The 55,944-nt window shown below is 68.6% G+C and carries 54 protein-coding genes and 1 pseudogene (2 of these 55 running past the window's edge); 19 read left to right on the top strand and 36 right to left on the bottom strand.

The window, feature by feature from the left end:
* Positions 1-369 carry the 5' portion of an RNA polymerase sigma factor gene (locus ACFVM3_RS06965; protein ID WP_378436359.1) on the bottom strand. The gene continues 165 nt to the left of window position 1, outside the view, so 369 of the gene's 534 nt are visible here — the first part of the coding sequence; the start codon lies at positions 367-369; its stop codon lies off the left edge, out of view.
* Positions 370-502: 133 nt separating this feature from the next.
* Here ACFVM3_RS06965 and ACFVM3_RS06960 point away from each other — a divergent pair, with 133 nt between their 5' ends.
* The 4 genes from ACFVM3_RS06960 to ACFVM3_RS06945 are packed head-to-tail and all read left to right on the top strand — an operon-like array spanning position 503 to position 3,207.
* Positions 503-1,030, top strand: a complete 528-nt coding sequence (locus ACFVM3_RS06960) for a DinB family protein (RefSeq protein ID WP_378436357.1) — start codon at positions 503-505, stop codon at positions 1,028-1,030.
* Positions 1,031-1,032: 2 nt separating this feature from the next.
* Complete coding sequence (locus ACFVM3_RS06955) at positions 1,033-1,800, top strand: NAD(P)-binding domain-containing protein (RefSeq protein ID WP_378436355.1); 768 nt, start codon at positions 1,033-1,035, stop codon at positions 1,798-1,800.
* On the top strand, positions 1,797-2,555 hold the full coding sequence (locus tag ACFVM3_RS06950) for a putative protein N(5)-glutamine methyltransferase (RefSeq protein WP_378436353.1): 759 nt from the start codon (positions 1,797-1,799) through the stop codon (positions 2,553-2,555). Before ACFVM3_RS06955 ends, ACFVM3_RS06950 begins: the two co-directional genes overlap by 4 nt.
* 10 nt (positions 2,556-2,565) lie before the next feature.
* Complete coding sequence (locus ACFVM3_RS06945) at positions 2,566-3,207, top strand: class I SAM-dependent DNA methyltransferase (protein WP_378436351.1); 642 nt, start codon at positions 2,566-2,568, stop codon at positions 3,205-3,207.
* Position 3,208: 1 nt separating this feature from the next.
* On the opposite strand, the gene ACFVM3_RS06940 is transcribed toward ACFVM3_RS06945, so the two are convergent.
* Positions 3,209-4,030 (bottom strand): class I SAM-dependent methyltransferase, encoded by an 822-nt coding sequence (locus ACFVM3_RS06940; RefSeq protein ID WP_378436349.1) that lies wholly within the window; start codon positions 4,028-4,030, stop codon positions 3,209-3,211.
* A 50-nt stretch (positions 4,031-4,080) separates the two neighbouring features.
* Positions 4,081-4,920 (bottom strand): SDR family oxidoreductase, encoded by an 840-nt coding sequence (locus ACFVM3_RS06935; protein ID WP_378436347.1) that lies wholly within the window; start codon positions 4,918-4,920, stop codon positions 4,081-4,083.
* 92 nt (positions 4,921-5,012) lie between these two features.
* Here ACFVM3_RS06935 and ACFVM3_RS06930 point away from each other — a divergent pair, with 92 nt between their 5' ends.
* Entirely contained in the window at positions 5,013-5,384 is a 372-nt protein-coding gene (locus ACFVM3_RS06930) for a winged helix-turn-helix transcriptional regulator (protein ID WP_378436345.1), read from the top strand.
* Here ACFVM3_RS06930 and ACFVM3_RS06925 read toward each other — a convergent pair.
* The 5 genes from ACFVM3_RS06925 to ACFVM3_RS06905 form a co-directional block, all read right to left on the bottom strand.
* The gene (locus tag ACFVM3_RS06925; protein ID WP_378436343.1) at positions 5,350-5,790 is read right to left on the bottom strand and encodes a VOC family protein; all 441 of its coding nucleotides are present in this window, start codon (positions 5,788-5,790) and stop codon (positions 5,350-5,352) included. The two genes, ACFVM3_RS06930 and ACFVM3_RS06925, sit on opposite strands and share 35 nt — an antisense overlap.
* Positions 5,791-5,871: 81 nt before the next feature.
* The gene (locus tag ACFVM3_RS06920; RefSeq protein WP_378436341.1) at positions 5,872-6,396 is read right to left on the bottom strand and encodes a DUF4303 domain-containing protein; all 525 of its coding nucleotides are present in this window, start codon (positions 6,394-6,396) and stop codon (positions 5,872-5,874) included.
* Positions 6,397-6,438: 42 nt separating this feature from the next.
* Entirely contained in the window at positions 6,439-6,918 is a 480-nt protein-coding gene (locus ACFVM3_RS06915; protein WP_378436339.1) for a pyridoxamine 5'-phosphate oxidase family protein, read from the bottom strand.
* On the bottom strand, positions 6,918-7,400 hold the full coding sequence (locus ACFVM3_RS06910; protein ID WP_378436337.1) for an SRPBCC family protein: 483 nt from the start codon (positions 7,398-7,400) through the stop codon (positions 6,918-6,920). The genes ACFVM3_RS06915 and ACFVM3_RS06910 overlap by 1 nt, the downstream gene beginning before the upstream one ends.
* A complete protein-coding gene (locus tag ACFVM3_RS06905; RefSeq protein WP_378436336.1) occupies positions 7,397-7,723 on the bottom strand; it encodes an ArsR/SmtB family transcription factor in 327 nt (108 codons plus the stop codon). Before ACFVM3_RS06905 ends, ACFVM3_RS06910 begins: the two co-directional genes overlap by 4 nt.
* Positions 7,724-8,518: 795 nt before the next feature.
* On the opposite strand from ACFVM3_RS06905, the gene ACFVM3_RS06900 reads away from it, so the two are divergent.
* On the top strand, positions 8,519-9,499 hold the full coding sequence (locus ACFVM3_RS06900) for a tyrosine-type recombinase/integrase (RefSeq protein ID WP_378436334.1): 981 nt from the start codon (positions 8,519-8,521) through the stop codon (positions 9,497-9,499).
* A 1-nt stretch (position 9,500) separates the two neighbouring features.
* Here ACFVM3_RS06900 and ACFVM3_RS06895 read toward each other — a convergent pair whose 3' ends face one another.
* Entirely contained in the window at positions 9,501-9,884 is a 384-nt protein-coding gene (locus ACFVM3_RS06895; protein WP_378436332.1) for a hypothetical protein, read from the bottom strand.
* Between the two features lie 66 nt (positions 9,885-9,950).
* Between ACFVM3_RS06895 and ACFVM3_RS06890 the strand changes: the two genes are divergently transcribed.
* On the top strand, positions 9,951-10,730 hold the full coding sequence (locus tag ACFVM3_RS06890) for a glycerophosphodiester phosphodiesterase (RefSeq protein WP_378436330.1): 780 nt from the start codon (positions 9,951-9,953) through the stop codon (positions 10,728-10,730).
* A gap of 57 nt (positions 10,731-10,787) precedes the next feature.
* Here ACFVM3_RS06890 and ACFVM3_RS06885 read toward each other — a convergent pair whose 3' ends face one another.
* Entirely contained in the window at positions 10,788-11,462 is a 675-nt protein-coding gene (locus ACFVM3_RS06885) for a transglycosylase family protein (protein WP_378436328.1), read from the bottom strand.
* 270 nt (positions 11,463-11,732) lie between these two features.
* On the opposite strand from ACFVM3_RS06885, the gene ACFVM3_RS06880 reads away from it, so the two are divergent.
* The 3 genes from ACFVM3_RS06880 to ACFVM3_RS06870 all read left to right on the top strand — a co-directional run bounded on the left by ACFVM3_RS06880 (position 11,733) and on the right by ACFVM3_RS06870 (position 14,496).
* On the top strand, positions 11,733-13,133 hold the full coding sequence (locus tag ACFVM3_RS06880) for an MFS transporter (protein ID WP_378436326.1): 1,401 nt from the start codon (positions 11,733-11,735) through the stop codon (positions 13,131-13,133).
* Positions 13,134-13,163: 30 nt separating this feature from the next.
* Entirely contained in the window at positions 13,164-13,922 is a 759-nt protein-coding gene (locus ACFVM3_RS06875) for a thymidine kinase (protein ID WP_378436324.1), read from the top strand.
* 226 nt (positions 13,923-14,148) lie between these two features.
* Positions 14,149-14,496, top strand: a complete 348-nt coding sequence (locus tag ACFVM3_RS06870; protein WP_005151365.1) for an RNA polymerase-binding protein RbpA — start codon at positions 14,149-14,151, stop codon at positions 14,494-14,496.
* A gap of 150 nt (positions 14,497-14,646) precedes the next feature.
* On the opposite strand, the gene dapA is transcribed toward ACFVM3_RS06870, so the two are convergent.
* Positions 14,647-15,546: a 4-hydroxy-tetrahydrodipicolinate synthase gene (gene dapA, locus ACFVM3_RS06865; RefSeq protein WP_378436322.1), complete on the bottom strand. Its 900-nt coding sequence runs from the start codon at positions 15,544-15,546 to the stop codon at positions 14,647-14,649.
* 73 nt (positions 15,547-15,619) lie between these two features.
* Here dapA and ACFVM3_RS06860 point away from each other — a divergent pair, with 73 nt between their 5' ends.
* A complete protein-coding gene (locus ACFVM3_RS06860; protein WP_378436321.1) occupies positions 15,620-16,525 on the top strand; it encodes a LysR family transcriptional regulator in 906 nt (301 codons plus the stop codon).
* On the opposite strand, the gene ACFVM3_RS06855 is transcribed toward ACFVM3_RS06860, so the two are convergent.
* Positions 16,513-16,887 (bottom strand): DUF4406 domain-containing protein, encoded by a 375-nt coding sequence (locus ACFVM3_RS06855; RefSeq protein WP_378436319.1) that lies wholly within the window; start codon positions 16,885-16,887, stop codon positions 16,513-16,515. The genes ACFVM3_RS06860 and ACFVM3_RS06855 overlap by 13 nt on opposite strands.
* A gap of 51 nt (positions 16,888-16,938) precedes the next feature.
* Between ACFVM3_RS06855 and ACFVM3_RS06850 the strand changes: the two genes are divergently transcribed.
* Positions 16,939-17,736 carry a DeoR/GlpR family DNA-binding transcription regulator gene (locus ACFVM3_RS06850; RefSeq protein ID WP_378436379.1) on the top strand — a complete coding sequence of 266 codons (798 nt, stop codon included), beginning with the start codon at positions 16,939-16,941 and terminating at the stop codon, positions 17,734-17,736.
* Here ACFVM3_RS06850 and ACFVM3_RS06845 read toward each other — a convergent pair.
* From ACFVM3_RS06845 to ACFVM3_RS06835, 3 genes are read right to left on the bottom strand one after another with little or no spacing between them, the layout of a single operon-like run.
* The gene (locus ACFVM3_RS06845) at positions 17,690-18,457 is read right to left on the bottom strand and encodes a polyprenol monophosphomannose synthase (protein ID WP_378436317.1); all 768 of its coding nucleotides are present in this window, start codon (positions 18,455-18,457) and stop codon (positions 17,690-17,692) included. The two genes, ACFVM3_RS06850 and ACFVM3_RS06845, sit on opposite strands and share 47 nt — an antisense overlap.
* Positions 18,458-18,483: 26 nt before the next feature.
* Entirely contained in the window at positions 18,484-20,076 is a 1,593-nt protein-coding gene (gene lnt / locus ACFVM3_RS06840; protein ID WP_378436315.1) for an apolipoprotein N-acyltransferase, read from the bottom strand.
* Positions 20,077-20,085: 9 nt separating this feature from the next.
* Positions 20,086-21,696, bottom strand: coding sequence for an amidohydrolase (locus ACFVM3_RS06835; RefSeq protein WP_378436313.1), 1,611 nt, complete (start codon positions 21,694-21,696; stop codon positions 20,086-20,088).
* A gap of 142 nt (positions 21,697-21,838) precedes the next feature.
* Here ACFVM3_RS06835 and ACFVM3_RS06830 point away from each other — a divergent pair, with 142 nt between their 5' ends.
* A complete protein-coding gene (locus ACFVM3_RS06830) occupies positions 21,839-23,227 on the top strand; it encodes a lysine 2,3-aminomutase (RefSeq protein ID WP_340681911.1) in 1,389 nt (462 codons plus the stop codon).
* An 882-nt stretch (positions 23,228-24,109) separates the two neighbouring features.
* On the opposite strand, the gene ACFVM3_RS06825 is transcribed toward ACFVM3_RS06830, so the two are convergent.
* The 12 genes from ACFVM3_RS06825 to ACFVM3_RS06770 form a co-directional block, all read right to left on the bottom strand.
* Positions 24,110-25,738, bottom strand: coding sequence for a PucR family transcriptional regulator (locus tag ACFVM3_RS06825; RefSeq protein ID WP_378436310.1), 1,629 nt, complete (start codon positions 25,736-25,738; stop codon positions 24,110-24,112).
* Between the two features lie 117 nt (positions 25,739-25,855).
* Positions 25,856-26,875 (bottom strand): glucose-6-phosphate dehydrogenase (coenzyme-F420), encoded by a 1,020-nt coding sequence (gene fgd, locus ACFVM3_RS06820; protein WP_378436309.1) that lies wholly within the window; start codon positions 26,873-26,875, stop codon positions 25,856-25,858.
* Between the two features lie 80 nt (positions 26,876-26,955).
* Complete coding sequence (locus ACFVM3_RS06815) at positions 26,956-28,560, bottom strand: PucR family transcriptional regulator (protein ID WP_378436307.1); 1,605 nt, start codon at positions 28,558-28,560, stop codon at positions 26,956-26,958.
* The gene (locus ACFVM3_RS06810; protein WP_378436306.1) at positions 28,557-29,891 is read right to left on the bottom strand and encodes a hydantoinase/oxoprolinase N-terminal domain-containing protein; all 1,335 of its coding nucleotides are present in this window, start codon (positions 29,889-29,891) and stop codon (positions 28,557-28,559) included. Before ACFVM3_RS06810 ends, ACFVM3_RS06815 begins: the two co-directional genes overlap by 4 nt.
* Positions 29,888-30,967 carry a DUF917 domain-containing protein gene (locus ACFVM3_RS06805; RefSeq protein ID WP_378436304.1) on the bottom strand — a complete coding sequence of 360 codons (1,080 nt, stop codon included), beginning with the start codon at positions 30,965-30,967 and terminating at the stop codon, positions 29,888-29,890. Before ACFVM3_RS06805 ends, ACFVM3_RS06810 begins: the two co-directional genes overlap by 4 nt.
* A 29-nt stretch (positions 30,968-30,996) precedes the next feature.
* The gene (locus ACFVM3_RS06800) at positions 30,997-32,142 is read right to left on the bottom strand and encodes a M20 family metallopeptidase (RefSeq protein WP_378436302.1); all 1,146 of its coding nucleotides are present in this window, start codon (positions 32,140-32,142) and stop codon (positions 30,997-30,999) included.
* A complete protein-coding gene (locus ACFVM3_RS06795) occupies positions 32,139-33,077 on the bottom strand; it encodes a DUF1028 domain-containing protein (protein ID WP_378436300.1) in 939 nt (312 codons plus the stop codon). Before ACFVM3_RS06795 ends, ACFVM3_RS06800 begins: the two co-directional genes overlap by 4 nt.
* A complete protein-coding gene (locus ACFVM3_RS06790) occupies positions 33,074-33,874 on the bottom strand; it encodes an alpha/beta fold hydrolase (RefSeq protein WP_378436298.1) in 801 nt (266 codons plus the stop codon). The genes ACFVM3_RS06795 and ACFVM3_RS06790 overlap by 4 nt, the downstream gene beginning before the upstream one ends.
* 14 nt (positions 33,875-33,888) lie before the next feature.
* Positions 33,889-34,326, bottom strand: a complete 438-nt coding sequence (locus ACFVM3_RS06785) for a nuclear transport factor 2 family protein (protein WP_378436297.1) — start codon at positions 34,324-34,326, stop codon at positions 33,889-33,891.
* A 12-nt stretch (positions 34,327-34,338) separates the two neighbouring features.
* Positions 34,339-35,346: an LLM class flavin-dependent oxidoreductase gene (locus tag ACFVM3_RS06780; protein WP_378436295.1), complete on the bottom strand. Its 1,008-nt coding sequence runs from the start codon at positions 35,344-35,346 to the stop codon at positions 34,339-34,341.
* A 139-nt stretch (positions 35,347-35,485) separates the two neighbouring features.
* Positions 35,486-36,160, bottom strand: coding sequence for an MSMEG_1061 family FMN-dependent PPOX-type flavoprotein (locus ACFVM3_RS06775; RefSeq protein WP_378436293.1), 675 nt, complete (start codon positions 36,158-36,160; stop codon positions 35,486-35,488).
* 21 nt (positions 36,161-36,181) lie between these two features.
* Entirely contained in the window at positions 36,182-37,129 is a 948-nt protein-coding gene (locus ACFVM3_RS06770) for a PDR/VanB family oxidoreductase (protein ID WP_378436291.1), read from the bottom strand.
* Between the two features lie 67 nt (positions 37,130-37,196).
* Here ACFVM3_RS06770 and ACFVM3_RS06765 point away from each other — a divergent pair, with 67 nt between their 5' ends.
* On the top strand, positions 37,197-37,844 hold the full coding sequence (locus ACFVM3_RS06765; RefSeq protein ID WP_378436289.1) for a TetR/AcrR family transcriptional regulator: 648 nt from the start codon (positions 37,197-37,199) through the stop codon (positions 37,842-37,844).
* A gap of 87 nt (positions 37,845-37,931) precedes the next feature.
* Here ACFVM3_RS06765 and ACFVM3_RS06760 read toward each other — a convergent pair whose 3' ends face one another.
* Positions 37,932-38,543 carry a TetR/AcrR family transcriptional regulator gene (locus tag ACFVM3_RS06760; protein ID WP_378436287.1) on the bottom strand — a complete coding sequence of 204 codons (612 nt, stop codon included), beginning with the start codon at positions 38,541-38,543 and terminating at the stop codon, positions 37,932-37,934.
* Positions 38,544-38,657: 114 nt separating this feature from the next.
* Here ACFVM3_RS06760 and ACFVM3_RS06755 point away from each other — a divergent pair, with 114 nt between their 5' ends.
* Both ACFVM3_RS06755 and ACFVM3_RS06750 read left to right on the top strand, forming a co-directional pair.
* Complete coding sequence (locus ACFVM3_RS06755; RefSeq protein WP_378436285.1) at positions 38,658-39,512, top strand: NAD(P)H-binding protein; 855 nt, start codon at positions 38,658-38,660, stop codon at positions 39,510-39,512.
* 247 nt (positions 39,513-39,759) lie between these two features.
* A pseudogene (locus ACFVM3_RS06750) lies at positions 39,760-40,090 on the top strand (lysine 2,3-aminomutase); the annotation flags it as partial.
* Positions 40,091-40,188: 98 nt separating this feature from the next.
* Here ACFVM3_RS06750 and ACFVM3_RS06745 read toward each other — a convergent pair.
* Both ACFVM3_RS06745 and ACFVM3_RS06740 read right to left on the bottom strand, forming a co-directional pair.
* Entirely contained in the window at positions 40,189-40,977 is a 789-nt protein-coding gene (locus tag ACFVM3_RS06745) for a tyrosine-protein phosphatase (protein ID WP_378436283.1), read from the bottom strand.
* A gap of 76 nt (positions 40,978-41,053) precedes the next feature.
* Positions 41,054-42,781, bottom strand: coding sequence for a cation:proton antiporter (locus ACFVM3_RS06740; RefSeq protein WP_378436281.1), 1,728 nt, complete (start codon positions 42,779-42,781; stop codon positions 41,054-41,056).
* Positions 42,782-42,831: 50 nt separating this feature from the next.
* Between ACFVM3_RS06740 and ACFVM3_RS06735 the strand changes: the two genes are divergently transcribed.
* The gene (locus ACFVM3_RS06735) at positions 42,832-43,224 is read left to right on the top strand and encodes a GrpB family protein (RefSeq protein WP_378436279.1); all 393 of its coding nucleotides are present in this window, start codon (positions 42,832-42,834) and stop codon (positions 43,222-43,224) included.
* 236 nt (positions 43,225-43,460) lie between these two features.
* Here ACFVM3_RS06735 and ACFVM3_RS06730 read toward each other — a convergent pair whose 3' ends face one another.
* Together ACFVM3_RS06730 and ACFVM3_RS06725 are read right to left on the bottom strand one after the other, a co-directional pair.
* Positions 43,461-44,156 (bottom strand): hypothetical protein, encoded by a 696-nt coding sequence (locus ACFVM3_RS06730; RefSeq protein WP_378436277.1) that lies wholly within the window; start codon positions 44,154-44,156, stop codon positions 43,461-43,463.
* 37 nt (positions 44,157-44,193) lie between these two features.
* Positions 44,194-47,181, bottom strand: a complete 2,988-nt coding sequence (locus tag ACFVM3_RS06725; RefSeq protein ID WP_378436275.1) for a glycoside hydrolase family 3 C-terminal domain-containing protein — start codon at positions 47,179-47,181, stop codon at positions 44,194-44,196.
* Positions 47,182-47,430: 249 nt separating this feature from the next.
* On the opposite strand from ACFVM3_RS06725, the gene ACFVM3_RS06720 reads away from it, so the two are divergent.
* Positions 47,431-49,620: a glycoside hydrolase family 3 C-terminal domain-containing protein gene (locus ACFVM3_RS06720; protein ID WP_378436274.1), complete on the top strand. Its 2,190-nt coding sequence runs from the start codon at positions 47,431-47,433 to the stop codon at positions 49,618-49,620.
* 38 nt (positions 49,621-49,658) lie between these two features.
* Positions 49,659-50,666 carry a LacI family DNA-binding transcriptional regulator gene (locus ACFVM3_RS06715; RefSeq protein WP_378436272.1) on the top strand — a complete coding sequence of 336 codons (1,008 nt, stop codon included), beginning with the start codon at positions 49,659-49,661 and terminating at the stop codon, positions 50,664-50,666.
* A 68-nt stretch (positions 50,667-50,734) separates the two neighbouring features.
* On the opposite strand, the gene yicI is transcribed toward ACFVM3_RS06715, so the two are convergent.
* The 4 genes in view from yicI to ACFVM3_RS06695 are tightly spaced (each overlapping or abutting the next) and all read right to left on the bottom strand, a layout consistent with a single transcriptional unit that may run on beyond the window.
* Entirely contained in the window at positions 50,735-53,017 is a 2,283-nt protein-coding gene (yicI, locus tag ACFVM3_RS06710; RefSeq protein ID WP_378436270.1) for an alpha-xylosidase, read from the bottom strand.
* Complete coding sequence (locus tag ACFVM3_RS06705) at positions 53,014-53,826, bottom strand: carbohydrate ABC transporter permease (RefSeq protein WP_378436268.1); 813 nt, start codon at positions 53,824-53,826, stop codon at positions 53,014-53,016. Before ACFVM3_RS06705 ends, yicI begins: the two co-directional genes overlap by 4 nt.
* Positions 53,823-54,707 (bottom strand): carbohydrate ABC transporter permease, encoded by an 885-nt coding sequence (locus ACFVM3_RS06700; RefSeq protein ID WP_378436266.1) that lies wholly within the window; start codon positions 54,705-54,707, stop codon positions 53,823-53,825. The genes ACFVM3_RS06705 and ACFVM3_RS06700 overlap by 4 nt, the downstream gene beginning before the upstream one ends.
* Positions 54,704-55,944, bottom strand: the 3' portion of a protein-coding gene (locus tag ACFVM3_RS06695) for an ABC transporter substrate-binding protein (RefSeq protein WP_378436264.1). The gene runs 37 nt beyond the window's last position; only the last 1,241 of its 1,278 coding nucleotides appear in the window; the start codon falls outside the window, past its right edge; its stop codon occupies positions 54,704-54,706. Before ACFVM3_RS06695 ends, ACFVM3_RS06700 begins: the two co-directional genes overlap by 4 nt.

Genomic DNA, 55,944 nt, shown 5'->3' with positions numbered 1-55,944 from the left:
GGCGATCGCCGCGGCCACCCGCCGCGCCTCCAGCCGATCCAGCGCGTCTTCCTCGGCCGACACCATCGCGACGGAATCCACCGGCTCCGCACCACGCACCACCCGGCGGGCCCGCCGCAGGCACTCGTTGCGCACGATCCGGAACATCCACGACGCGAGCGCACCCGTGGCACGCTGCGTGCCGATCTTCCGGTACAGGATGATCAGCGCCTCCTGCGCCGAATCCTCCGCGTCCTCCGGCGAAGCACACAGCGACCGCGCGAACCGCTGCACATGCGGATGAGAACCCGAGACCAGCGCGGCGATGGCGGACGCGTCCCCGCCCTGCGCCGCCACGATCAACGACTCCCTCGGCCACTCGGCCTCCACGACAAACCTCCTCCTGCGCCGAGCTTGTCCCGGCGCCTACAAGAGCCGCGACCCTCGCAAAAGGATTCAGCAGCCTCCACGTGACCCCGCTCACCCCAGCGGGCGCACCCCGAACCCCACGTCACCCGATGGCATGATCGCCGCTATGACATGGACCGCCCCCGAGGTCACCCGGCCGTCCGGCGACACCGCCGCCGACGAGCGGATCCTCCTGCCCTCCCTGCTGGCCTGGCACCGCAACACCTTCCTCCACAAACTCGCCGGCCTCACCGGAGAACAGCTCGCCACGGCGTCGGTCCCGCCTTCGAACATGACCCTCCTCGGTCTCATCCGGCACCTCGCCAAGGTCGAACGCTTCTGGTTCCGCCTGCGCTACGCCGCACAAGACATCGAACCCCTCTACGACCCCGCCCTCGGCAAGGACCACGACTTCGAAGCCCTCGACGCCGCCAAAGCCGAAGAGGCGTACGACGTCCTCCTCGAAGAGATCCGGCTCGCCGACGAAGCCGCCGCCGAAGGATCCCTCGACGACACCTTCGACCTCGGCGGGAACCCGTTCTCGCTGCGCATGCTCTACCTCCACATGATCGGCGAATACGCCCGCCACAACGGCCACGCCGACCTCATCCGCGAACGCGTCGACGGCCACACGGGAGCCTGACCATGGACTACGGATTCGTCGGCGCGGGCGAGATCACCGCCGCCATCGTCGAAGGCCTCAGCGAGGACATCACCGACCCGCCCTCGATCTTCCTCTCACCCCGCAGCCGCAGCGTCGGCCAAGAACTCTCGGCACGCTTCGCCAACGTCGAAGTGCGCGACAGCAACCAGGCCGTCCTCGACAGCGCCACGACCATCGTGCTGGCCGTCCGCCCGCCGATCGCCGAAGAAGTCCTCCGCGACCTCACCTTCCGACCCGACCACGTCCTGATCAGCGCCCTCGCCGGCGTCCCCCTCGACCGGCTGCGCGACTGGGCCGCCCCCGCCCGCGAAGTCGTCCGGAGCATCCCGCTGCCCCCGGCCGCACGCCGCCAAAGCCTCACCGCGATGTACCCCGACAACCCCGAAGCCCGAGCCCTCTTCGACAGCGTCGGCGGCAGCGTCGTCCCCGCCGCGGAGAAGGACCTCGACATCTTCAGCAGCGCCACGGCCACCTTCGCCGCCCACCTCGACTACCTCGGCACCATCGCCGCCTGGATGACCGACCAAGGCATCGAGGACACCACGGCGACCGCCTTCACCCGGCACATCTTCGGCCAGCTCGGACACGCCCTCGTCCAGCAGAGCGGCTCCCTCGAAACCCTCACCGGCAAACACATGACCCCCGGCGGGCTCAACGAACAATTCCTCACCGAACTGCGCACCAACGGCGTCCCCGACACCGTCCGCCAGGCCCTCGACGGAATCCTCGCCAGGCTGCGAGACCAGTGACCATCGTCGACAGGCTCCGGGCCGCCGGATGCGTCTTCGCCGAAGACGAGGCCCGCCTGATCACCGCCGAAGCACGTACACCCGGCGAACTCGACACCATGGTCCAGCGCCGCGTCGACGGCGAACCACTCGAAGTCATCCTCGGCTGGGCGGAATTCCACGGACTGCGCATCACCGTCGAACCCGGTGTCTTCGTGCCACGGCAGCGATCCGAACTCCTCGTCCGCCAGGCCGTCACCCTCGCCGGGCCAGGAGCGGTAGTCCTCGACCTCTGCTGCGGAACCGGCGCACTCGGCGCCGCCATCGCCGCCGAACTCGGCGACATCCGGCTCTACGCGGCCGACATCGAGCCCGCCGCCGTCCTCTGCGCGCGCGTCAACGTCGCCCAAGCCGGGGGAGAGGTGTTCGAAGGCGACCTCTACGCGCCACTACCCACGACGCTACGAGGCCGCGTCGACATCCTGGTCGTCAACGCCCCATACGTCCCCACCGACGCCATAGCGATGATGCCGCCCGAAGCACGCGACCACGAACCCGTCGTCGCCCTCGACGGCGGGCACGACGGAGTCGACGTCCACCGCCGCGTCGCCGCCGAAGCTCCACAATGGCTCGCACCGGGCGGGCACCTGCTGATCGAAACCGGCGAAAGCCAGGCCGCGAGCACCGCGGAAGCCATGGCGCACAACGGATTGACGCCCGAAGTCATCAGCGACGAAGACCTGTACGCGACGATTGTCGTCGGTGCCAGGCGATAGGGTCGCCGCCGTGACCGACTACCTCCAAACGACCCGCACCGCCTACGACACGGTCGCGGCCGACTACGCCGAACTCCTCCGCGACCACCTCGCCGGATCCACCTGGGACCGCGCCGTGCTCGGCGCCTACACCGAACTCGTCCAGGCCGCCGGCGGCGGCCGCGTCGCCGAAATCGGCTGTGGACCCGGCCGCATCACCGAACACCTCCACCAGCTGGGGCTCGACATCCACGGCGTCGACCTCTCACCGGAAATGGTCGCCGTCGCCCGGAAGTCGTATCCGCACCTGGACTTCCAAGTCGGGGAGATGCCCGGATTGTCCATTGAGGACGGCGCATTGGCCGGCGTCGTCGCGTGGTACTCCATCATCCACACACCACGAGAGCGGCTGCCGGAGATCTTCGCCGACTTCCACCGGATCCTCGCCACGGGCGGCCACCTGCTCGTGGCCTTCCAGGTCGGCGACGAAGTACGCCACATCGAGCACGCGTACGGGCACGACATCTCCTGCGACGCCTACCGCCTGTCGCCCGAGAAGATCACCGAGCAGCTAAGGGAGGCGAAGTTCAGCGTGCTCTCCACCCTCGTCCGTGAGCCGTCGGAGGAATTCGAAAGCACGCCACAGGCCTACCTGATCGCCCGCAAGCAGTAACTCACGGACGCCGGGCCTCGACGAGCCAGGCCGCCGAGCCGTAGAAAACGCCCCGGTCGGTCTGATGCTCGGCGAGATCGGCCCGCAAGGCATCCACGGCCGCGGCGCGGGTGAACTCATCCAGGTCACTCAACCGGCCACCGTGCTGCTCGATGATGAAGCCTGCCGCGTCGTCCACGTCCCGGCCGAAGTACATCGGCTTGTTCACCGCGGTACACCGGACGTCGGAGTACCCGGCCGAGACCAGCAACCTTTCGGTCTCGGCCGGGTCGCTCAGCGCGAGATCCGACGACGGCACCTCACGACCCGCCGCGAAGATCGTCCGGAACGTGGTGATCCATTCGTTGAGCCGGAACGGCTGCCACGTCAGCAGCACCAGGCGGCCACCAGGCCGGGTCGCCCTCGCCAGGTTGGCGAACGCGGTCAGGGGAGTACCGAAGAACATCGAGCCGTGCCTGCTGATCACCACATCGAACCGCGCCTCGGCGAACGGATGGATCTGCGCGTCCACCTGATCGAACGAGACATTGGGAACGCCTTCCTGTTCGGCGAGCCGACGAGCGACAACCAGCATCTCACCGGAGAGGTCGACACCCAGCGCGGAACCGTCACTCGCGAACCGCGCCGCGTCCCGCGTCGTCTGACCCGCACCGCAACCGACATCGAGGACGTCGTCCGCCGGCCGGATGCCCGCCGCGTCGAAAAACGTGTCGCGATAAGCCGCGACACCGTCGTTGAAACGCTGCGCGCGCTTCGCCCAAAAAGCGCCGTCATCACCGTCCCACGCCTGCAACATCCGCTCGTTGGACGGATCGACACGCATTTCGGCAACCCCCAGGTTCGTCTCCGGAGCACGACCCTAGCGCGAACCCCTCAGCGGAACGCGGCGACATTCCTCGCGGCCCAATCGGCGAACGACCGCGGCGCGCGGCCGAGGATCCGCTGGACATCCGGGCTCACCCGCAATTCCGCCGGTGTCGGGGAACTGAGGATGTCCAAAGTGTCGTCCGCGAGCTCAGCCGGCATGCTCTCGGCCATACCCGCCTTCGCCTCGGCACGGGTCAGCTCGTGAAACCGCACCGGCGAACCCAGCACGGCGGCGAGCACTTCAGCCTGCTCGCGCGGCGTGATCACCTCCGGACCGGTCAGCTCGTAGACCTCGCCCAGGTGCCGGTCGTCCAGCAGGCACGCGGCCGCGACCTCCGCGATATCCGCCGGATCGACGATCGGCACCCCGGTGTCACCGAACGGCGCCGCGACCACCTGCCGCGAACGGACCGACTCCGCCCACCACAAGGCATTCGAGGCGAAACCACCCGGCCGCAGGATGGCCCAATCCACACCGGACTCCCGCACCACGTCCTCCAGCACGCGCATCGCGACCCGCGTCGTCCCGAACGGCCGCGTCGCCACACCCAGCGAGGAGAGCAGCACAACCCGCCGAACCCCGGTGGCCACGGCCCGGGCGACGATGTCGGCCGGGTTCGCCCCGACGGCATGCAGATCGCCGGAAAGCAGCAGGAACAACGCCTTCGCCCCGGCCAACGCCTGGCCGAGCCCGGCGGGATCGGCCAAATCGGCCACCACATGCCTGCCACCGGCCGGCGCCGCCGCGACATGCCGCGACACCGCCGTCACCTGTTCGCCTGCCTCGGCCAACGCCTGCGTCAGCGGCCTGCCGATGTTCCCGGTAGCTCCGGTCACCACGATCATGAACAGCTCCTTCGTTCGATCTTGACGTGGCGACGACGCTAAGGACCGCGGCTAACTTTTCGTAAGTACATACCCGGAGGTAAGCTCCTGACATGGCAGGAGGCGCGCAGTTCAAACCGGCCGACACAGAGCCGCGGTATGAGGTCTTTCACACCGACTGCGCCGCCAGCGAAGTGGTCGATCACGTCACCAGCCGGTGGGGGATCTGGGTGCTGATCTCGTTACAGCACAACGACCTCCGCTTCTACGAGCTGCGCGAGAGCATTCAGGGGATCAGCGAGAAGATGCTCGCCCAGTCCCTGCGCGCCCTCGTGCAGGACGGCCTGATCTGGCGGCAGGTCGAGCCAACTACACCACCGCAGGTCACCTACGGGCTGACGGAGTTCGGCCGGGACGTGAGCGAGCCACTGGTGGAACTGTTCAACCGGATCACCCGGCGTCTGGTCGCGCCGGAGGCGAAGTAGCGTCGGAGATGTTGAACATCCAGGTGATCCCGAACTTGTCCACGAGCGCGCCGGCCTCGTCGCCCCACACCTGCTTCTCCAGCGGCATGGTCACCGTGCCACCGACGGACAACTTCTCGAAATGGCCGCGGAGTTCGCCGTCGCCACCGAGGTAGACCGCGACGTTGTTGCCAGGGGAGTGCAGCACGTCCTCGACCTGACCGTCGACGTCGCAAGCCATCAGCGTGTATCCGTGCGGGGTGTCGAGCTGGGCGTGCATCACCTTGTCGGCGTCAGGGGAGCCCGGCGAGCCGAAATCCGCGACAGTGCCGATCTCCAGCTTGCCGCCGAGCACCTGCCGGTAGAACTCCATCGCCTGCCGGGCGTCGCCGTCGTACCGGATGTACGGATTGAGCCGAGATCCCATGGAATTTGCTCCTTCGTGTCGGTGGACCGCGAGCATTCCACCGAATACACGACATCCACTGACGGGTATTCGCAGCCGAATTCAGGCCAGGCCCCAGTAGGCCAGCCAAGCGTCCAACGCCGGCCCGGGCGGGTTGAGCCGCCGAGCGCGGGCGACGTTCTCCTCGTCCTCAGGAACGACCTCGGCCAAAACCAGCACATTCTCACGAGCTTCGCCGACACCGAACAGTCCCTCGTCAGCCGACCTGCGCAGGGCCGTCTCGATCGCACGCAGCCGAAGATCGAATTCCGCGTCGGACGCATCGTCGTCGGCGATATCGAACACTTCCGGCCGGGCGGCGAACATCTCGCGGACCGGCTTCAGATGCTCCTCACCAACGACCGAAAACGGCGAATCGGCGTAGGAGTAACGGACGTCCTCAGCGTCCGGACGCTGTGCCAGTGCCTCGTGCGACCACGCCGACAACGCCGGGCCGAACGCTTCGCCGGGCGTGGTCAGCGTGACGTAGTAGAACGTGTGGCCGGGGTTGTCGCGGAACAGTTCTGTGACGGCTGCGCGAGTGGCCGTGGTCAACGCGTCCGCAAGGTCGGCTTCGGTGGGAATCACCAGGGCATCGAACCACGACCCGCCGTGTTGGTCATGCCGCGGTCAGACCCGCCACTGGCCGGACTGCATCAGGGTCCTTTCGTCGAGCTCGGCGAACGAGCGCCATGCTTGCAACCGACTCGGGGTGAGCTGGAGGTAGACGAAGCCAGGCGTACGCCGAGGATCAGGACCGCCGCGCAGCAGTGCAGCGAACGGGTTTGCGATGGCCGGATCAATCGTGTCCGGCGCGACGATCTCCATCGTGCCGTCGATCATGACCACGTCGTAGTGGTGACCGATGGCTGCTCGTGCTCGCCCGGTGGCGGCCACGTTGGTCACCGTCCGGCTGTCCGAGAAGGTCGCGAACGTGAGCACTTCGCCGTTGTGGTGGAACAGGAGCGGGACGAGGTGTGCACCGTCGGCGCCGCCCGTGGCCAACCACGCGGTGGTTTCCGAGCGAAGCAGTTCGAGTGCGTCGCTCTTGCGTTGTAAAGGTTTCCTAGGCGGTGGCAGCGTCTCGCTGGTGATGCCCGATGCCGCCATCAGCGATCCTCCGTCAGCAGCCGGGCGTAGCGGTCGAGGTACAGCGGCCAGCCGGCGTCGCCTCCCACGCCGTCGCTGACGGCTTTCCAGCCCGGTCCGTGGCGATCCAGCTTGCGGTGTTCGAGTTCCACGCGCGTGCGCTGCGCGGCTTCTGCGATGAAGCGGACCTCGACCTCGCTCGTGTGCTCGGGGTCGTGTTCGATCTGCCATTGGGGGCTGATGTCCCAGCTGAAGACGACGCGATGCGGGGGAGTGTAGGTCAGTATTCGGGCCCACCGACACTCGCTGCCATCGACCCCGCGGTCGAAGATGTGACCACCGACGTGAGGTTCGAACACCGTCTCGGCGATCTCGGCCCGAAGCAAATTGTGTTCGGGTGGCTTGAAGTCACCGAATCGCTCGGTGAAGACGGTGAAGGCCCGGTCGATCGGGGCGTTCACGACAACTTCCTTGCGGACCACCGTACTCGTTGCCTGGGTCATTGCTGATCTCCTTCGGGTTGTTCGACAGCGTCCTTGTAGGCGGCCAGCGCGCGGTTCCAGAAAGTGTCGAGCTGATCGCGCAGCGCGCCAACGGCTGCCGCATTGAGCTGGTAGATGCGCTTCGTGCCGACGGGACGGTCGTTGACCAGACCTGCGCCCTTGAGGGCCTTGAGGTGCTGGGATACCGCTGGTCGGCTGATCGGAAGCTGGTCGGCGAGTTCCCGGACGGACTGCGGCCGCTCGGCCAGGCACTCGATGATCGCGCGTCGGCTCGGATCCCCGAGCGCGTTCCACGCTGCATCCGAACCTTGGTAAGTTCCCACGAACCGTAAGTCTAGACTTACGCAATGCCGATGGCAACACCGGCATGTCTGAGCGCGGTCGAACCAGGGTTGCGCGGGCGAGCTCGACAGGGCATGCAACCTCCGAGAGGTTGCATGCGGGGTGACAGTTGGGCGCCAGTCTCATGCGCCAGATCTGCGACGTCGCAGCTCGGATAGCTGGCCGGCACTGACGTCGAGATTCGCCGGTTCGACTGCGGCAGGACAGGGGTCCGCTCGTTTACTTGACATAATGTACATTATCGGCACTTTGACCGACCTGGAGAACGATGGCCGAGAGGGGCCCTTGAGGTGTTGTGAAGGGGTCCTTCGTCGCATGTCACGTGGTGAAAGCGCCCTTCGCCGCGTCCGATGCGGGCATGGCTCCCTTCGGCCCGCTCCGAACCAGGCCGCCGCGGATCTCCTGCGCCGACCCATGGCACCCCCGGGGATGCGAAACGGATGTCCGATCACTCAGCCTCAATACGTCACTGTGACGAATCGATGTGGATCTCTGGGAGTCGTCGATGATCAACGGAGGCGTCAGGTGCGGTTGAATCTCGCCGGACCGGCCGGCCCTGGCGACGACTCGGACTCAAGCGCCGTCCAGGTGGGCCAGGTGTCACGAAAGGGTCGTTCAGGACGAAAAACGTCAGGAACGACCCTTTCATGACATCCAGAGGGCGGCGGGCGAGCCGAGATCCCCCGCGAGAGGTTTCCGGACCCATCACTCCGTTTCATGCATAATCACTATTATGCATGAAATTGAATATAACCGAGTGTAAGACTGTCGGTGCCATGCGGTACAAGATGTTCATGAGGGTTTCCGAGGCACAGCAAGCCTTTTTCGCCGCACGTCGTCCCCGTAAGGATTCTCCTCACACCACCGACGCCTACCGCCGCGACCTCGCCGGCATCACCGCACTCCTGCTCCGCGAGCTGGACCGCTCCCCTGACGAACTCACCGTCGAGATGCTCACCGCCCAGGCGCTCCGCAACGCCTTCGGCGCCTTCGCGGATACCCACGCGAAGAGTTCCGTGCTCCGCGCCTGGTCGACCTGGAATCAGTTCCTCACCTTCTGTGTGTCCGACGGCTTGCTCGCGGGCAATCCGATGGGCGCGGTCGCCCGGCCGAAGGCGCCTCCCCTGACGCCGAAACCGTTGCGGGGTGAGGAAACCCCGGAGCAGCTGCTCGCGGCCGCCGCCGACGGCTCGCGCCGGGCGCGGGATCCTTGGCCCGAGCGGGACGTGCTGGTGATCGCGCTGGGGCTGGTCGCCGGGCTGCGTGCCGCCGAGATGCGGGCTCTGACAGCGCGGTCGCTGGTCGGTCGCCAGGGCGAGATGAGGCTGCACGTCCACGGCAAGGGCAGCCGCGACCGGTCGATCCCGGTGCAGCCGATCATGGAGAAGATCATCGAGGAGTACCTGGCCTCCTGCCGCCGCCGGTTCCCGCAGCAGCGGTTCGGGCCCTCCACTCCCCTCCTCAGGGATCGTGCGGGCGAGCCGATCGGCCGCGGTGCGCTGGAGTACCTCGTCAAATCCTGCTATCGGTGGGCAGGCCTGCACGACCGCGTGCCGGTCGGGGCGAACCTCCACGCGTTGCGGCACACCTTCGCGACACGGCTGGCGGAGGACGGCGCGACGGCGTCGGAGATCATGGCTCTGCTGGGGCACGCGAGCCTCGCGACCAGCCAGAACTACATCGAGGCGACCGGACGTGAGCAGCGTGCGGCGGCCGCGAGCAATCGAACGTACCGGGCGCTGGACGGGATCGTGTAGCTCAGCGGAGTTGTTCGAGGTCCTTGGCGGCTTGGGCGATCTCGCCGGCAAGGCCGCGAAGTTCGGCGACGGAAGCGCCGTCGTCGGCCGCGGTGACGACGTCTTCGGCGGCGCAGCGGAGTTGGAAGAGCCTGTCCTGCAGGGTGGCGATCTCGGTGTCGGAGAGGACGACGGCGTCTTCGGGGAGGCCGCTGCGCTGGAGGGCGGTGCGGCGTTCGTAGGCGCGCTGGCGGCAGGATTGCCCGCAGTAGCGGCGTCGCCTGCCGACGTTGCCGCCCTGTTCGAGCCGTCGGCCGCACCATCCGCAGTGTTTTGGTACCCCCGCGCGGCGGAGTTCGGACACCTCTTCGGCGGACGTCTTCGGCTGTTCGGCCACTTCCCTCACGGATCAGACCCTAGCTGGCCACCCGACAATCATGCCGGGGCCACGACCGAAGTGCACACTAGTGGGGTGCTGACATCGTTTCCGTACCTCGCCGACCCGCTCCCGCGTGCCTTCGCCCATCGGGGCTGGCACCTCGGTGACCTGGAAGGACTGGAGAACTCGTTGCCCGCCTTCCAACAGGCGGTGGCGGAGGGGTATCGCTACCTGGAGACGGATGTGCACGCGACGTCGGATGGTGTGGTGGTCGTTCATCACGACGCGTCGTTGGATCGGACGACGGACGGCGCGGGGTTGATCTCCCGGCAGACGTGGGCCCAGCTGCGGACGGTCAAGGTCGGTGGTCGCGCGCCGTTGTCGCGGCTGGAGGACGTCCTCGAGGAGCTGCCGGAGGCGCGGTTCAACATCGATGTGAAGTCGAACGAGGCGGTGGCGCCCTTCGTCCGGGCGATCGAGCGGACCGGCGCGTACGACCGGGTCGCGGCGGCGTCGTTCTCCGACGCGCGGCTGGCGCGGATCCGGAAGCTGGCAGGGCCGAAGCTGGTGACCGCGATGGGACCGCGTTCGGTGGCGGTGATGTGGGCGAACGGGTTCTTGCCGCTGGTGTCGTTGCGTGCGTTGTCGCGGGGTGCGATGGCGCAGGTGCCGGTGCGGCAGGGGCGGTTGAAGGTGGTGGACCGGGCGTTCCTGCGGCAGGCCACGCGTGGGGGTTTCGAGGTGCACACGTGGACGGTGGACGATCCGGCGGAGATGCGGCTGTTGCTGGATCTCGGGGTGCACGGGATCGTGACGGATCGGCCGGATCTGCTGCGTGAGGTGCTTCGGGAACGCGGTGCTTGGCCTTCTTGAACCGCGTTTAGTCCTCTAAATGCGCCGTAAGCGCATTTAGAGGACTAAACGCTGGGGTCATCGGGGTGCTTTGCCGTTCCAGGCGGCGTCCCAGGTCTTGGGTCCGAGCCGTCCTGAGTCGTTGATGCCGTTGGCTCGCTGGAGGGCGAGGACGGCTTCGCGGGTTTTGTCGTAGTAGCAGCCTGTTCCGGTGAAGCCGTAGCCGAAGGCGTTCATCCGCAGTTGGAACTGCTTCAGCGGTACCGCGCAGTCGCCGTAGGCGTAGACGACGCCGGGCCAGGCGGGTTTGGGTCCGCCGGGCGGTGCGGGCGGGGTCGGCTTCGGCTTGGGCGGAGGCGGCGGGGCGGGTTGTCCTCCCCCGCCGATGTAGGCGGAGTCGGCGTAGGACGGGACGCGTTTGCTGCGGCCGTCGCTGTCGTTGCGGAAGCCGAGTTTGCCGGCGCATTCCCAGGGTTGCCAGCCGCGCATGCGGTAGAGGTAGAGGGCCCGGTAGTCCTGCTCGCGGGGGGCGGCCTGGTCGGGTCGTCCTTGGCCGCCGACGCTGCGCCAGGTGGGCAGGTCGAACTGGTAGGCGCCGTAGTAGCCGTTGCCGGTGTTGATGTTGTAGCGCCCGCTCGATTCACACATGCGGAGCTTGGCCCAGTGGGAGCCGTGGGGATCCGCGGCGGCGGATCCGGTGGTGGCGATCTGCAGGCCCGTCACGGCGAGGGCGAGCAGGAGCGTTCTCGCCACTACGCGGTGTGCTGTGCGAAGGCGATGGGTCCTCATGAGCGGAACAGTAAGTATCAGTCCCGTGCTTCACAAGAGTCACAGATCGCTCACCAGCCTCACATGAAACACACGGGGATCGTGGCAGCGACACGCCGACGATGGTCGGGAAGGTGTCCGGGAAGGGTTCGTCCCGCGTCGAAACGAACACGGTCCGGACTCGTGCCGGACAGGTGGGTGTGATCACCAGTAGTCTCCCGCTGACCTCGACGTTCTCGACTTCAGGAGCAGTGCATGACGGTGGCCGAGACCCGTGATCGCAAGCGGGTGTGGCGGGCTTGGTACCTCTATGACTGGGCCAATTCGCCGTTCTATTCGTCGGTGATCACCGTCTTCGGAGCGCTCTATTTGAGCGAGGTCGCGTCGGCGGACGCGAAGGCGAATTTCACCCTTAACGGGGACAGGGCGTGTACCGATTCGAGTGGAGCTTCGAGCACCCTTCAGAACTGCGACGTCACTTTGTTCGGGCTCCACTTCCCCGCGGGATCGCTGTGGGGGTATCTGCTGTCGATCGCGACGGTGACCCAGGTGCTGGTGCTGCCGATCGCCGGCGCGATCGCGGACCGGAGCAGGCACAAGCGGCGGATCCTCGGTGGTTTCGCGTTCCTCGGCGCGGTGGCGTCCGCGTTGATGTTCTTCATCGCGGGGACGAACTGGGAGGTCGGGGTCTGGACGTTCATCCTGGCCAACATCGGTTATGGCGGTGCGCTGGTCGTCTACTACTCGTTCCTGGTGGACATCGCGGAGCCCGATGAGCGGGACGCGGTGTCGTCGAAGGGATGGGCGTTCGGGTATCTCGGTGGTGGTCTGGCGCTGGCGCTGCAGCTCGGGTTCTTCCTTGGGCACGAGGCTTTCGGGGTGAGCGAGTCGCTCGCCGTCCGGATCTGCTTCCTGACGTCGGGGATCTGGTGGGCGGTGTTCACGATCCCGGCGGTGCGGGCGCTCCCCCAGACTCACGTGCCGAAGTCGGGCGAGCGGGGCCTGTCGGTGTTGACGGCCGGGTTCAAGGAGCTGAAGCGGACGATCAAGGACGCGCGGGCCTATCCCCTGACGCTGGCGTTCCTCGGGAGCTATCTGGTCTTCACCGACGGGATCACGACGGTGGTGGCGGTCTCGGCGCAGTACGGCAAGGACGAGCTGAAGTACAGCACCCAGGTGCTCATCGTCACGATCCTGGTGATCCAGTTCCTGGCGTACGCCGGGGCGATGATCCACGGGGCGATCGCGGCGCGGATCGGGGCGAAGAAGACGATTCTGGGCAGTTTGGTGGCCTGGGTGGTCGTGCTGTGCTTCGCGTTCTTCATCGAGGCCGGGCAGCCGCTGCAGTTCTACGCGGTGGCGGTCGGGATCGGGCTGGTGCTGGGCGGAACGAACGCGTTGTCGCGGTCGTTGTTCGGGCAGATGATCCCGGAGGGGAAGGACGCGCAGTACTTCTCGCTGTACGTGGTCGGTGAGCGGGGGACGTCGTGGCTCGGTCCGCTGTTGTTCGCGGCGGTCGGGCAGATCACCGGTTCGTTCCGGTGGGCGATCATCGCCCTGGTGGTGTTCTTCGCGCTCGGTTTCGTGTTCGTGTGGCTGGTGCCGGTGCGCCGGGCGATCGAAGCGGCGGGCAACCGACCACCGGCGGTGCTGTGAGGGCGGAGCGTGCCGATAGGGTCGGGCGTCGTGACCGTACTGAAGGAGAGTGGCCCGGATCCCACGGACGCGTTGTCGTCGGTGCCGGTGGCGGGTTCACGGCGGGGTGTGCCGGTCGTCGGGAAGCTGAAGTTCTGTTACGGGCCGATGGACTGCGGGAAGTCGACGCTGGCGTTGCAGATCGACCACAACCACGCGCGGCAGGGTCGTCGCGGGATGGTGTTGGTGCGGCATGACCGGTCCGGGGAGCCGCAGATCACGAGCCGGATCGGGTTGACGCGCAAGGCGATCGAGGTGGGGAACGAGACCGATCTGCGGTTGCTGGTGCGTGAGCAGTGGGCGGCCGGGCGGCATGTGGATTACCTGATCGTCGACGAGGCGCAGTTCTTGTCGCCCGATCAGGTGGATCAGCTCGCTGAACTGGCCGATGACGTCCAGATCGACGTGTACTGCTTCGGGATCGCGACGGATTTCCGGAGTGTGTTGTTCCCGGGTGCGGCACGGTTGTTCGAGCTGGCGGACGAGTTGCAGCCGGTTCAGGTCGAGGTGCTGTGCTGGTGCGGACAGACGGGGCGGTTCAACGCGCGGGTGTCCGACGGCGAGGTGCTGCGGGCCGGGGACACCGTGGTGGTGGCGGATACCGAACAGATGGTCGTTGAATCTTCATCGGCATCACGTTCTGAGGGCGAACCGAACACGGTCCGTTATCAGGTATTGTGCCGTCGCCACTTTCGACTGGGCGACCTGGGCCCCTCCTCGGCCCAACACGGTCAGTTACGGTTGACGTGACAGGCGTACTACTAGCCCATCTGGGGGATATCCGCACCAAGATGGCCGTATTGACGTCACGCCAGAGCGCGAAACCACTCCTACTAGGAGAAGCTGTTGCCACCGGGTGACACAGCTCATCGTGAGCAAGGACATGCTGTCCAGGGAATCCTCTGGCCCTCATTGTCGTTGCATAGGGTGAGCATCACCCTGGCTCCACCCGGAGCTGACTGAAAGGACCCCCATCATGGCCGACCGTGTTCTCCGTGGAAGCCGGCTGGGAGCGGTCAGCTACGAGACCGACCGCAACCACGACCTCGCGCCTCGGCGCACCGTGCGCTACGCCTGCCCCAAGAACCACGAGTTCGAGGTGCCCTTCTCCGACGACGCCGAGATCCCTTCGGTGTGGGAGTGCAGGCTGCACGGCAGCGAGTCCGAGATCGTGGACGGCGGGCAGCCGGAGCAGAAGAAGGTCAAGCCCCCGAGGACGCACTGGGACATGCTCCTGGAGCGCCGTTCGATCCCGGAGCTCGAAGATCTGCTCAACGAACGTCTCGCCGAGCTGAAGGGACGCAGGACCACCCGGTCCGCCTGACGCACGGCACAAGTAGCTAGCCCCACCACGAACCGGCGAAGCCCCCGCGACCTCCCTCCGCGGGGGCTTCGCCGTGTCTTGGGGACATGTGGTGGTCAGGTGCCTTCACGGACTTGGAACGCACCACAGCGGGGATTCATCAGCGGGCGGTCAGGCGGAGACCAGGCCGGTGCGAAGAGGCGCCAAGGCGTCGCGGAGGCGCCGCAGGTGCTCGGGTGGCGATTCGAGCAGCGGGAGACGGACGGTCGCGTGCGGGATGACGCCGAGATCGGCTAGTGCGGCCTTCGCCATGATCGCTCCCTGCGAGGTGCGCATGATCGCGTCGGCCAGGGGTAGCAGCGTGGCGTTGAGGGCTCGCGCGGTGTCGAGGTCTCCCCCGCGTACGGCGGCGATGAGTCCGGCGTTTCGGTCGGCGTAGGCGTTGCCCACGACGCTGACCAGGCCGGTGGCGCCCGCGGCGAGGTACGGCAGGTTGAGTTCGTCGATGCCGCAGTAGTAGGCCAGCCTGGTGCGCGTCATGACGGACATCGCTTCGAACAGGTCGCCTTTGGCGTCCTTCACGGCTCGGATCCTGGGATGCCGGGCGAGTTCGATGAGGGTCGCCGCCTCCATGGCCGTCCCGGTGCGGGCCGGGACGTCGTAGAGCATCACGGGTAGTTCGGTGGCGTCGGCCACGGCTTGGCAGTGCGCCACGATCCCGGCCTGTGTCGGCTTGGAGTAGTAGGGACAGACCAGCAGGAGCGCGTCGGCGCCGGCCGCCTCGGCTTCCTTCGCGCGCCGGATGCAGGCGGCGGTGTCGTAGGTGCCGACGCCGGCGATCACGCGCGCCCGGTTACCGGCGTGGCCGGCGACGGTGTGGACGAGCCGGGCGGCTTCGGTGTCGGTCAGGGTGGGTGACTCGCCGGTGGTCCCGCCGACGACGATGCCGTCGCAGCCGGTGTTCAGCAGGTGGTCGACCAGGCCGGAGAGGCCGGGTTCGCTGAGTGCGCCGCCGGGTTCCATCGGGGTGACCATGGCGACGAGGTTGGAGCCGAAGAGGGTCTCGGTCATGCGATCGATCCTGTCGGCGTCGATACCTGCGGTCCAGCGATGGTTTTTGGCCGGTATTGCGTAGCCTGGCTTCATGATCGAGGTCGGAGCCCTGCGGGCACTGCGGTCGGTGGCCGCGCTGGGGACGTTGGCGCGGGCTGCGGACGAACTGGGGTTCACGGCGTCGGCGGTGTCGCAGCAGATCAAGCGGCTGGAACGCCAGATCGGGATGCCGGTGCTCGCTCCGGCGGGACGCGGCGTCGTGCTCACGCCGGCGGGTCAGGCCGTGGTCGAGTCCTCCCTGGAGGTGTTCCAGGCGCTCGAGCGCTGCGCCGAGGCCGCTCAGTCGGTGGCGGAGGGCGCGCCGCGCGGCGTTTTGCGGGTGGCCGCGTTCTCGACAGGTATCCGCGGGCTCCTCGCCCCCGTTCACCCGCGGCTGCTGGCGCGCTACCCCGATCTCCGGCTGCACATCACCGAGCAGGACCCCGACCAGGCGTTGCACAGCGTCGAGGCTGGTACGGCCGATCTCGCGCTCCTGCACGACGCCGACGGCCTGCCCGTCCCGCTCTCCCCCGCCCTGTCCCGGCGCCTGGTGCACACCGATCTCGGCGACGTCGTCATGGCCGGGACCCATCCACTGGCGCGAGCCGAGCCGCCGCTGGACGGTGCGGACCTTGCCGGGCACGCGTGGGTCACCAGTCCGCCGGGCACGGTGTGCCACCAGTGGTTCCGGCGTCTGTTCGCCGGACTGCCGGAAGAGCCCGATGTCCGGCATCTGGTGGACGACTTCTCCACGCAGTTGTCGCTCGTCGCCTCCGGCGAGGTGCTCGCGCTGATCCCGCGGCTGGCGCGCCCGCCCTTGGCCGAAGGGCTCGTCGTCCGGCCGCTGCGGCGCCCGCCGACGCGCGAGGTGCACGCGGCGTGGCGCCGCAGCGCCGAGGCGAGCCCGGCGATCCGCGCTGTCCTCACGGAACTCCAGGGGAACACTTACGCGGCTTGATACCCCGGGATGTCCTCGACACGGTGATACACCGCCAGGCCGCGGGAGAGCGCGATGGCGACGTCCTGGTCGGCCCCGGCGGAATCGCCCGGCAGCCGCAGGACGGCGTCGCAGTGGTGCAGCAGCCTCTCGGCCGTCGGATACATGATCTCTTTGGCGATCGGGTCGGCGACGGTCTTCCCGCCGGCGCCGCGCAGCACCGGGAGCGCGACCCACTCGCCGATCATCGGCACGTGCCCGCTGCGGAAGATCGGCCAGGCAGCCTCTTCGAGCCGGGCGAGGTTGCGGGCGAGGAGTTCGGGGTCGTCGCCCGTTCCGGAGCGGAACGGACCGGCGATGAGGATCATCAGAGGTTTGCTCATGCGCCGGAGCATAATGTGCAACAATCGGCAGGAACAAGGAGGAACGTGCACATGTTGGCTGCGCAGCGACGAGACCTGCTGATGGAACGACTCAAGACCGAAGGCCGCATCGTGGCGAAGGATCTCGCCGCCGAACTCGGCATATCGGAAGACAGCATCCGCCGTGATCTGCGAGAACTCGCGGACGCCGGACTCTGCCAGCGGGTCTACGGCGGAGCACTGCCGGTCTCCCCGGCCACCGCGGACTACGCGACGCGCATGGCGGTCAGCGTCGCGGGCAAGGAACGGATCGCGAAACGTGCGGCAGCGTTGATCCGGCTCGGATCGACGGTCATCCTCGACGGCGGCACGACCGCGCTCGCGCTGGCGAAGGCGCTGCCCGTCGACCTCGAAGCGACGATCGTCACGCACAGCCCCACGGTCGCGGCCGCGCTCGTCACGCATCCGAAGGTCGAGGTGTTCCTCATCGGCGGACGGCTCTTCAAACACTCCGCCGTCACGTGCGGGGCGGCCGCGGCCGAGGCTGCCGAAGGGATCAACGCCGATCTGTTCTTCCTCGGCGTCACCGGCGTGCATCCCGAGACCGGGCTCACCACCGGGGACTCCGATGAGGCCGCGATGAAACGCACCCTCGCCAAACGGTCCGCCGACACCTACGTGCTGGCCAGTTCGGAGAAGATCGGCGCGGCCTCGCCGTTCACCGTGCTCCCCCTGTCCGACGTCGCGGGCGTGATCACCGACGCGGCGCCGGACGAGCCGACGGTGCGGGAACTGGGAAAGCTCGGGGTGAGCGTGCTGGGGGTCAGCCCTTCTTGGCCAGCCCGCGAAGCTGCTGCCAGCGACGCTTGAGCCCCCACAGGCCGACCAGGATGATCGCCTCGCGTACGACCGAACCGCTCATCTTCGACTGACCGACCTCGCGTTCGGTGAAGGTGATCGGCACCTCGACCACCTCGAACCCGGCGAGCGCCGTGCGGAACGCCAGGTCGATCTGGAAGCAGTAGCCCCGCGAAGCGATCTCGTCGAGCGGGAGCTTCTCCAGCACCGTGCGGCGGTACGCGCGGAAGCCCGCGGTGATGTCCTTGATCTTCGTGCCGAGCGCGATCCTCGCGTAGAGGTTCGCCACCCAGGAAAGCGCCTTGCGCTGGAACGGCCAGTTCACCGTGCTGCCACCGGGAACGTACCGGGAGCCGATGGACAGATCCGCGTCCTCGAGCGCCGCCAGCACCCGCGGCAGATCCTCCGGCGCGTGCGAGCCGTCGGCGTCCATCTCGACGATGGTGGCGTAGTCGCGAGCGAGACCCCAGCGGAAACCCGCGACATACGCGGCGCCCAAGCCGGCCTTCTCGGTCCGGTGCATGACGTGGATCCGCTCGTCGGCCTTCGCGAGCTCGTCCGCGACGTCGCCGGTCCCATCCGGGCTGCCGTCGTCCACGACGAGGGCGTTGACCTCCGGGAGTACATCGAGCAGGCGTTCCAGGATCGGGCCGATGTTCTCCCGCTCGTTGTACGTCGGGACCACCACCAGCACCGGGTCGATTCCCTGGGCCCCCCGTGGCGCCTGCGCCATCCGCTTTTCCTCCGTGTTCCGGCGGGTCAGCCCGCCGCTTCCCTCGTTGCCTTGGCGACGCTCGCGCGCCGGGTGCGGAAACGGAGCACGTACCCGCCGGTAACCCCGGCGATCGCCAGAGCCAACAGCCCGTACTCCGTCGTTACACCGAGTCGATCCGACAGCGTAGTCTGCTGCCTCAGCGGCACGCGCCCCACCAGGGAGTCTGCGGTGAACAGGCTGGTGGAGGCCGTGATCGAACCGTCCGGCGCGACGATCGCGCTGACTCCGCTGGTGGCGGAAACGATCACCGCGCGCCCATGCTCGACCGCCCGCAGCCGCGACATCGCCAGCTGCTGGTAGCTCATCTCCCCTGGCCCGTACCAGGCGTTGTTGGTGGGTACGACGAGCAGTTCCGCGCCGTCGGCCACCGACTCCCGCGCCGGGTAGTCGAACGCCGTCTCGTAGCAGATGAAGACGCCGACCTTGGTGCCCGCGACCGACAGTGCGGCGTTGGCTCCGTTGCCCGGTGTCATGTTCGCCACGCTGTCGACGAACGGTGTCACCAGCTTCGCGAGCTCACGGGCCGGGACGTACTCGCCGAACGGGACGAGTTGCTGTTTGGCGTAGCGCTGTCCCGGTCCGGTGACCGGATCCCAGACGAGCGCGGAGTTCTGAGCGCTTCCGTCGGGCAGCCGGACCAGCGCGCCGATGATCGCCTGCGTGCCGTAGTCGCGGACCATCTGGTCGACGCCGGCGTCGCCGGTGCGCATGGCCATCGCGGTCTCGGGCCATACGAGCAGGTCGACCTTGGTGTTGCTCGCCTTGAGCTTTTCCAGCAGGCGGGCGCTTTCGGCGAGGTGGTTGCTCCGGAGTTCGTCGCGGCGGCCTTCCAGCGCCAGGCCGATGTCCGGGGCGTTGCCCTGCACCGTGGCGACGGTGAGTTCGCCGTCCTGGGCTTCGGTGCCGATCGTCGGCCACACCGCGAGCCCCGCCACCACGGGCACCAGCGTCAGCGCCGAAGCCGCCACCAGGGAACGCCGCGGATCGGCGCCCTTCAGCCGCAGGCAGAGCGCCGCGAGCCCGAAACCGGTCGCCACGACGGCGAGCCCGACCAGCGGAGCGCCGCCGATCGAGGCCAGGGAGACGAAGGCGCCTTCGGGCTGGCTGAACGCGACTCGGCCCCACGGGAAGCCGCCGAAGGGGAACCACGTGCGCGGTGTCTCCAGCGCGATGATCACCAGGGCCGCCCACAGCGGCCCGAGCGGCAGCCGCCACACCACGGTGGCGAAAGCCCCGCCGAAACCGAGATACACCGACAGCGCCATCGCCAGACCGAGCCACGGCCACGGCCCGAAGCCCGGGCCGAGGAAATCCAGCAGCCACGTCAGCAGCGGCAGGAAGAACCCCATCCCGAACACGAACGCGTAACCGAACGCGCCCCGGAACCTTCGTCCGTGCACCACCAGCGCGAAGCCGGTGAACGCCAGCGGCGCGAGCCACCACAGCGGACGCGGCGCGAAACTGAGGTACAGCGTGAAACCCGACGCCGCGGCGACGAGGAAACGCACGAGCCAGGCACGGGAGAAGCGCTTCCGGGGCGCCGCTTCGGGGTCCGGGTCGGTCACGGTCGTGGACACTCCTGAACCCTAGGCCGTCCGGGTGAACAGATCGTGGATGACCTGTCCGCCGCGGACGGTGCGCAGGCAACGGGGCAGTGTCGCGCCCTCCGCGAGGTTCGGCAGCGGGGGCACACCCGCGCGCGGGTCGGTCGACCAGCGCTGCACGCGCGAGTCCGGTGTCGCCACGACGAGGTCTTCGGCGTCCCAGATCGCGTAGTGCGCCGGAGCGCCCGGGACCAGGCTGCCGGTGACGCCGTCGTTGACGCCGGCGGCGCGGTGTCCCGCCCGGGTGTGGGCGGTGAAGGACGCGCGGGCGGACAAGCCCGAGCCAGGCGTGCGGTGGTAGGTCCCGGCGCGGACAGTGGCCCACGGGTCGACCGGCGTGACGGGGGCGTCGGAGCCGAAGGCGAGCAGGAGTCCTTCGGCGGCCATGGCGGCGAAGGGATTGAGCTTCGCGGCCCGTTCCGCGCCGAGGCGTTCGGTGTACATGCCGTGGGTGCCGCCCCATTCCGCGTCGAACTGCGGCTGGACCGAAGCGACCACACCCCAGCCCGCGAGCGCCTTCGCCTGGTCGACGTCGATCATCTCGACGTGTTCGAGCCGGTGGTGGCGGGCGGCAAGCGCTCGACGACCGACGGTCTTCTCCGCGAGCCGGAATCCTTCGACGACCTCCGCGACGGCGGCGTCGCCGATGACGTGGAAACCGGCCTGGAGTTCTGCCTCGGTGCAGGCGCTGATGTGTTCGGCGATGGCGGGGGCGTCGAGGTAGAGCGTCCCGGAGGTGCCGTGGGCGTCGGCGTACGGCTCGTGCAGGGCGGCGGTGCGGGAGCCGAGCGCGCCGTCGACGAACAGGTCGCCCGCGACTCCCCTGGCGCCGAGCGCGCGGGCGGTGTCGACGCCGCCGCGTTCGCCCCAGTAACCGACGACTTCCGGCAGTCCCGGTTCCGACGCGAGCGCGAGCAGGTCGGTGAGGTCTTCGGCGCCGGAGATGTCCGGGCCCGCGCATTCGTGGACGCTCACGACCCCGCGTGCGGCGGCTTCGGCGAGGAACGCGCGCTGGGCTTCGCGGCGTTGCCGCGGCGTGATCGCCTCGCGCATCGCGGCCCGCACGAGGTGGTGGGCGTCGCGGGTCAGTGGTCCGTCGGCCGACCAGCCCGGCGCCTCGTGGACGCCGGGGGCGAGCGCGACGAGCGCGCTGGAGACGAGCGCCGAGTGGACGTCGACCCGGCTCAGGTACACCGGGGCGCCGTTCGAGGCCTCGTCGATCTCCGCGCGGCTGGGCAGCCTGCCGTCGGACCAGCGTGATTCGTCCCACCCGTGCGCGACGAGCACCTGGCCGGGGCGGACGGCATCGCGGACCGCGGCGAGGAGCTCGCGGCCGCCGCTGATGTTCGCGAGGTCCAGCCCGGCGAGGTGCAGGCCGGTCGCGGTGGCGTGGACGTGCGCGTCGACGAAGGCAGGGGCGACGAAGGCGCCATCGAGGTCGACGACCTCGGCGTCGGGATGCAGCGCCTTGGCCGGGCCGTCCTGTCCCACCCAGACGACGGTGCCGTCGGTGATCGCCATGGCGGTGGCGTCGGGGGCCGAGGGGCTGTAGATACGCCCGCCGAGCAGGAGCGTGGTTCGCGCGTTCGTCACGTTCCCGAGTTTGCAGCGTGCCGAAGACCAGGTGACCGGCGGGTCGGCGAGATTTCGACACACCACGCAAGACAGGAATATTTACGTCTTCCGAACGATGTGACAGGATATTTTCACGCGTTTCCGACGACGAGGAGTACAAGTGACTGCGATCCAGGAACCGACCTCGCCGGTGGCCGCCTACGATCAGCCCTACGACTACACCCGAGTCGAGCTGATCGAACCCGACTGGCGCCGCTTCCCCGGCTGGCACGACGTGACCGAGGCAGAGTGGCGTGACGCGCAGTGGCAGCGAGTGCACTGCATCCGCAACGCCAAGCAACTGCGTGCCCTCATGGGCGACCTGCTCGAAGAGCGCTTCTACGAAGACATGCTCGCCGACCAGCGCGAGATGGCCACGATGTCGATGCTGCTGCCCCCGCAGATGATCAACACGATGGCGCCCAACGCCGGCACCGACCCGGCGAAGGTGACCGAGGCCTGGTACGCCGACCCGATCCGCCGCTACATGCTCCCGGTGCGCAGTGACCGCGACACCGAGTGGCCGAGCCACCCGCACTCCGAACGGGACTCACTGCACGAGGCGGAGATGTGGGTCGTGGAGGGGCTGACGCACCGCTACCCCACCAAGGTGCTCGCCGAGATGATCTCCACCTGCCCCCAGTACTGCGGGCACTGCACCCGGATGGACCTGGTCGGCAACTCCACCGAGCAGGTCGAGAAGCACAAGCTCTCGCTCAAACCGGTCGACCGCCAGGACGCGATGATCGAGTACCTGAAGAAGACCCCTGGCGTGCGTGACGTCGTGGTCTCCGGCGGCGACGTCGCCAACGTGCCCTGGCCGCAGCTGGAGTCGTTCCTCATGCGGCTGATGGACATCGACACCGTCCGCGACATCCGGCTCGCGACCAAGGCGCTCGCCGCCCTGCCGCAGCACTGGATCCAGCCGAAGGTCGTCGAAGGCCTCGAACGCGTCGCCGGCACCGCGCAGCGCCGCGGCGTCAACCTCGCGATCCACACCCACGTCAACCACGCCCAGTCGGTGACCCCGCTGGTCGCGGAAGCCGCCAGGACCGCCCTCGACGTCGGCGTCCGCGACGTGCGCAACCAGGGCGTGCTGATGAAGGGCGTCAACGCGACCCCGGCCGACCTGCTGGACCTGTGCTTCGCGCTGCAGGGCGAGGCGAACATCCTGCCGTACTACTTCTACATGTGCGACATGATCCCGAACGCCGAGCACTGGCGGGTTTCCGTGCACGAGGCACAGGAACTGCAGCACGCGATCATGGGATATCTGCCCGGCTATGCCACTCCACGCATCGTCTGCGACGTCCCGTACGTCGGGAAACGTTGGGTCCACCAGCTCGCCGAATATGACCGTGAGCTGGGAATTTCCTACTGGACGAAGAACTACCGCACCGGGATCGAGCACGAGGACCCCGAAGCCTTGCAGCGTCGCTACCCGTACTACGACCCGATCTCCACCCTGCCCGAAGCCGGCCAGAAGTGGTGGGCCAGCCAGCACGGCTGACTTCTCTATGTGGCTAGATGAAACCGGTGGCCCCGAACGACGTTCGGGGCCACCGGCAACGGCAAGCCGCAGACGAGGTGAACACCGACCGGCTTTCAACCGGAGACGCCCAGTCTGCAGGGTTGGCCGAGTAGGACTTGAGACGCATCTCAGACCAGACCAGTGCAGACGTCGCCAGTCTGGGGCGACATTGACCTCCAGCCTGCCCCAGAGATCCTGTCTGGCCATGCGCGGTAGAACCACCGAGAGAGCATCCAGCGGGTCGGATCTTCAGTGGTGACCACCCGGGGGCGGCCCACGCGCCGGCGGGCAGTCCCGTGTTCTTCGCGAGCTGGTCGGTGTATTGCGGGATCCAGGCCGACACGCTGTAGAGGCCGATGACCGACACCACGGTGATCAGGAGAAGTCGCAGAGCCCGCCGACGCAGGTGCGGCTGACTGAACACCGACGTGAACGGAGACCGCAGGAGCTCTCGGTCCGCTGGGCTGACCTGTCCACCGCCTGCCGCGGTGGCCTTGGCCTTGCGCCTGCGGTCGCGGATTTCTGTCCACATCTCCGGGTCGTGGACGGCTCGGCGCACGTAGAGCACGATCAGTGCGGGCAGGGCGCCGACGAGGAACAGATACCGCCAGGCCTCCGGCCCATCACGCCGTGGGCGGGCTCCGCTGCCGAACAGGCCCAAGACCTGCTTCCGGCGCTGAGCGAAGGAAGCCCCGCATCCGGCGCAGGCGACCCCACTGCAGGGGGCCGTCGGCGTAGGCAGGTGGGCGTTGCGGTTCCCGCGGACGATCCCGCCGAGCCACCTGTGCCGCGAGTCGCGACCGGATGTGCCGGTGCGCGACGCGCTGCCGTCGAGTCCGACGCGGCTCGACCATGGCATGCTCACCCGTAACCACCCAGACCTTCGTGTCGGGAACGCCGGGCTGATCGCGGTGACCGGGCCTGCCGAGCGGTTTCGACCCGGCCGCCGGATGGGGAGATCAGCAGACGGGTCTGCAGCTCGATCGAGAATCGCTGGACAGGATCGTCGAGATCGATCGCACACAGCGCTTCGATGCGCTGCAACCGGTAGCGAAGGGTGTTGCGATGTATCCGGAGTGCGGCCGCGGCCCGGGTGGCGTCGCAGCCGGCGTCGAACCAGCATCGAAGCGTGTTCAAGTATTCGACGCCGCGAGGGGACTCGTCGCGGCGCAGTACGTCGAGTGCTCCGGAGAGCAGGCCGGGATTTTCGGCGGCGAGGCAGGCCAGTTCGGCGATCAGGGCGTGCGGGCGGAGATCCGCCAGCGCGGCGGTGGCCGGTACCGGCCGCCTGACCAGCACGCTCGTGGCGTGGCGGAGCGAACCACGTTCAACACGGAGCTCGTCGCCGGTGGCACAGGGACGGCCGACACAGGCCACCAGCGGCACTCCCGCGCTCGCGGAGGCACGCCGTCGCAGGCGCTCGGCGAAGTCGGCAGGCCCCGAGCCGGGGGTGGAAGGGAACAACACGAACACGAGGTCGTCCACGATCGCGGTGGCCGCGCCCGGATCGAGCATGCGCGCGCAGCGTGCCAGTCCGCCCTCGATGTCCGAGGTCGCCGCGGGCGCGTCGGCGTGGGCACCGAGGCCGAGGAGGCACCACTGCCGGCTTGTGCCGAGCCGTTCGGTCAGCGCCTGCAGCGATCCCGTTCCGGTCAGCAGTCCACGCAGCAGTTCGGCCCGGATCGCGTCCTCGTCGGCGCGTCCGGTGGGCTCGTCGAGGAACCAGGCCGCGGCGGCCGTCGCCACGTCGCTCAGCATCCGCGGCGCGGAATCGGGTGTGTCGGGGCCGGGCGCGAACAGCACGTAGCCGCCCACCACCTTGCCGACGTCGACCGGGGCGGCCCACCGGGGTCCCGCGCCGGGAACGTCGAGGCACACGATGCTCCGCACCCTCGCGAGTCGCTCCCGCACCACCGCCGGGACGCGCCGGGCGAGGATAGTCTCGCTGGTGAGTTCGTCGACCGTGCCTTGGTACGCGAAAGCGAGCACACGGAAGGCGTTGTCGGTCAGCATGACGGCACCGTCCAGCGCGAGTGCCGCGCTCTCGGCGAGGTCGTAGAGTCCGCCGGCGGTCGGGTTCGTGCCGTGGGCGCCGAACCGGGTGCCGGACAGCAGCGACCGGACCAGTGTGCCGATATCGTCCCAGCCGACCCGCTCGTCCACCGCGAGGACCGGCACCCGGGGTCGTGCGGCGGCCGCTGTGATCCCAAGTTCCGCTTCGCGCACCACGACCGCGGCGGCGTCCGCTTGGTCAGCCGCCGCCAAGACCGCGGCGAGCTCTTCGCCACTCGGACAGGGCGTCGTCACCAGCACCAGCTGATGCCGGCCCGGCGACCGGGTGGGGTCCCAGTCCGTCACCCCGGTCAGGGGGCGGTCAAGTCCCGAAGCCGGGTCGAGCACGCTGAACCAGCCCCGCCGCGCGCCGACGAGGAGCGGTAACCGGATCGCTGCCCTCGTCTCCGGTGGTGAGACGACATCGAGCACCGTCATCGGACCGCTCCTTCCGTCCACGCCACGTCGCGTAGGCGGAAGGCTATGCAACTGCCGAAACGCCGTCAGTGGGCGCACAGCCCTGTGGAGATCGGTTCCCAGGGCGGTGAGCACTCCTCAGGCCAAGGCCCGTAGCCGAGGCAGGAGATCCTTGCGGGCCAGTTCGAGGAACCGGGCCTGATCGCCGCCGGGAGCGTGCAGCACCAGATCGGTGAAACCGGCGTCGACGTAGGGGCGGATCCGCGCCACGACCTCGTCCGGGTCGGCGGAGACGATCCATCTGGAGGCGACCTGGGACAGCGGGAGCTCGTCGGCGACCCGTTCCATGTCGACGGGATCGGAGATGCCGTGTTTCTGTTCGGGTGTCAGGGAAAGCGGCGCCCAGAACCTGGTGTTCCCGGCGGCGGCCCGAGCGTCGGTGTCGTAGGACAGCTTGATCTCGATCGAGCGCGCGACGTCCGAGGGTTGCCGGGCGGACTGCTCCGCCCCGGCGTCGACGGCGGGCTGCAACTTCTCCGTGTAGAGCTCCATCCCCTTGCCGCTGGTGCAGATGAAGCCGTCCGCCACCCGGCCGGCGTACTTCGCCACCACCGGTCCACCGGCCGCGACGTAGATCGGTACCGGCACCGGCGGGCGGTCGTAGACCGTCGCGTTCTCGGTGCGGTAGTACTCGCCGTCGAAACTCACCCGCTCCTCCGTCCACAAGAGACGGATGAGGTCGATCGCCTCGCGCAGGCGGGCGAACCGTTCCTTGAACCCTGGCCAGTCGAGGCGGGCGACCGAAACCTCGTTGAGGGCTTCCCCGGTACCAAGACCGAGCACGATCCGTCCGGGGTAGAGCGCGCCGAGAGTGCCGAAGGCCTGCGCCACGACTGCCGGGTTGTACCGGAAGGTCGCGGTCAGCACGCTCGTCCCGAGCCGGATCCGTTCGGTCCGCTCCCCCACCGCGGCGAGCCAGGCCATCGAGAACGGTGCGTGCCCGCCGCGGTGCCGCCAGGGCTGATAGTGGTCGCTGACCATCACGGAGTCGAACCCCTGCCGTTCGGCGAGCACGGCCAGTTCCACCAATTCGCGCGGGCCGAATTGCTCGGCCGACGCCTTGTAGCCGACGGTGATTCCCGCGGTCTGTGTGTCCATTCCGGGGAGTCAACCGGCCAGGGCGGGCCGGGTCATCGTGCACGGTGGCCGAACGTGGAGCCGCCGTCCTGTGCGTCCCGTCAGCCGGGTTCGTCCCAGTCGACGTCGACGGCCCGCGTGGCCAGGTGCACGGCCAACCGGTCGTCCGGGTCGCCGAGGTCGGCGGGCAGCAGCTCGGCGACCCGTTCCATCCGCTGCATGACGGTGTTGCGGTGCACGCCGAGGACGGCTCCGGCGGCTTTCGCCGAGGATTGGGCGTCGAGGTAGCACCGCAGGGTGCGGACCAGTTCTCCGGACGGATCGGCCTCGTCGAGCGGAGCGAGCAGGTCAGCCGCGGCGCCGCGCAAGGGGGCCGATCCGTACCAGCCCGCGATCAGGCGCCGGGTGCTGCCGGCGTCGATGTGCTCGACGGCTGCCGGGCGGTGCGCGGTGTGGGCGAGCAAAGCCGCTTGGCGGGCTTGGCCCGCGGAGCGACTGATGCCCGCCGTGCCCGCTTGTGCGCGCCCCACCCCCGCACACAAACGCAGCCCCGGATGCTCGGCTTCGACCGCGGAGAGCGTCCTGGCGAGCCGTTCGATCAGCCGTCCGGGGTCCGCCGCGTCGGCTTGTGCCTCGGTGGTCGACCAGAACACCCAGCCCTCGGCGCGCTCCACGAGCGTGGCGGGCATGCCGTGTTCGGCGAGCTGCTCCTCCAGTTCCGCGCCGAGGGGGGACATCCGGAGCGCGACAGGGGCGGCCGAAACCTGGACCTGCACCGCGGTGTGCCAGCCGGCGAGACGCCAGCCGAGGGCGGTGGCCCGCTCGACCGTGCGGCGTCCCGGCTCGTCCGGCTGTTCGAAGATCTCGTTGAGCAGGAGCGATCGCCGCCGGTGTTCCCGTTCGATCCGGACGGCCTCGCCCGCCACGTGCACCGCGAACGAGAGGGCCGCGATCGCGATCGCGCGCCGGACCGGCTCGAGCAGCACCCCGGCCGCGAACCGGGGCCGCCGCACCGCGATCCAATAGACCGCGGGCCCGGCCGCGTCGATCTGCACCGGTTGCGCCATCAGGTCGCCGTCACCGGTCTCGACGGTCAGGGCGACCGGGCGCGAGTCACCCAGTCGCTCCGCGCACGCGTGGTCCGCGAGCAGCGCGTGCACCGCCGGATCGCCTGCCACGAAACGGGATTCCGCGTCGACGAGGGCGACCGGTTCCCCGAGCGTCGCCGCGAGCTGCGTGGTGAGGGCGTTCGCGTTCGCGGGCGGGCGCTGGAAGCGCCGGGAGGCGTCACCGAGCACGCGCAGTCCCGCGATCTCGGGGGCGCGGACGTAGGGGTCGAACGCGGTGATCACCCCGGCGGGGGCGATGTCGTCGACACCGATGAGCGGCAAGGCCAGCCGGTCGGCGAGGCGGCGGGTGGCGAACGGGATCCGCCGGGGCGGGCGGGCGGCGATGATCCCGGACAGGCCGGAACTGCCCGCGAGCCGGATCGCGAGATCCGCCGCGAGATCGTCGAGGGCGAGCTGCTCGCGGCCGAACACCACGACGCCGCACGGCGCGAGCTCGGAGATCTCGTGGACGGTGGAACCGGCGACGACCATCCGGACGGGCCGCCGCAATCCGGCTTCCCCGCCGAGCACCTCGTAGTGCTCGATCAGGTCCAGATCCAGAAGCTGACCGAGGGTGACCGTCGCGCCGGTCGTCACGGTGTCACCGGTTCCAGTACCGGTCCGACGGCGGTCACCTGCAGGCGTGCGGCCGGGACCGGGACGTAGGTCATCAGTGCCTCCTTCACCGGGGTTTCCCGCAGTGATCGCGGATCGGCACCCGCCAGGATCGCGGCGTCCCTGGCCAGCCGCCGGGCACGGGCCACCGAATCCCCGCGTCCACCGGTGCCCTGCCAGAAGATCCGGTCGACCGTGCCGGCCGCCTCCGCGGCCGCGGCCCCCACCGCCGCCGCGAGATCGCCTTCCGGTGGCCGGATCACGAGGACGTCCGGTGGATCGGGCAGGGTGGCCGCCCGGTCGCCGACGATCACGACCGGCAGCTCGTCGAACCCGTACCGCGCGCGGGCGAGCACCGCGAGGAGCCGGGACGGGCCGGAACGGTCCACCGCGGTCAGCCGGGGAGTACGCAGACCGGTCCGGACACCGGCGATTTCCCTGCGCAGTCCCGATTCCGGCAGCAGCCCCGCGTGCGTCGTCCCGACGACCACCTGGCGGGCCGTCACCTCCACCACCGCGGCCGTGCGCACGCCAGCCAGCTTGGCCGCGCCATGGACGAGTGCCGCGCCCGAAGCGCCGAGGGAAGCCGTGGCGTGGCGAAGCGCGTCGAGCGCGGGCAACACCGTCCCGTCGCCTCGGAGGACGTACAGATCCGCGTCGTGATTGTGTGCGCGCACCGCGGCGCCCAGTTCGCCGATCCTGGCACCGGCGATCCGGGCCAGTGCCGCGTCGAGCACCGCGGTGTGTTCCCGCTCCAGCAGGCCGAGCGCCTCCGTCTCGGCGCCCCGGATCACCGGCACGTCCGGCCCGAGTTCGCCGGTGATCACGGCCGCGGCCCGCAGTTCATGGTCCGGGTTCTCCAGCCCGTGTACCCCGGCCACCGCGACGGCCCCGGCGTTCCCGGCGCACCTGCGGGCGAACTCGGCCACGGCGGCGAGATCCAGGGGTGCCGACTCCCGGCCGTCGTACTCGTGCCCGCCGCGCACCATCGTCACCGGTCCCGCGAGCCCGCCGGACAGGTGGGCGGGCCAGCCCGCCAGCGGCGGAAGGGCGGTCGCGGCAGGCGCGCCGATGCGCAGGACCCCGACGCGTGACCCGGTGACCACGTCGGAGAGCGGGTGATCCGGCAGGATCGCCACGACCCGGTCGACCGCCGTCGCGTCGAGCCCCTCGGCGACCAACGCGTCGAGCAACCGAGAAGGCGAGTCCTTCCCGGGATGTCCGCGATGGGCCGCCACGATCCGGTCCTGCTCGTCCAAGGCCACCGCGCGGGCCGCGACGGCGTCCACTCCCACTCGCAACCGGCTCGTCATCGGGATCCCACCGCGGGGCGCGAATCGAACCGGACCGGATCGACGTCGTAGCCGAACGCGCGCGGTCCGACCATTGCGAGTCCTCCGGGTGTGTGCCAGCGCTCGTCGACCGGGCCGGTGATCACGTGCACGTCCTGGCCGACGTCGAGGTCGACGGTCTGCACCAGCGCACCCGTGTCCGCGTCCGCGAGACTGATGAGGTCCGGAACGGAGGCCAGGACCGTGCCCTCCCGGCTGACGATCAGGTTCTCGTTCTGGAAGTCGATCCGCGCGTATCCGCCGGAAGTCTGCAGGGAGACGACGCCGCGCGGCCAGCCGTCGGCGGAGTGCTGCACGATTTCGGCGACCGTTCCGGAGCACACCAGACGTCCACCGCAGGCGCCCAGATACGAGTCGTACCCGTTCGGATGTGCCGGGGAGACGTCGGCGAGGGCCGCCCCGATCCTGGCGCACATGCCGATCGACCCGACGGCACCGAGCCGTGCGCAGTCCCCGGCGGTCACCCGGTACGCGCTGATCAACGCGACCAGGCCCAGCCCCGGCATGACGGCCCGCACCAGCTCGCCCAGAACGGTGTCGGCGCCGCTGCTGAACTCCGCCACGACCCCGGCACCCCCGACCACGGTGATGGGCGGGACGGGATGGCCTGCCAGCCGCAGCAGTGTCATGTCGATCGAAGGCAGGGTGCGACGCATCAGGTCGAGGTCCAGGCATGGCAACCCGAGTTCGGCGGCGACGACCAGTGCGACGGCCACGTTGACGCTGCCGAGCTGGATCGGCAGGACCGCCTCGCACTCACGTCCGGCGCGCGCTTCCACCGCCGACCGGAGTGTCTCCGCTTCAGCGGCGCTGTGCGCTTTCTCGATGAGGGCGTCCGGAGTCCCCCCGGACACCACCGGCAGCACGAGGGCGTCCGGGGCGAACTCGTCCGCGGCCACGAGCGGGATCGGCCCGTGCCGCCGGACGGCCGCGGTCAGGAGCTGCTGACCCAGGTACGGGTCGCCGCCGCCACCGCTCCCGAAGTGGACGGCACCGCGCACCACGTCGTCGATCGCGGCTTCGGCCACGTGCTTCATGACGGCACCCTAACCGCCGTCGTGGCTGCTCACGAGGTTGTGACACCCCGGAAAGTCGCGTACAGCCTGGCGAATGTCCGTGCGGCGGTGACCAGTTCACGGATCGGCACGTACTCGTCGGCGGTGTGGGCGACGGTCATCGACCCCGGCCCGTACACCACGGCCGGGATGCCCAGCCGGTTGCGGAGGAAACGGGCGTCCGTACCGAGTTTCAGCCCGCGGACCGGTGCGTCCAGCGCCGCCCGCCGGATCTCGGCGACGAAGGGGTGCGCGGCGTCCAGCTCTGATCCCTCAGCGAACGCGACGACGTGTGTTTCGTAGTCGAAATCGCCCGCGGCGTCGATCAACCGGGTCAGGCTCGCCAGCGCCTGCTCCCGGGTATGACCGGGCAAGACCCGTCTGTCGACCCGTAACCGGCACTCGGCGGCGACGATGTTGGCCGCGGTGCCACCCACGATCGTCCCGACGTTGCAGGTGGGCGATCCCAGGAACGGATGAGCACCGGTGCCGAAGTCGGCGAGGTGGAGCGCCGACACGATCCGCGCCGCGTCGGCGATCGCGGAACGCCCGGCCGCCGGGTCGCTGCCGTGCGCCGCCCTGCCCCGCACCACGATCTCCACCATCAGCGAACCCCGCTCGGCCACCCCGACCTGCAACTCGCTCGGTTCGGGAACGACGGCGGCGTCGGCGTGCACGAGCCCGGCGGCGACCAGGGCCTCGGTCCCGGCACGGCCGCCGGTCTCCTCGTCGGCCACGAAGTGGAAGACGAGGTCTGACGAAGGCACGACGCCGGCGTCCCGGCAGGCGCGCAGTCCTTCGATCGCGGCGGCGATCCCGCCCTTCATGTCGCAGGCGCCGCGGCCGTAGAGCAGGCCGTCTCGCACCAGGCCGCCGAACGGGGGCACCGACCAGTCCGCTTCCGACACGGGAACGACGTCCACGTGCCCGTTGACCAGCAGCGTGGGACCGTCACCGGAGCCGACGCGGGCCAGTACGGACGGGCGGCCTTCCCCGGGCTCGAAGATCTCGACGTCGGCGCCCAGTTCGCGCAGGACCGCGGACAGCGGTTCGATCACCGGTCGTTCTCCACCGGGCGGGTTCCGGGTGTCGCACCGGATCAGTTCCGCGGCCAGCCCGGTCACCCGGTCGGCGCGGACGGCGGCCGCGGCGTTCATGCCCGCTCCCCGACGTGCACGGTGATCGCGGCGAGCGCTTCGCCGTCGAGAAAGCCGAGCGGGGCCAGTCCTCGCGCGAACCGCAGCAAGGCGGGCCGGAAGGCGACGACTTCGGCGAAGAGGTCGGCGGCCTCGCGGTGCCGTCCGGCGCGGGCCAGCAGGACCGCGCGCCAGAAGTCGGCTTCACGGTTGTCCGGCCCGATCACCTCGGCCGCCGACGCGAGGGCACGCAGGTGTTCGTCCAGCTCGTCCGGTCCGACTCCCTCGAACGGCCCGAGTGTCAGCCCGCGGGTGAACATCACGCCGCCGACAGCGCCGAACGCCCGCGAACGGGGCAACAGCCGCGACAACTCGGCGAGCGGGTCAGGATGGTCGTCGACGCGCAGGTCGGTGACCACCTCGTTCCACGATGCGGGACCCCGCCTGCCCGATACCACCAGCAACGCGGCCGACTGCGAACCTCGCACGTCTCCCCCCGCGCCCTCCGCGGCTTGAAGGCCGGCGAGGAGACGATCGGCGAGCTCCCCGCCGGTGGACTCGAAGGCGGAGAGCGCGGCCTGGCACACCCCGGGAGTGGCCAGCATGTTTCCCTGCACCGCCACTTGATGACCACGGGCGGACGCGGCCTGTGGCGCGCAGGACTCGCCGGTGTGCATGCCCACTGAACCCCGCGCGTCGACGACACCCAGCTGGCGGTAACCGGAATCCGGGTCCTCGGCCACCAGGAGGTCCACAGTGGACGGTGCGGGTACCCCCGCCCGCAACAATTCCAGACCGCGCGGCCCGAAATCGACGTTGACGAAAGCCTGGGTCGCCACCGCACCGACCCCCGCCTCCGCCCACGGCAGCAACGTGCCGACACCGAAGAAATGGGTCTGCGCGCCGACGCCGAGCTGACCGGTGGCGGGATCGCGCGCGACGATCGAGTAGGTCACAGCTTGCCTTCCTCGGCTCTCGCGAGGTGCTTCCGGAGAAGGTCCACCACCTGATCGGGCTCCTCGAGCATCGGCAGATGGCCCGTCCCCTCCAGCTCCCTCGCGATGCCGCCGGTGGCCTCGGCCAGTTCACGCGACATCGCGGGCGGGCAGGTCGGGTCCTCGGTTCCCGCCACCGCCAGCACGGGGATCCCGGCGGCGGCGACCTTGCCCGCCAGATGCCGGATGTCGGCACCGAAGGCCCCGTAGAGGATTTCGGCGACCACTTCTTCCGGCCGGACGCCGACCGCCTCCGCCATCACCGTCCTGACGCGGGCGGAGTCCCGGTGTGCCCGCCCGACGATGTCGGGCACCAGATCGCCGAAGTACCCGGCGGTTCCCTTGGCTTCGAGTTCGGTCACCATCGCGCGGATCGCGTCCGACGGCACACCGGTGCCCAGGGTCGAGCCGAACGTGGTGATGCCGAGTACCCGTCGCGGGTGCAGCGCGGCCAGCGCGACGGAGATCGTGCCGCCGAGAGAGCCGCCGCCGAGATGGACCTGGTCCAGCCCGAGGCCGTCGAGAACGGACAGTACGTCCGGGACGTAGCCCTCCTCCACGGTGAACGGGCCGACCTGCCCGGATTCCCCGTGCCCACGGAGATCCAGCGCCACGACCGGCCGGTCGATCCGGGCGGCGACCTCGGTCCAGACCACGGCCGAGGAGTTGATCGGGTGGATGAGCACGAGCGGGACGCCGGGCCGGTCGCCGGTGGTGCGCAGCACCGACAACCGGCCGGTCCGTCCCGCGACGCTCACGCGGTCCAGCTCCATCATTCCGTCCCGTACTTGGGCATCTGCGCATCCTGGACGCTGACGTGCATATGCCAGATCCGCCAGTCCGGTTCGCCCTTGCCGTCGTCGCGGCGGAAGAACTCGGTGGTGCGGAACGGCGTCGGCACCGCGTCCGCCTGTCCCGGCGCCACGACGTCCGCGACCCCTTCTGCGGTGAGCAGCGCGACGTCACCGAAGATCCGGACGTCCGGCCCGGCCGTGTCCTTGATCGCGGTGATGTCCAGCCCGATCTTCGCCGCGTTGACCCACAGGCGATGTTTGTCCATCACTCCGTGGTACGTGTGGCCGTTGAGATTGAACTGGTGGTAGCCGTCGCCTTCCGGGAAGTACGCCGTCATCCGGTCGGCGACGAGGCCCACGTTCGCCTCGTACCAGCCCTGGTGCACCGCGAGGATCCGCTCGAGGTCATTGCTCATGGTGTTTCCCTTTCAGTGGGTGAATTCGCCGGTCAGCTCGCCGACGGCGGCGAGGGTCTCTTCCGCTCCGTCCGCGACGACGGTCGCGATGGCGACGTTGTCCGCGCCCGCGTCGAGGTACTCCCCGATCCGCGTCCGCGCGGTGTCCTGGCCGCCCACGACGCCGAAGACGTCGAGCCATTCGTCGGGCATCTCCGCGGCGACCACTTCGGGACCGCCGTGGGAAAGCATGTCCGCGAGCGCTTCGTTGGCGCCGACCGCGGCGAACAGCGGGCCGGGACCCGTTGCGGCGAGGTAGAAAGCGAGGACCGCCTTGAGCGCTTCACGCGTCGTGGCAACCTGTCCCCGGTCCCGCGTGACGTTGGCGGCGACGAGGACGCTGATCGTGATGCGCTCGTCGCGCCCGGCCGCCAGAGCCGCCGCGTCGAGCTTGCGCCGCGCCGACCGCACGTACTCGACCGGCGCGAGGGCACTGACGAGTAGACCGTCGGCGAGCTTTCCGGTCAGATCAAGGCCCTTGTCGCCGAGCACCCCGGTGAACAGCGGCACCCGCTCGGGGACGGGATGGGTGAGCGCGACCCCGTCGAAGGTGGCGAACCGCCCCTCGTCGTCGACCGTCTCTCCGCTCAGCAACGCCCGGACACCGATGAGGGTTTCGCGCAGGGCGCTCATCGGCGACCGCTGGGTCAGGCCCATCTGCGCGGTCCAGCCGGGGACACCGTGCCCGATCCCGGGAATCAGCCTGCCGGGGTGGGCGCGGGCGAGGGTGCCGATCTCCATGGCCAGCAACGCCGGATGGCGGACGACCGAGGACACGACGCCGATGCCGACCGGGATCCGCGACGTGGCACCGAGGGCGAGTGCCGCACCCGCCACACCACCGAGGAAGAAGTAGTCCTCCGGGAGCCACAACTCCCCGAAACCGGCGGATTCCGCGGCCGCGGCCTGCTTTCCGATCTGTTCCGGCGGGGTGGCGCTGCCGAGCAGCACGCCCAGCCTGCTGCGAGCGGGATGGGTCATCGACGGGCTCCTGTCGTACGGACCGGATCACAACGTTGCCCTCGACGTTAGGAACCGGACCGGCACCCGCGCTTCGGGCACGATGACGAACCGCGGCGCGGATGCCTGTGCGCGGTGCACGACACGCTCGATCCCGCCGCTAATACAACGTGTGCTTGTAGTGGTCGTCGATGACGGCGTGCAGGCCGCCGCCGACCAGCTCGCCGAGGTTTTCCTTCATCTTCTTGGCGTTTTCGGCGATGGTCATGGTGTAGTAGTCCCCGCCGAGCAGAACGGCTTCAGCAAGGCCTCGCCGGTCGCCTTCCCACAGCTTCGACCGGATGATCGCCTTGCCACACTGCCCGAACACCTCGCGGATCCGGACGATCGTCGCCAGCACAGCGGGTCTGCCGTCCGCACCGAGCATGTCGAGCAGCTCTGGATCGTCGGTGATGAACGCGTCACCGTTGACACGCAACACTTCCCGGAGACCGGGCACGAAGAAGACCAGTCCCACCACCGGATTCCGGCTGATGTTCTCGAAGGAGTCGGCGAGCTTGTTACCGGGACGGTCCGGGATGGCCAGCGTCCACCGGTCCAGGATGCGCACCGAGCCGGGCGGGTCCCCTTTCGGACTCGAGTCGAGCTGGCCGTCTGCGCCGATCGTCGACATACAGAAGAACGGGCTGTGGGCGATGAACCGGGCGGCGAACTCGCCCAGCTCCGGCTCCTTCTTCTCCGCGATGAACGGTTCGGGGTGGCCGACGATCTCCCGTACCCGCTCCATGGAGATCGGCCGGTAGGTGTCGGCGGCGGTCCGAGGGGCTGAGGTCATCTCCAGCACTCCTTGTCTGGTCTAGAGATCCAGGGTGAGCTTCGGTGTCCGCGCGCGGGACACGCAGATGAACATCCGGTCCCCGGCGGCGCGGGCGGCCTCGTCGAGGATCTCGTCACGGTGGTCCGGAACGCCGTCGAGCACCCCGGTCTCGCAGGAACCGCAGATGCCGGAGCGGCACGACGATGCCGTGGCAATGCCCGCGTCGTCGAGCGCGGTGATGATGCTCCGGCCCGGCGGCACGGTGACCGTCTTGTCCGAGGCCGCGCACACCACCTCGAAAGCCGTGTCTTCCACAGTCGACACGCGCGGCCGCGACTTGAAGCGTTCGATGTGGACAGTGCCCGCCGGCCAGTGTGCGGCGGCCTCCTCGAGCCCCGCGATCAACGATTCGGGGCCGCACGCGTAGACCTCCAGCCCCGGGCGCACCTCTTCGAGCACCTCGGCCAGCGGGATGCGGCCCACCTTGTCCGCGGGATAGCAGCGCACGCGCCCGCCGTACCTCCCCAGCTCCTCGCGGAACGGCATCGAGCCGTCGGTGCGGCCACCGTAGAGCAGTGTCCAGTCCACGCCCCAGGCTTCCGCCTGGCGGACCATCGGCAGAATCGGCGTGATCCCGATCCCGCCCGCGATGAACAGGTAGGAACCGGCGCGGCGGAAGCCGAAGTTGTTGCGCGGCCCTTTGATCCGCAGCCGTTGTCCTGGGCGAAGGAACGCGTGCACGTACTCCGATCCGCCGCGGCTGGTGTGTTCCCGCCGGATTCCGAGGCGGTAGCACGACCGGTCGCCGGGAGCGCCGCACAACGAGTACTGCCGCTCGATCCCGGTCGGCAGCACGAGATCCACATGCGAACCCGGATCCCACGGCGGAAGCGGATCCCCGGCCCGTGACCGCAACTCCAGCGACACCACACCGTCCGCTTCCCAGCGCAGCTGCCGGACGACCACCTCCTGCTCGACCACACTCATCCGAAGCACACTCCTCGTTAACAGTGTTACTGGGCCGATCGGCGAGTGTAGTGATAACGTTGTTAACGTGTCAACGAAGGCCAAGGACAGCAGCGAACGGGGCACCATCGCCGCCCTGCGCGACGGAAAAGTGGTGCGAGCGGCGCTCGACCTGGTCGACGACGGGGGCCTGGAGTCGCTCACGATGCGGCGACTGGCCGAGCGGCTCGACACCCACCTTCCGACGATCTACCGGCTCTTCTCCGACAAGGACGCGCTCCTGGACGAGATGGCCGACTCGATCCTCGCGAGCGCCCTCGCCTCGCAGGACCAGACCGCGACCGATTGGGATGCCCGCGCCCGAGGGTTGGTCAACGGATTGCGCGGGGCATTGCTCGCCCAACGCGACGGCGCACGCATCGTCGGCGGGAACTACGCCGCGAAGCGGAACAATCTGTCCTTTGTGGATACTCTCGTCGGCTGCATGCGGGACGCCGGCCTTCCCGGGAAATCCGCGCTGTGGGCGGCCAGTTCGGTTTTCTGTTTCGTACTGGGCGAAACACTGGAGCAACAGGGCGCGGGCGGCGGCGAGGTCAGCGTCCTGCTGGACGCCGTGTCAGCAGGCGGATACCACCATCTGTCCGCCAGCCCGGTCCAGCACCTGTTCGAGTTCGACGCGAGGTTCGAGTTCGGGCTGGACCTTCTGCTCGGCGGAATCCAGCGGCACACCGCCTGAGGTCACGCGGACACCCTTCCGAGCGTCCGCTGTTCGCCACGGTCTCCGGCGACAGGGGGCGATGTGCGACACCAAGGCAAGACGCTGTCATCGTCCGCCAGAAGCCGTGAAGTGCCCTCGGATTCCGTCCAGCAGGTAGGTGGTGCGGCGGTCGTAGTCTTCCCGGGGAGGCCGCTCGCCGTGTTTGAGGGCGAGGGCGTTGTCGACGACGAGTGCGTGGAGATCGGCCGCCGTGAACTCCGGCCGCAGCGCACAGGAGGCCCGCGCCGCTGCGACCAGTTCTTCGTTGGCCTCGCCTCCGACCCGGCAGATCTCCATCAGCTGCTCCGAGTGCGGATATGTCCGCAACAGGACGTCGTTGACGGCAGGCTGGCGGTATTGGAGGTCACGGATAGCGGTGAGGTAGAAGGCGATCCGCTCGCCGATGTCCTCGATGGTCCGAGTGTGGTCGATGACGGCGAACAGCTCGGTCGCGACGACCTCTTCGATGACGGCGTCGATGAGGCCGATCCGCCCGCCGAACCGGTTGAAGATCGTCGCCTTGCTCACCCCTGCCGCCTTGGCGACCTCCTCCAGCGGCACCGTCAGACCCCGCCCCTGGAAAGCGCCGATCGCCGCGGACCGGATCTGCTCGGAATTGCGTCGGGCGTCGGCACGCAGCCGGGATTCCGAAGGTGCCCCACCGGCCAAAGCCCTCACCGTCTCTCCTCGTCGTAATTTGACTCCCCTGGTCAGCTTACCTACAGTCGTCAGCGGACGAGAAATTGACCAACCTAGTCAACTTATTTCGCCACACAGGAAGAGGCCAAGAACATGATCGTTGTCACCGGCGCCACCGGCGGTCTGGGCGGCGCCACCGTCGAGCACCTCCTCAAGCTCCTACCCGCCGACCAGCTCGGCGTCAGTGTCCGCGACACCGCCAAGGCGCAGCACTTCGCCGACCGTGGCGTGCGCGTGCGGCAGGGCTCCTACGACGACCCGGCCGCGCTGCGCGGCTCCTTCGCCGGTGCCGAGCAGGTCCTTCTGGTGTCCGGCAACGACCCGGCCGCCGACATGGTCGCCCTGCACCGCAACGCCATCGAAGCCGCCGTCGCGGCAGGCACCCGGCGGATCCTCTACACGAGCCAGCAGGGCGCCGTCCCCGGCAACCCGTACCGCCCGTCGGACTTGCACATCGCCACCGAGGCGATCCTCGGCGACTCCGGAGTCACCTGGACCGCACTGCGCAACGGCGCCTACGGCCCGCTCGATCAGGTCCTCGGCCCGTGGCAGCAGACCGGTGAGATCGCCCAACCCGAAGACGGCCCCGTCCCCTACACCGACCGTGCCGACATAGCCGAGGCCACCGCGGTCATCCTCGCCGGTGACCGCTCCTTCGACGGCCCCGTCACCCTCACCGCGCCGGCCGCCGTCACCTTCGACGATCTCGCCGAGATCGCCTCCGACCTCACCAGCCGCACCATCGAGCGGATCGTCGTGGACGACGAACAGTGGGTCGCCGACCAGATCACGATCGGCGTCCCGGAGCAGACGGCCCGACTCATCCTCACCTGGTACCAGGCAGCCAGGGCGGGCCACTTCACCGAAACCGGCCCCCTGCTGGGCGAACTCCTCGGCCGCGAACCCCGCACCGTCGCCGACCGGATCGCAACCCACATCGCCGCCTGAAGCTTCTTCTCGATCGCTTGATCGTTGATCTGGACATACCTTCAGCTGATGCGCATTGGGCGGATCGAGCCACCGCCACCGAGCCGAACACCGAAGCGCGGCGGCCGGTGGAGCGATCACCGGCAGAAGCGAGACCAAGGAACGGCGACTGCATGCATTTGCAAGCGGCCCCAGGATCCATTATGGATGTTTGCGACAGCTAACATCGCAGGTAAAGGCGGCACCGCGGCACCGGCCTACGCCCGACTTCGCTCTGTGCGACATGATCCCCACGCCGAGCACTGGCGGGTCTCCGTCCACGAGGCACAGGAACTGCAGCACGCGATCATGGGTTACCTGCCCGGCTACGCCACGCCGCGCATCGTCGGCGACGTGCCCTACGTCGGGAAGCGTGGGTGCACCAGCTGGCGGAGTACGACCGCGAGCTGGGGATCTCGTACTCGACCAAGAACTACCGCACCGGGATCGAACACGAGGACCCGGAGGCCTTGCAGCGTAAGTACCCGTACTACGACCCGATCTCGACGCTGCCCGAAGCAGGCCAGCGCTGGTGGCGCGAGCAGCGCGGGACGCCGTAACCGATCGGGTAGCCGTCGAGGGGGCGTTTGGATTCCTGTCGGAGGTCAAACGCCCTTTCACGCATGTCGGCCTACTGATCGGGCCTGGGCAGTGCGGGTCAGGTGGAGCGTGGACCAAGGAGTTTGCCGCGGATGCCGTCGAGGTCGGTGTCGCTGACACCCGCAGCGAGGAGATAGTGCTCGACGTCGAGGCCTTCGAGGGTGCTGAGGACGGCGGCTCGGGTTGTGGTGCCGCGGTTGGTGAGGATGGACTGGATGACCGGTCCTTGGTCCTCGGTGCCCATCGCGGCGAACAGAGGTTTCAGGGCCTCGGCGGACAGCTCGTAGTCCGCGGCGATCGCCTCCGGTCGGACGTCGGCCAGCGCCAACAGCAGCAGGGTGACCAGGCCGGTACGGTCTCGGCCCGCGCCACAGTGGAACAGGACACCACCGGGTCCGCAACGGGCAAGTGCGGTGATGACAGCGGCGCACCGACCGGCTTTCCGCTCAAGGAAAGGACGGTAATAAAGAGGACTGCCGTTGAGTCGCTCACTGTTGACGTACTGCCAGAACTCGGTGTCGTCGATGTCATCGAGAGGCACCTCGACGCGGTCAAAGCCGGTCGGTGTGGCTGCGCCCGCGGTGGCGGCAATGAAGTGCGCCGAGCCCGCCAGCGCTGTCGGGGACTTTGCCGTCGCGGGCCGGATCTCGTCGATGTTGCGCAGGTCGACAATGGTCCGGACACCGGATTGTCGCGCCTGGGCCCACCCCTCGTCGGTGACAAAACGAAGATCAGCCGCCCTGAAGAAGGCACCGTAGCGAGTCACATGGCCCGACCTGGTCGGCAAGCCGCCAAGATCTCTGGTGTTGTAGAAGCCTTCCCAGCTCACTGCTCTGCTCGTGCTCATGACTGAGCATTCTTCCGTCGCGCCGCATCCGTCGGCTGTGAATGTCCGAGTCGGCTTGACGGCCAGAGTCGCTCGGTCACGACGCCGGTTTGTCCGCCAGCTGCTCCAGGCGGGCCATCTCCACGTCGAGGGCCGTTTGCGCCCGGCTCACCGTCTCCGAGCTGTATCCGCCGCTCGACCTGGCTCGCTGAAGGCGTTCGGACTGTTCGGTGAGGACGCGCAAGCGCAGCCGCAGATACTGCTGCACGTTTTCGACCTGTTCCGGAGCCGGGCGACCTGCCGTCGCTTTGCCAGGGACGCGCACATCCGAGCGCACCCGGTCCAGGACCGCCTCGTTGAACGGCCCGTCGCCCGGATCGTCCAAAACGGACTTCGCCGCGTCGGCGAGCTCGGTCATGAGCCGGACGTACTCCTGGCGCGCCCGGTCCGGATCCTCCTCGGGCACCCGCGCCGCACGGATGACCGCCGGGAGTGTCATTCCCTGGACCAGCAGTGTCGTGGTCGCCACCACGTACGCGATCAGGACCAGCAGGGCACGGTCCGGAGTGTCCTGCGGAAGGGTCTGCGCCGCCGCGAGGGTGATGGCGCCGCGCATCCCCGCCCAGCCGAGCACCACACCGCCGCGCCAGCCCAGAGTCTCGGTGAGCCGGAACTCGACGTCCGCGGCGGCGCGATCGAGACGTTTCCGGAAATGCGCCACTCGTCTCGGTGAAGCTTTGTCCAGGCGTTCCCTGACAGCGGGATTGGACTCGTCGCCCCGCAGCACCGCCTGGGTGGTTTCCAGCCGGGGTTTGAATCGCGCGGCCTTTCGCTGCTCGCGGTACAGGCCGGCGACCAGAGGTCCGACGAAGACGACGCGCGCGACGATGACGAGTGCCGACGCGGCCAGGCCGATGGCGAGCGCGTGCCAGACGCTCGAACCGTCCTCGTGCACCTCGTCGACGAGGGTTTTCACGCTCAGCCCCATGAGCAGGAACATCCCGCTCTCCAGCAGGAAAGCGGCGGTGCGCCAGTTGACGGTCTCGGCGAGGCGGTCCGTCGCGCGCAGATACCGCGGGGCGAGATGACCGGTCACCAGGCCGGCGACGACGACGGCGAGCACACCCGAGGCGCCGGCCTCTTCCGCGGGCAGGAAGGCGATGAACGGGACCACGAACGAGATGGCGGTGTTGAGCACGGCATTGCCCAGCAAGGCGCGCGCCCGCACGTTGACGACCCCGACCAGGATCCCGATCCCGACCGCCACGACGACCGAGAAGGCGAACTCGCCCACGACGCCCCAGACGGACACCGACCCGGCGACCGCGGCGACGGCGGACCGCAGCAGCACGAGCGCCGAGGCGTCGTTGACCAGCCCTTCGCCTTCGAGCACGGTCAGCAGCCGGGGTGGCAGGCCGAGCCGCCGTCCCACCGACGTCGCCGCGACGGCGTCGGTGGGGCTGATGACCGCGCCGAGCGCGAACGCGGCAGGCCACCCGATCCCCGGCACCAGCCAGTGGAACAGCCAGCCGGCACCCAGTGTCGTCCCCACCACGAGCAAGACCGCGAGGCCGGTGATCGGCCGGATGTTCCGCCGGAAGTCGACCATCGGCATGTTCACCGCGGCCGAATACAGCAGCGGAGGGAGCACCCCGGCGAGGATCAGCTCCGGTTCGACCTCCGGATGCGGGACGCCCGGCAGAAAGCTCAGCCCGATCCCGGCCACCACGAGGCTCAGCGGAGCAGCCAGGTTCAGCCGTTCGGAGAACGCGGCCACCACCACGATGAGGACGACGCCGAGCACGGCGACGAGAGTCAGGTTCACAGGCTGTACGTGTCCTCTCGCCGCTCGCGCCACTCCGGAGGAGTCCATTGGTGACACGACGGCACCGGAGCCGCAAGTCGGAGCGGCGAGGCCGGGGGATCGAGATCTCCGAGTACGACCCCGCCTGGCCGGGCCTCGCGGAGCCGGAGAACGCGCTGCCCAGCGTCTTCGCGGCCATCGAGCACATCGGTTCGACGGCGGTCCCCGGCCTGGCGGCCAAACCGGTGATCGACCTGATGGCCGCGGCCGAAGACCTCGGCGCCGTCGAGCGGAACCAAAACGCGATGACCGACCGGCTGCTGTACGTCCGTGCGCGCGGCGGGCTCCGCACGCGCATCGTCACGAACGACAGCTGGCCGACACGGCGCTACGCCGATCTCAAACGGGCGATCGTGGCCGCCGAATCGGCTCCGACCGGTACGCCGCGGCGAAGACGGAGCTGATCCACGAGCTGACCGGCCGGGCCCGTCGGGCGCTGGGCCTGCCCTCGATCCCGGTGTGGGAGAAGTGAACGAGACTCAGGTCCAGATGCAGGGTCGGGGCGGGCTCCCAGGTGTCGAAAAGCGTGACGTACCGGTCCATCGCGCCGGCGAACTGTTCCTGCCGCCCGGCCTGGCTCCTACATGAAGCTGCCGGGCATGTCGCGAACCGGACGAACACGCCGCCACCGGGCAACCGATCAGGACGACGAGACGGAATAACTGTTCGACGAGAAGTTCATGCCGCCGCTGGAGGAGGTGATCTCGAAGCCGAACTGCACTTCACCGACCGTCACGTCGCCGTACCAGCCGCGATTCTTGATCCAGTTCAGCACGGCGAGCACATCGACCGAACCCGCGTTCGTGTTGGAGGTCCGCAGGAAGGAGAACACCGCGTTGGCGCCGTTGCTCCCCCGGTAGACGTCCCAGGTGTGGCCGCCGACCGACACGGTGGTCTCCTTCGAGCCGATCGCGCCCACGGCACCCTGCTTGTTCATCCACAGCATGATCTCGTAGGCGTTGTTGTTCGCCCAGATGTCGTACGCGGTCGCGTAGGCGCCGCCACCCGGCCTGGACACGTTGAAACTGCTGGAAAGGGTCCGCAGGCCGCTCAACGGGCGGCCGACGTTCTTCGCCGAATGCGGATACGACTTCACCCCGCCGGTGTTCGGGTGGTTCGCCCAGACGCCGAAGTTGCTGTAGGAGTTCGCCCAGATCGACTGGGGGCCCGCGCCTCCGCCCCAGACGTTGTTGCGGACGGTGTAGCCGCCGTTCGACCAGGTCCCCCACTTGTCCGAAGAGCTCCAGGTGGCGGCCTGGGCCGTCCCTCCGATCATCAGGGTGGCGACCAACGCCAGGACGACACCGCTCATCAAGGATCGTGCTTGCCTACGCATAGCCGGGTTCCTTCCGTGTCTTTCACCAAATGGACCGCTACCGCAGAGAAAACGTGCTGAGTCTCGAATCGGCGGTGAAGACGAGGTAGACGTCGTGCCGCCCGTTCAGCCCGGACACCGTCGCGGTGGTCGTCGAGTACGTGTACTTGTCGCCGGTACTGGCGATCCGCGCGATTCCGGCCAGCCTGCCGCGCGGGCCGCCGAGCCGGATTTCCACAGTGGACGTCCCCGGCTCGGCGCGGGCCGTTCTGGCGGTGAACGTCCTTGCCCCGGAACGGAAGTCCACGTCGCTGAAGCGCAGCCAGTCTCCCGCGCCGACGCCGACCGCGTCACCGCGGACCTTGCTTTCGTCGACCAGTTCGACGCCCGAGTAGTCGTCGAAGTCGATCGCCCTTGTCTCCCGGGTCAAGTCGCGTGGCGGGATCTGCTCGCCACGCACGGGGACCGCCGAGCGCAGCCGGATGTCGGTGGCGGACGCGCCGACCATCACCTCGTGGACGGACGATTCCAGCACCCATTTGCCCCGGGTGACGTCCCAATGCCGGAGGTCGGGCACCGACAGACGCACTGTCTTGGTCTGCCCCGGCTCGAGGCGCACCCGCTCGAAGTCACGGAGCCGCTGTCTCGGCTGCTTGTCACGGGACACGAGCTGATGGGTGTAGAGCTGCACCACCTCGTCACCGGCACGTTTCCCGGTGTTCGTCACCTGCACCGTCGCTTCGAACGTCCCCTGTGGACCCGGCTTGCCGAGGCGCAGGTCGCTGTAACGGAAGTTCGTGTAGGACAGACCGTGGCCGAAGGCGTAGAGCGGATCACCGGTGAAGTACTGGTAGGTGCTGCCGCGTTTCATGATGTCGTAGTCGAGGATGTCCGGGAGCTCGGCGTCCGAGCGGTACCACGTCTGGGTGAGACGGCCCGCCGGGTTCACGTCGCCGTACAGCACGTCGGCGAGCGCGTTGCCGGTCTCCTGGCCGGCGTGTGAGGTCCACACGATCGCCGGGATGTTCTCCTGCTCCCAGTTCAAGGTCGTGGGATAGCTGTTCTCGACCACCACGACGGTGTTCGGATTCGCCTCGCGCACCGCCTTGATCAGCTCACTCTGGCTCTCCGCCAACGCCGTCGTGGTGCGGTCGTGGTCTTCCCTGCCGTTGATGAACGGCATGCTGCCCACGACCACGACCGCCGTTTCGGCCGAGCGTGCCGCCTTCACCGCGCTGTCGATCCCCGAGGTGATCTGCTCCTTGCGGAACTTGGTCGCTCCCGCCGCGTTCGGCGAGCCCAGGGTCAGCGTGCCGTCGGCGGCGACGGTGAGATAGCTGTTCGGCCCGTCCCAGTCGTTCGGGATCTCGTACCCCGCGTACCTGATCACGACCGTGCCGTCACCCGCGTCCTCCAGTTTGAACTGCTGGTGGACGAACCAGTCCCGCGGCTGCGGCGCCTGGTTGAGGAACGGGCTGGTGGCGTCGGCGAGGTTCTGCCGCTCGACGTACTTCCCGTTCGCGACACTGCGCAAGGTCAGGACGCCGTCACCCCATTCGAAGGCGTCGAACTGCTCTGTGGCTCCGACACTGGTGGCGCCGGTCTTGAGCACCGCGCCCGCATCACCAGCGCCGCCGCTGAGGTACTTGCCGGTGGCGGCGTCGCGCAAGGCGATCCTGTCGACGGCCTCGGTGTCCGTGACCTGTGCCCCGCCGCCGAGCCGCGCGCGGATCCCGTCCACCGGGGTCACCTTGTACGGCAGTCCTCCGGAGTACCAGTCGGTGTACAGGGTCTTCTCCAGCGGCCCGATGACCGCGACGCCGCGCTTCGGGTCCAGCGGCAGCGCGCCGCGGTCGTTCTTCAGCAGCACCATGGCCTCGCCCGCCGCCTTGCGGGCGAGCTGCCGGTGTGCCGGGCTGTTGACCACGTCCTTGCCGATCTTGGCGTACGGGCCGCCGTCCGGATCGAAGTCGCCGAGCCGGAAGCGGACGCTCAGGACGTGCTTCACCGCCCTGTCGATGTCGGCCTCGGCGAGCAACCCCTTGGCCAGCGCGGACGTGATGATCTTGATGGTGGGGCCGGGGTTCTGGTTGTCGACGGTGAAGCCGTCGAGACCGGCCTTGAGGGTGGCCGCGAAACCTTCCTCATTGGTTCCGTAGTACTTCTCGGAGCCTGTCAGGTTGTACGGGGCGGAGGCGTCGCTGACGTTGTAGAGAGTTTTGCCGGTCCACTTCCGCACAACGTCGTGAAGGTCGGGGTTGACCGTCGCGGGCCGTCCGTTGACGAGGTTGTACGACCCCATCACACCGGTCGCCGCGTCGGCCGCGATAGCGGGTTTGAAGGCCTGCTCGTCGTATTCGCGCAGCACTCGCGGGCGCAGGTTGGACGACGTGGTGTCGCGGCGGATCTCGTTGTTGTTGGCGAGGTAGTGCTTCAGCACCGGAGCGGTCTTGAGGTAGTGGGGATGGTCGCCGGTCATCCCCTTGCCGTACGCCGTCGAGATCGCCCCGGTCAGGAAGGGGTCTTCGGAGTAGCCCTCCTCGTTGCGTCCCCATCGCGGATCACGCAGCAGGTTCACCACCGGCGCCCACAACTGGAGCCCCCAGAATCCGGGATCCTGCGAGTGATAGCCCCGCGCCTCGTCACCGACGACCGCGCCGACCTGCTTGATCAACGCCGGGTCCCACGTCGAAGCGAGCCCGATCGCCTGGGGGAAGACCGTGGCGTTCGCGGTCACGACGGCACCGTTCGTGCGCTCCGTCGTCCAGCCGAGACCGTGAAGTGCCTCGGTTCCCGTCTTGAACTCGGGGATGCCCAGCCGCGGGATCGCCGGCTGGAACTGGTGCAGCAACGACACCTTCTCCGCGAGGGTCAGCCGCCGCACCAGATCGTCCACCCGCGTGGTCAGCGGAAGGCCGGGATCACGGAACGGAAGAGCGTTCAGCTCGTCCGCGACCGCGGGTGACGCGAGCCCCAGCACCAGGGCGATCGTCGTGGCGAACATGCCCATCCGGCGTAGGCGGACGAGGAGAGCTGCTCTGCTCATGAAGACTCCATCGCAAGTAATCGAAGCGCTTCGACGAAACGGGCGGCGATATTCGGCGAATTTCGAGCGGTGGTGATCGTGTGGCGATCGAGCGAGAGATTTGATTGTCGAAACGATTCGACAGTGCGTTACGGAGATGTTAGCGGACGGGACACGACGAGACAATCCTCTCGGCGGCGTCGTGCCGCCGCGGTAGCCGTCTGGCACTCTCGAACACAGTGGACAGTCCGCCCGCCGGAAGGAAACCCGTTGACCTCCCAGATCGAACCCGCCGGCCTCACCCTAGAGCAGAAGGCGTCGCTGCTGTCCGGCCGCGACTTCTGGCACACCGAGGCGATCGAGGCCGCGGGGATCCCGTCGATCCTGCTCTCCGACGGCCCGCACGGCCTGCGACGGCAGGACAGCGAGGCCGACAATCTGGGCGTCCACGACAGCGTGTCCGCCACCTGTTTCCCGCCGTCGGTGGCGGTGGGTTCCAGCTGGGATCCCGAGGTCGCCGCTCGGATCGGCGCGGCCATCGGCCGGGAAGCCCGCGCGGCCGGGGTCTCGGTGGTACTCGGACCGGGCGTGAACATCAAGCGTTCCCCGTTGTGCGGTCGCAATTTCGAGTATTACTCCGAAGACCCGTTGCTGAGCGGGGTGCTCGCCTCCGCCTACGTGCGGGCCATGCAGGCCGAAGGCGCGGGCGCCTCGCTGAAGCATTTCGCGGCCAACAACCAGGAGACCGACCGGATGCGCGTCAGCGTGGAGGTCGACGAACGGACCCTGCGCGAGATCTACTTCCCGGCGTTCGAACGGGTCGTGACCGAAGCGCACCCGGCGACGGTGATGTGCTCGTACAACCGGGTCAACGGCGTCTACGCCTCACAGAACCGCCGCCTGCTCACCGACGTCCTACGCGACGAATGGGGTTTCGACGGTCTGGTCGTCTCGGACTGGGGCGCGGTGAACGATCGGGTCGCCGCCCTCGCGGCGGGGCTGGACCTCGAGATGCCGGGCACCGGCGGCAGCGGCGACGCCGAGATCGTGGCGGCGGTCCGAAGCGGGGAACTGGACGAAGCCGTCGTCGACCGGAGTGTCCGCCGCGTTCTCGCCCTCACCGGCCGGGCATGGCCGCCGGACGGCGACGTGGACCCCGACGAGCAACACCGGGTGGCGAAAGAAGTCGCCGCCGACTGCGCCGTCCTGCTGAAGAACGACCGGGACACGTTGCCACTGACCACGCGATCGGCAGTGGCGGTCATCGGCGAGTTCGCCGCGAACCCGCGCTTCCAGGGCGGCGGCAGCTCCCACGTCAATCCCACCCGCGTGGATACCGCGCTCGAGGCGATCCGGGAGCTCGGAGAATCGGTGACCTACGCGAGCGGCCTGGCCGACAACGCCGTCGAGGTCGCCCGTGAGGCCGACGTCGCGGTGGTCTTCGCGGGGCTGAGCGAAAGGGACGAATCCGAGGGTTTCGACCGGGACACCATCGATCTCCCCGCGGCACAGGCCGAGCTCATCAAGGCGGTCGCGGCGGCGAGCAGGCGCACCGTGGTCGTCCTCTCCCACGGCGGCGTGGTGTCACTGGAGGGCTGGCACGACGACGTCGACGCCATTCTCGACGGCTGGCTGCTCGGCCAGGCGGGCGGCAGCGCGCTCGCCGACCTCCTCTTCGGCGTCACCAACCCGTCGGGTCATCTCGCCGAGAGCATTCCGTTGCGCCTGCAGGACAACCCCAGCTATCTCAACTTCCCGGGCGAGTCGGGCCGCGTCCGGTACGGCGAGGGCGTCATGGTCGGGTACCGCTACTACGAAACGGCCGAGGTCGCGGTCCGGTACCCCTTCGGCCACGGCCTGTCCTACACGACCTTCGAGACCGCCGGCCTGACGGTCACGGCGACAGGCGACGACTCCGCCACCGTCGCGGTGAACGTCACCAACACCGGGACCCGCGCCGGGAAACACGTCGTCCAGGTCTACGTCGCCACCGACGCCGCTCCCGTCCGAACCCCGGCGCGGGAGCTTCGCGCGTTCGCCAAGATCTCGCTCGAACCCGGCGAGACCCGGCGCGTCGAGTTCACCCTCGAGCGCCGCGCTTTCGCCTGGTACGACGTCGAACTCAGCCGTTGGGTCGTCTCACCGGGCGACTACACCGTCCAGATCGGCCGGAGCGCCGCGGATGTCGTCGCCGAAGCGCCCGTCACGCTGGCCGGCGACGTCATCATCCCGGTCCTGTCGATCGACTCGACGGTCGAGGAGTGGTTCGGTCACCCGATCGTGGGTCCGGAGCTCGGCGAGATGCTCGCAGGCCAGGGCGACCGGGCTGAGAGCAGCGCGGACTGGATGCGGATGGTCGCTTCGATGCCGATGCGCCAGTTCACCAAACTCATGGCCTACCGCGGCGTCTCACTGCCCACCGACGCGCTGCCCCGGCTGATCGAACTGAGCAAGGGCTGAGCCCGTCGAATCGATTCGACTCCCTCTATCATCGGCTGATGGTCACCATCGCAGACGTCGCCCGTGCCGCCGGGGTCTCCCCGAGCACCGTGTCCTACGTGCTGTCCGGACGGCGTTCGATCTCGGAGGACACCCGCCGCCGTGTCCAGCACAGCATCAGCGAACTCGGCTACCACCCGAACGCGGGCGCCCGCGCCTTGGCCAGCAGCCGCACCAATGTGCTCGCGCTCGTCGTCCCGCTGCGGACGGATCTGAACGTCCCGGTGGTCATGCAGTTCGTCGCGGCGACCGTCACCGAGGCACGCACCTACGACCACGACGTGCTCCTGCTGACCAAGAACGAAGGCCCGGACGGGCTGCGCCGGATCGCCGCGTCCGCCATCGCGGACGCGCTGATCGTGATGGACGTCGAAACCTCCGAGCCGCGTCTCCCGGTGCTGAGATCCCTGCACCGGCCGGTGGTGCTGATCGGCGTTCCGGCGGACCCCGGCGACCTGACCTGCGTCGATCTCGACTTCACCGCCGCGGGCGCCGCGAGCGTCACGCATCTGGCCGACCTCGGCCATCGCGAGGTCGCGCTGATCGGCCCCTCCCCCGCGGTCTACAAACGCGGCACGAGCTACGCGGGGCGGTTCCTGCGCGGCTTCCGCCAGACGGCCACGAAACGCAAGGTGCGCGCCGGTTCGTTCCCGTGCGCGCCTTCCTACGACGCGCTGCGTGACTGCCTCGACGACGTGTTCGCCGAACACCCCGGCGTCACCGGGCTGGTCGTGCACAACGAAGCCATCCTCGGCCCGTTGCTGTCCGAACTGAACCGTCGCGGCAAGCAGGTTCCCCAGGACATTTCGGTGCTGGCCGTCTGCCCGGAGGACATGGCCGAGGCGCAGTCGGTCCAGCTCACGTCGATCGCCATCCCCGCCGCCGAACTCGGCAGCCTCGCGGTCGAAATGGCGATGCGCCGTCTCGACGACGGAGGCCAGGCCGAGGTCCGGTTGCTGTCACCGCGCCTGACGGAGCGGGGCAGCACTGGCCCGGCCCCTTCGTAAGCCCTGGCGGCGTGTCGCGAAAGCCACCTTAAGGACATCAGACGTCCCGAAAGTGGCTTTCGCGACGCTCAGGCCGGACTCCCAGGCGGCCCGGCGCGGCCTTCCGGGGAGACAGCGCCACGAATCGTCAACGAGCTTCCCGTCGCCACGATCGTCTCGTCACCCTGGGGAAAGGCCACCTGCCAGCCATCGGGCGCGGAGTCGACGTCGATGTGGACACTGTCACCCTCCCGGCGGGTCCGGAACGTCGACCCGCCGACGGTGGTCGTGATCCTGACGTCATCCTCCAGCCGGTAAAGCCGCAGCGTGACACCGTCGGCATAGTCGTAATCCGGCCGGTCGTCGACGGCACCCAGCGGCAGAACGGTGTTGGGACGCACCAGCAGCGGGACGGTGAGCATGTCGCAGACCGTGGTCACCCACCGCGGCCCATGGATCTCGTCACCCGTGAAGAAGTCGGTCCACACACCATCCGGGACGTAGTAGGTCACTTCGCCCTCGTCCGAGAACACCGGCGCCACCAGGAGTGAGTCGCCGAGCATGTACTGCCGCTCCAGGTGGGCGCACGCCGGATCGGCGGGGAACTCCAGCGCCATCGCCCGCATCATCGGCGTACCCTCGGCCGCCGCCTGTGCCGCCGCCTGCCACAGGTACGGCATCAGCCGTGCCTTGAGCTTGGAGAACACCCGCAGGACATCTACGGCCTCCTCGTCGAACAGCCAGGGCACCCGGTAGGAGGAACTGCCGTGCAACCTGCTGTGCGAGGACAGCATCCCGAACGCGATCCAGCGTTTGAACAGTGCCGGATCCGGGGTGCCTTCGAAGCCGCCGATGTCGTGGCTCCAGTACCCGAAACCGGACAGGCCGAGGGAAAGCCCACCACGCAGGCTCTCGGCCATCGACTCGTACGTCGATTCGCAGTCGCCGCCCCAGTGCACCGGGAACTGCTGCGAGCCCGCGGTCGCGGAGCGCGCGAACACCACGGCTTCGCCCTCGCCGCGCCGCTTGCGTAGCACGTCGAAGACGGTCTGGTTGTAGAGATAGGTGTAGTAGTTGTGCATCCGCTCGGGATCGGATCCGTCGAAGTAGACGACGTCCGTCGGCACCCGCTCGCCGAAGTCGGTCTTGAAACAGTCCACGCCTTGTTCGAGCAGAGCGTCCAATTTGGACGCATACCACTCACGCGCGGCGGGGTTGGTGAAGTCGACCAGCGCCATCCCCGGCTGCCAGAGATCCCACTGCCACACGTCACCGTTCGGTTTCCGCAGCAGGTATCCGCCCGCGACGCCCTCGGCGAACAGCGGTGACCGTTGCGCCACGTACGGGTTGATCCACACCGAGATCCGCAGGTCCCGTGCTTTCAGCCGTTCCAGCATGCCGACGGGGTCCGGGAACGTCCGCGGGTCCCATTCGAAGTCGCACCAGTTGAATTCGCGCATCCAGAAGCAGTCGAAATGGAACACGCTCAGCGGCAGGTCGCGTTCGATCATGCCGTCGACGAAACCCGAGACGGTCTCCTCGTCGTAGGAAGTGGTGAACGACGTCGACAGCCACAGTCCGAAGGACCACGCGGGCGGGAGCGCCGGTCTGCCGGTCAGCGCCGTGTACTTGCGCAGGATCTCCTTAGGGCTCGGGCCGTAGATGACGAAGTACTCCAGCGACTGGCCCACGACGCTGAACTGCACCCGCGACACCGCTTCCGAGGCGACCTCGAAGGACACGTGCCCCGGATGGTCGACGAACACGCCGTAACCGGCATTGGTCAGATAGAACGGGACGTTCTTGTAGGCCTGTTCGCTGCTCGTGCCGGCGTCGGCGTTCCAGATGTCGACGACCTGCCCGTTGCGCACCAGGGGCCCGAACCGCTCGCCCAGCCCGTAGACCTGGGCACCCACCGAGAGGTCCAGCTGGTCGCGGACATGGTGCTCGCCGTCGAGGCTCATGAAGCCCATGCCCTTGGCTCCGCTGGTGGTGAGCACCTTGCCGTCCGCGAGGAAGTCGACCTTCCACCCTTCGCCGCGATTCAGCCGGACCGACAACGCGCCCGCGGTGAGCGTGTGCCCGTCCTCGGAGACCTTTGCCTCGTCGTCGGTGGCCGACAGCTCGAAGCGGGGTTCCCGAGGCAGCCCGCCCTCGAAATGCGTGACGCTCACCCCGATCACGTCCGGCATCGGCGAGGAGAACCCGACCGTCGCCACCGGGCCCTTCAACAGGTCGCCGCGATGGCGGATGCGATGGGTCGGCGCGTGCACCACGATCCGGCCGTCCCCCGCGGTGAGGTCGTACACCTCCACCGGATGCGCCGCCTGTACTCCGTCGCGCAGCAGCCAGTATCCGTTGCTGAACTTCATTTGACCGCCCCTGCCGTGATGCCACGTGTCAACGTCCGCTGGAAGATCAGGAAGAAGGCGATCGCCGGGATGACACCGAGCAACGCCGAGGCACTGGTCATGGTCGCGTCCATCATCCGCTGGCCCTGCAGCACACCCAGCGCGACCGGGACGGTCTGGGTGTCGTTGGAGATCAGCAGGATCAGCGGCAGGAAGAACTCGTTCCACGTCCAGATGAAGAAGAACACGAACAGCACGCCGAGGGTGGGCCTGCTGATCGGGACCACGATCCGTACCAGGGTCTGCCATTTGTTCGCGCCGTCGAGATAGGCGGCCTCGAGCAGTTCGTGCGGGAATCCGACGTACGTCGAGGACAGCAGATAGGTGCCGAACGCGGCCTGGATGATCGTGAAGATGATGATCACGCCGAGCTGGGTGTCGTAAAGACCGGTTTCGTTGGCGAGGAAGTACAGCGGGTACGCCAGCGCTTCCTGCGGCAGCGTGTTCGCGATGAGGAACGCGACCAGGATCCACGTCCGGCCGCGGACCCGGCCGATGCCCAGCGCGTAGGCGTTCAGCACCGAGATCACCACCGCGAGCACGGCGACCGAACCGCTGATCACGACGCTGTTGAGCAGCTTCTGCCCGAATCCGACCCGGATCCAGAAGTCGATCAGCCCTTGCAGGTACACCCCGTCCGGAAAGGAGAGCGGGCCGTCCGCCGCGTACTCGGCCGGCGATTTCAGCGCGTTCAGCGCCACGACCAGGAACGGCGCCAGCATCACGATCGCGAGAACGATCAACGACCAGAGCGTCACATGCCGTTTCACGCGTGCTCACCCCGTCTCTGGATCCGGAGGAACACCGTGGTGAGCACGAGGATCAGCACGGTGAGCACGGTCGCGATCGCCGCGCCGTAGCCGACCTGCGTCTTCTCGAAGAAGTTCTGGAACGAGTAGTACGACGGCACGTTGGTGGACCCTCCGGGGCCTCCCCTGGTCAGCACGTAGATCGGCCCGAACACCTTCAGCGCGGCGATGGTGCAGGTCAGCAGGACCACGAAGACCTCGGGTCGCAGCTGCGGCACCGTCACATGCCAGAACCGGCCCCACCACGACGCGCCGTCCAGTTCAGCCGCCTCGTGCAGCGAAGGATCCGCACGCTGCATCCCGGCCATGAAGATGACCACCGGATAGCCGACCTGGATCCACACCATCACGCCCATCACGCTCCACAGCGCGACATCCGGATCGCCCAGCCAGTTCTGGGCGAGCGAGCCGAGTCCGACGGCGGACAGGAGTTCGTTCACCGCGCCCTCGGGCGCCAGGATCCAGCTCCAGACGATGCCGGCGACCGCGATCGGCAGCACCTGCGGCAGGTAGACGCAGGCCCGCAGCACGCTGGCCGCCCGCGTCCCGAATCGCTTGGCCACGAAATCGAACAGCGCGGCCGCGATCACCAGCCCCGCCACGGTCGGCACGATGGCCATCGCCACCACGAGCCCGAGGTTGTGGCGGAACGACGCCCAGAAGACGTCGTCCGCGAACAACCGCCGGTAGTTCTCCAGTCCTGTCCACTTCGGATCACCGGCGCCGGACCACTGGGTGAAGCTGATGCCGATGTTCATCGCGAACGGGACCAGGATCACCGCGATCAGCAGCACCGCGCCGGGGATGAGGAAGAGCAGGTAGTTTCCCCGTCCCCTGGTCATTTGCCGACGTTCGCCAGATTCTCTTCGTAGGGCTTGGCGAGCTCGTCGAGTACCTGCGACGGTTCGGCGCTCGAGGTGATGAGCTTCTGCGTCGCAGAGACATGGACGTCGTAGTACCCGGGAGCGGGCCAGTCGGGATAGAACGCCAGTTTGTCCTGTGTGGACAGAGCGGTGAAGTCCTCGACCAGGTCCTTCAGCCGCGGCTCGGCCGGTGGTGTGGAGCCGTTCACCACCGGGACACCGCCTGCCTCACGGAGCTTGTCCTGGATGGGCTGGGACATCGTGATCGCGATGAAGTCGAGCGCGAGGTCGCGGTTCTTCGCCCCCTTGGGGATGACCCACATGTTGCCCGCGGAACCCGAGGTCATCCCCGGCCACGGGACCGAACCCCACTGGAAGTCCTTGATGCTCTGCACCAGCCTGCCGTACCACCAGCTGCCGCTGATCATGATCGGGTACTTGCCCTGCATGAACGACATGCCCATGCCCTCGGCGTCGACCCCGGCGGAATCCTTGCTGATGTAGCCCTTCCGCACCCAGTCGGCAAAGGTCGTCGCGCCGTAGGTCCACGCGGCGTCGTGGAAGTCGACCTTGCCGGTGTAGCGCTGGTAGCGGTCCACCCAGCCGCGGTCGGCCTTGGTGAGGGCGAGCTGGTACAGAACCTGGTGCGCCGGGTATTCCGAGCCGCCGACGGCCAGCGGAGTGACCCCGGCACCGGCGAATTTGGCCATGGCCGCGGTCAGCTGTTCGATGGTCCGCGGCTCTTCGAGGCCCTGCTGGGCGAACATGTCCTTGTTGTAGAAGATCTTCACGTACTCGGCGTAGTTCGGGACGCCGTACCACTTGCCGGATCCCATCACGCCGTTCTCGTCGTAACGGGCGGTCGTCTGGAGCGCCGGGGTGAGCTGTTTGTCCCAGCCGCGTTTGGCGACCTCTTCGCTGATGTCGGTCAGGAGTCCTTGCTTGGACAGCAGTCCCGCGGTGGCGTTGCCCTTGTTGTACTCCAGGATGTCCGGCGCGTCGCCCGAATTGAGCACCATCGGCGCCGTCTTCTGGATCTGTTCGAAGCCCTTCTCCTCGAAGGCGACCTTGACGCCGGGATGGCTCGCTTCGAACTGCTTGATCGCCTCGGCCCAGGCCACGCCCATCGCGCTGTCCGGCGGCTCGTAGTGCCACAGCTTCAGGGTCTTCGGGTCGCCGCTGCCGGATCCGGACCCGCAGCCCGCGACGGCCAGCA

It is taken from the genome of Amycolatopsis sp. NPDC057786 (assembly GCF_042797905.1).
Taxonomy (GTDB): domain Bacteria; phylum Actinomycetota; class Actinomycetes; order Mycobacteriales; family Pseudonocardiaceae; genus Amycolatopsis.
This window is presented reverse-complemented; position numbering and strand designations above follow the sequence as displayed.

Coding starts and splice junctions, on each gene's coding strand:
- ACFVM3_RS06915 (WP_378436339.1), bottom strand. CDS start 6,918: ATGGCGGCATCGGGCATCACCAGCGAGACGCTGCCACCGCCTAGGAAA.
- ACFVM3_RS06725 (WP_378436275.1), bottom strand. CDS start 47,181: ATGAGCAGAGCAGCTCTCCTCGTCCGCCTACGCCGGATGGGCATGTTC.
- ACFVM3_RS06745 (WP_378436283.1), bottom strand. CDS start 40,977: ATGAGCACGAGCAGAGCAGTGAGCTGGGAAGGCTTCTACAACACCAGA.
- ACFVM3_RS06825 (WP_378436310.1), bottom strand. CDS start 25,738: ATGACGGTGCTCGATGTCGTCTCACCACCGGAGACGAGGGCAGCGATC.
- ACFVM3_RS06775 (WP_378436293.1), bottom strand. CDS start 36,160: ATGACCTCAGCCCCTCGGACCGCCGCCGACACCTACCGGCCGATCTCC.
- ACFVM3_RS06955 (WP_378436355.1), top strand. CDS start 1,033: ATGGACTACGGATTCGTCGGCGCGGGCGAGATCACCGCCGCCATCGTC.
- ACFVM3_RS06805 (WP_378436304.1), bottom strand. CDS start 30,967: ATGAAGCACGTGGCCGAAGCCGCGATCGACGACGTGGTGCGCGGTGCC.
- ACFVM3_RS06935 (WP_378436347.1), bottom strand. CDS start 4,920: ATGATCGTGGTGACCGGAGCTACCGGGAACATCGGCAGGCCGCTGACG.
- ACFVM3_RS06910 (WP_378436337.1), bottom strand. CDS start 7,400: ATGACCCAGGCAACGAGTACGGTGGTCCGCAAGGAAGTTGTCGTGAAC.
- ACFVM3_RS06880 (WP_378436326.1), top strand. CDS start 11,733: ATGACGGTGGCCGAGACCCGTGATCGCAAGCGGGTGTGGCGGGCTTGG.
- ACFVM3_RS06860 (WP_378436321.1), top strand. CDS start 15,620: ATGATCGAGGTCGGAGCCCTGCGGGCACTGCGGTCGGTGGCCGCGCTG.
- ACFVM3_RS06960 (WP_378436357.1), top strand. CDS start 503: ATGATCGCCGCTATGACATGGACCGCCCCCGAGGTCACCCGGCCGTCC.
- yicI (WP_378436270.1), bottom strand. CDS start 53,017: ATGAAGTTCAGCAACGGATACTGGCTGCTGCGCGACGGAGTACAGGCG.
- ACFVM3_RS06930 (WP_378436345.1), top strand. CDS start 5,013: ATGGCAGGAGGCGCGCAGTTCAAACCGGCCGACACAGAGCCGCGGTAT.
- ACFVM3_RS06780 (WP_378436295.1), bottom strand. CDS start 35,346: ATGACCCATCCCGCTCGCAGCAGGCTGGGCGTGCTGCTCGGCAGCGCC.
- ACFVM3_RS06715 (WP_378436272.1), top strand. CDS start 49,659: ATGGTCACCATCGCAGACGTCGCCCGTGCCGCCGGGGTCTCCCCGAGC.
- ACFVM3_RS06810 (WP_378436306.1), bottom strand. CDS start 29,891: ATGACGAGCCGGTTGCGAGTGGGAGTGGACGCCGTCGCGGCCCGCGCG.
- ACFVM3_RS06870 (WP_005151365.1), top strand. CDS start 14,149: ATGGCCGACCGTGTTCTCCGTGGAAGCCGGCTGGGAGCGGTCAGCTAC.
- ACFVM3_RS06770 (WP_378436291.1), bottom strand. CDS start 37,129: ATGAGTGTGGTCGAGCAGGAGGTGGTCGTCCGGCAGCTGCGCTGGGAA.
- ACFVM3_RS06900 (WP_378436334.1), top strand. CDS start 8,519: ATGCGGTACAAGATGTTCATGAGGGTTTCCGAGGCACAGCAAGCCTTT.
- ACFVM3_RS06730 (WP_378436277.1), bottom strand. CDS start 44,156: ATGCGTAGGCAAGCACGATCCTTGATGAGCGGTGTCGTCCTGGCGTTG.
- ACFVM3_RS06940 (WP_378436349.1), bottom strand. CDS start 4,030: ATGCGTGTCGATCCGTCCAACGAGCGGATGTTGCAGGCGTGGGACGGT.
- ACFVM3_RS06755 (WP_378436285.1), top strand. CDS start 38,658: ATGATCGTTGTCACCGGCGCCACCGGCGGTCTGGGCGGCGCCACCGTC.
- ACFVM3_RS06785 (WP_378436297.1), bottom strand. CDS start 34,326: ATGAGCAATGACCTCGAGCGGATCCTCGCGGTGCACCAGGGCTGGTAC.
- ACFVM3_RS06850 (WP_378436379.1), top strand. CDS start 16,939: ATGTTGGCTGCGCAGCGACGAGACCTGCTGATGGAACGACTCAAGACC.
- ACFVM3_RS06855 (WP_378436319.1), bottom strand. CDS start 16,887: ATGAGCAAACCTCTGATGATCCTCATCGCCGGTCCGTTCCGCTCCGGA.
- ACFVM3_RS06925 (WP_378436343.1), bottom strand. CDS start 5,790: ATGGGATCTCGGCTCAATCCGTACATCCGGTACGACGGCGACGCCCGG.
- fgd (WP_378436309.1), bottom strand. CDS start 26,875: ATGGACACACAGACCGCGGGAATCACCGTCGGCTACAAGGCGTCGGCC.
- dapA (WP_378436322.1), bottom strand. CDS start 15,546: ATGACCGAGACCCTCTTCGGCTCCAACCTCGTCGCCATGGTCACCCCG.
- ACFVM3_RS06700 (WP_378436266.1), bottom strand. CDS start 54,707: ATGACCAGGGGACGGGGAAACTACCTGCTCTTCCTCATCCCCGGCGCG.
- ACFVM3_RS06800 (WP_378436302.1), bottom strand. CDS start 32,142: ATGAACGCCGCGGCCGCCGTCCGCGCCGACCGGGTGACCGGGCTGGCC.
- ACFVM3_RS06845 (WP_378436317.1), bottom strand. CDS start 18,457: ATGGCGCAGGCGCCACGGGGGGCCCAGGGAATCGACCCGGTGCTGGTG.